39 protein-coding genes are annotated in these 53937 nt (G+C 61.1%); 15 read left to right on the top strand and 24 right to left on the bottom strand.

All coding sequences use genetic code 11. From position 1 onward, the window contains the following. Nucleotides 1-257: 257 nt before the first annotated feature. Nucleotides 258-1640 carry a neutral/alkaline non-lysosomal ceramidase N-terminal domain-containing protein gene (locus VGN12_19835; GenBank protein HEY4311707.1) on the top strand — a complete coding sequence of 461 codons (1383 nt, stop codon included), beginning with the start codon at nucleotides 258-260 and terminating at the stop codon, nucleotides 1638-1640. A 136-nt stretch (nucleotides 1641-1776) separates the two neighbouring features. On the opposite strand, the gene VGN12_19830 is transcribed toward VGN12_19835, so the two are convergent. Continuing rightward, on the bottom strand, nucleotides 1777-3627 hold the full coding sequence (locus VGN12_19830) for a GTPase domain-containing protein (GenBank protein ID HEY4311706.1): 1851 nt from the start codon (nucleotides 3625-3627) through the stop codon (nucleotides 1777-1779). Nucleotides 3628-4014: 387 nt separating this feature from the next. Between VGN12_19830 and VGN12_19825 the strand changes: the two genes are divergently transcribed. Then, nucleotides 4015-5727 (top strand): glycosyltransferase family 39 protein, encoded by a 1713-nt coding sequence (locus tag VGN12_19825; protein HEY4311705.1) that lies wholly within the window; start codon nucleotides 4015-4017, stop codon nucleotides 5725-5727. Nucleotides 5728-5758: 31 nt separating this feature from the next. On the opposite strand, the gene VGN12_19820 is transcribed toward VGN12_19825, so the two are convergent. The 3 genes from VGN12_19820 to VGN12_19810 form a co-directional block, all read right to left on the bottom strand. After that, nucleotides 5759-6715, bottom strand: coding sequence for a hypothetical protein (locus tag VGN12_19820; protein ID HEY4311704.1), 957 nt, complete (start codon nucleotides 6713-6715; stop codon nucleotides 5759-5761). A 200-nt stretch (nucleotides 6716-6915) separates the two neighbouring features. After that, nucleotides 6916-7509 carry a DJ-1/PfpI family protein gene (locus tag VGN12_19815; GenBank protein HEY4311703.1) on the bottom strand — a complete coding sequence of 198 codons (594 nt, stop codon included), beginning with the start codon at nucleotides 7507-7509 and terminating at the stop codon, nucleotides 6916-6918. A gap of 451 nt (nucleotides 7510-7960) precedes the next feature. After that, entirely contained in the window at nucleotides 7961-8866 is a 906-nt protein-coding gene (locus tag VGN12_19810; protein ID HEY4311702.1) for an endonuclease/exonuclease/phosphatase family protein, read from the bottom strand. A 148-nt stretch (nucleotides 8867-9014) separates the two neighbouring features. On the opposite strand from VGN12_19810, the gene VGN12_19805 reads away from it, so the two are divergent. The 3 genes from VGN12_19805 to VGN12_19795 all read left to right on the top strand — a co-directional run bounded on the left by VGN12_19805 (nucleotide 9015) and on the right by VGN12_19795 (nucleotide 14119). Next, the gene (locus VGN12_19805) at nucleotides 9015-10388 is read left to right on the top strand and encodes an amidase (GenBank protein HEY4311701.1); all 1374 of its coding nucleotides are present in this window, start codon (nucleotides 9015-9017) and stop codon (nucleotides 10386-10388) included. Between the two features lie 116 nt (nucleotides 10389-10504). Continuing rightward, complete coding sequence (locus VGN12_19800; protein HEY4311700.1) at nucleotides 10505-11920, top strand: neutral/alkaline non-lysosomal ceramidase N-terminal domain-containing protein; 1416 nt, start codon at nucleotides 10505-10507, stop codon at nucleotides 11918-11920. 249 nt (nucleotides 11921-12169) lie between these two features. Then, nucleotides 12170-14119 (top strand): prolyl oligopeptidase family serine peptidase, encoded by a 1950-nt coding sequence (locus VGN12_19795; GenBank protein ID HEY4311699.1) that lies wholly within the window; start codon nucleotides 12170-12172, stop codon nucleotides 14117-14119. 46 nt (nucleotides 14120-14165) lie between these two features. Here the strand turns inward: VGN12_19795 and VGN12_19790 are convergent, their stop codons facing one another. From VGN12_19790 to VGN12_19730, 13 genes are all read right to left on the bottom strand, one after another. Then, the gene (locus VGN12_19790) at nucleotides 14166-15458 is read right to left on the bottom strand and encodes a hypothetical protein (GenBank protein ID HEY4311698.1); all 1293 of its coding nucleotides are present in this window, start codon (nucleotides 15456-15458) and stop codon (nucleotides 14166-14168) included. Between the two features lie 116 nt (nucleotides 15459-15574). Then, nucleotides 15575-16519, bottom strand: coding sequence for a lactate/malate dehydrogenase family protein (locus tag VGN12_19785; protein ID HEY4311697.1), 945 nt, complete (start codon nucleotides 16517-16519; stop codon nucleotides 15575-15577). Between the two features lie 34 nt (nucleotides 16520-16553). Beyond that, the gene (locus VGN12_19780) at nucleotides 16554-17441 is read right to left on the bottom strand and encodes a class II aldolase/adducin family protein (GenBank protein HEY4311696.1); all 888 of its coding nucleotides are present in this window, start codon (nucleotides 17439-17441) and stop codon (nucleotides 16554-16556) included. 110 nt (nucleotides 17442-17551) lie between these two features. Beyond that, nucleotides 17552-17857 carry a EutN/CcmL family microcompartment protein gene (locus VGN12_19775; GenBank protein ID HEY4311695.1) on the bottom strand — a complete coding sequence of 102 codons (306 nt, stop codon included), beginning with the start codon at nucleotides 17855-17857 and terminating at the stop codon, nucleotides 17552-17554. A gap of 12 nt (nucleotides 17858-17869) precedes the next feature. After that, nucleotides 17870-18682: a hypothetical protein gene (locus tag VGN12_19770; GenBank protein ID HEY4311694.1), complete on the bottom strand. Its 813-nt coding sequence runs from the start codon at nucleotides 18680-18682 to the stop codon at nucleotides 17870-17872. 24 nt (nucleotides 18683-18706) lie between these two features. Then, nucleotides 18707-18967 carry a EutN/CcmL family microcompartment protein gene (locus VGN12_19765; GenBank protein ID HEY4311693.1) on the bottom strand — a complete coding sequence of 87 codons (261 nt, stop codon included), beginning with the start codon at nucleotides 18965-18967 and terminating at the stop codon, nucleotides 18707-18709. Between the two features lie 63 nt (nucleotides 18968-19030). Further along, nucleotides 19031-20458, bottom strand: coding sequence for an aldehyde dehydrogenase family protein (locus VGN12_19760; GenBank protein HEY4311692.1), 1428 nt, complete (start codon nucleotides 20456-20458; stop codon nucleotides 19031-19033). Between the two features lie 198 nt (nucleotides 20459-20656). Beyond that, nucleotides 20657-20974 (bottom strand): EutN/CcmL family microcompartment protein, encoded by a 318-nt coding sequence (locus tag VGN12_19755; GenBank protein ID HEY4311691.1) that lies wholly within the window; start codon nucleotides 20972-20974, stop codon nucleotides 20657-20659. A 4-nt stretch (nucleotides 20975-20978) separates the two neighbouring features. Further along, nucleotides 20979-22163: an acetate/propionate family kinase gene (locus tag VGN12_19750; GenBank protein HEY4311690.1), complete on the bottom strand. Its 1185-nt coding sequence runs from the start codon at nucleotides 22161-22163 to the stop codon at nucleotides 20979-20981. A gap of 48 nt (nucleotides 22164-22211) precedes the next feature. Then, a complete protein-coding gene (locus VGN12_19745; GenBank protein ID HEY4311689.1) occupies nucleotides 22212-22481 on the bottom strand; it encodes a BMC domain-containing protein in 270 nt (89 codons plus the stop codon). Between the two features lie 123 nt (nucleotides 22482-22604). Beyond that, entirely contained in the window at nucleotides 22605-22904 is a 300-nt protein-coding gene (locus VGN12_19740) for a BMC domain-containing protein (GenBank protein HEY4311688.1), read from the bottom strand. Between the two features lie 192 nt (nucleotides 22905-23096). Then, on the bottom strand, nucleotides 23097-23768 hold the full coding sequence (locus tag VGN12_19735; protein ID HEY4311687.1) for a phosphate propanoyltransferase: 672 nt from the start codon (nucleotides 23766-23768) through the stop codon (nucleotides 23097-23099). Then, nucleotides 23765-24553, bottom strand: coding sequence for a DeoR/GlpR family DNA-binding transcription regulator (locus VGN12_19730; protein ID HEY4311686.1), 789 nt, complete (start codon nucleotides 24551-24553; stop codon nucleotides 23765-23767). Before VGN12_19730 ends, VGN12_19735 begins: the two co-directional genes overlap by 4 nt. A 217-nt stretch (nucleotides 24554-24770) precedes the next feature. Between VGN12_19730 and VGN12_19725 the strand changes: the two genes are divergently transcribed. Both VGN12_19725 and VGN12_19720 read left to right on the top strand, forming a co-directional pair. Next, nucleotides 24771-25292 carry a GNAT family N-acetyltransferase gene (locus VGN12_19725; protein HEY4311685.1) on the top strand — a complete coding sequence of 174 codons (522 nt, stop codon included), beginning with the start codon at nucleotides 24771-24773 and terminating at the stop codon, nucleotides 25290-25292. Between the two features lie 69 nt (nucleotides 25293-25361). Beyond that, a complete protein-coding gene (locus VGN12_19720) occupies nucleotides 25362-26927 on the top strand; it encodes a TIGR04222 domain-containing membrane protein (GenBank protein ID HEY4311684.1) in 1566 nt (521 codons plus the stop codon). 17 nt (nucleotides 26928-26944) lie between these two features. Here VGN12_19720 and purN read toward each other — a convergent pair whose 3' ends face one another. From purN to VGN12_19695, 5 genes are all read right to left on the bottom strand, one after another. Next, nucleotides 26945-27574: a phosphoribosylglycinamide formyltransferase gene (purN, locus tag VGN12_19715; GenBank protein HEY4311683.1), complete on the bottom strand. Its 630-nt coding sequence runs from the start codon at nucleotides 27572-27574 to the stop codon at nucleotides 26945-26947. A gap of 96 nt (nucleotides 27575-27670) precedes the next feature. Continuing rightward, nucleotides 27671-31216, bottom strand: coding sequence for an isoleucine--tRNA ligase (gene ileS, locus VGN12_19710; GenBank protein HEY4311682.1), 3546 nt, complete (start codon nucleotides 31214-31216; stop codon nucleotides 27671-27673). 190 nt (nucleotides 31217-31406) lie between these two features. Continuing rightward, nucleotides 31407-32240, bottom strand: coding sequence for a purine-nucleoside phosphorylase (locus VGN12_19705; protein HEY4311681.1), 834 nt, complete (start codon nucleotides 32238-32240; stop codon nucleotides 31407-31409). Between the two features lie 311 nt (nucleotides 32241-32551). After that, nucleotides 32552-32983, bottom strand: a complete 432-nt coding sequence (locus VGN12_19700; protein HEY4311680.1) for a hypothetical protein — start codon at nucleotides 32981-32983, stop codon at nucleotides 32552-32554. A 302-nt stretch (nucleotides 32984-33285) separates the two neighbouring features. Then, entirely contained in the window at nucleotides 33286-35178 is a 1893-nt protein-coding gene (locus VGN12_19695) for a hypothetical protein (protein ID HEY4311679.1), read from the bottom strand. A gap of 360 nt (nucleotides 35179-35538) precedes the next feature. Between VGN12_19695 and rffA the strand changes: the two genes are divergently transcribed. From rffA to VGN12_19655, 8 genes are all read left to right on the top strand, one after another. Beyond that, a complete protein-coding gene (rffA, locus tag VGN12_19690; protein ID HEY4311678.1) occupies nucleotides 35539-36702 on the top strand; it encodes a dTDP-4-amino-4,6-dideoxygalactose transaminase in 1164 nt (387 codons plus the stop codon). A gap of 121 nt (nucleotides 36703-36823) precedes the next feature. After that, on the top strand, nucleotides 36824-37843 hold the full coding sequence (locus VGN12_19685) for an aldo/keto reductase (GenBank protein ID HEY4311677.1): 1020 nt from the start codon (nucleotides 36824-36826) through the stop codon (nucleotides 37841-37843). After that, a complete protein-coding gene (locus VGN12_19680) occupies nucleotides 37834-38655 on the top strand; it encodes a hypothetical protein (GenBank protein HEY4311676.1) in 822 nt (273 codons plus the stop codon). The genes VGN12_19685 and VGN12_19680 overlap by 10 nt, the downstream gene beginning before the upstream one ends. A gap of 75 nt (nucleotides 38656-38730) precedes the next feature. Continuing rightward, nucleotides 38731-39732 carry a glycosyltransferase gene (locus tag VGN12_19675; GenBank protein ID HEY4311675.1) on the top strand — a complete coding sequence of 334 codons (1002 nt, stop codon included), beginning with the start codon at nucleotides 38731-38733 and terminating at the stop codon, nucleotides 39730-39732. A 74-nt stretch (nucleotides 39733-39806) separates the two neighbouring features. Then, the gene (locus VGN12_19670) at nucleotides 39807-40592 is read left to right on the top strand and encodes a GNAT family N-acetyltransferase (protein HEY4311674.1); all 786 of its coding nucleotides are present in this window, start codon (nucleotides 39807-39809) and stop codon (nucleotides 40590-40592) included. A 5-nt stretch (nucleotides 40593-40597) separates the two neighbouring features. Further along, nucleotides 40598-42232: a hypothetical protein gene (locus VGN12_19665; GenBank protein ID HEY4311673.1), complete on the top strand. Its 1635-nt coding sequence runs from the start codon at nucleotides 40598-40600 to the stop codon at nucleotides 42230-42232. 537 nt (nucleotides 42233-42769) lie between these two features. Then, a complete protein-coding gene (locus VGN12_19660; protein HEY4311672.1) occupies nucleotides 42770-50548 on the top strand; it encodes a DUF4082 domain-containing protein in 7779 nt (2592 codons plus the stop codon). Nucleotides 50549-50919: 371 nt separating this feature from the next. Then, complete coding sequence (locus tag VGN12_19655; GenBank protein ID HEY4311671.1) at nucleotides 50920-52068, top strand: glycosyltransferase family 4 protein; 1149 nt, start codon at nucleotides 50920-50922, stop codon at nucleotides 52066-52068. Nucleotides 52069-52085: 17 nt separating this feature from the next. On the opposite strand, the gene VGN12_19650 is transcribed toward VGN12_19655, so the two are convergent. Beyond that, nucleotides 52086-53171, bottom strand: a complete 1086-nt coding sequence (locus VGN12_19650) for a hypothetical protein (protein ID HEY4311670.1) — start codon at nucleotides 53169-53171, stop codon at nucleotides 52086-52088. Between the two features lie 182 nt (nucleotides 53172-53353). Further along, nucleotides 53354-53937: VWA domain-containing protein (locus VGN12_19645; GenBank protein HEY4311669.1), on the bottom strand; the 584-nt coding region annotated here is incomplete at its 5' end.

Here is a 53937-nt window from a genome sequence, read left to right as displayed (position 1 = left end):
ATTATCTGGGCCTGCTCCATTTTCAATTCGCTATCGTCGCCTTGAGAGCCGCCAAGGTTCTCGGATAGGCTTTTAATGAAATCTTACGCCCGGCCGCAAGTGGCATCCGCCCCTTGGGGGAGTTATAGTCGGTGGAAATTGTCCGGTCATGGGGGCTTCCTGCTGAAACATACGTCCCCGCCGCCGGGTATGCCTGCAGTAGCCCGCCTCGAACACCGTCGCCTCGCTTCTTTGCCCTGCCCCGAGAGGAACTTCGCATGCCGCGTCGAATTCTTACGCTTGGATTTCCATTTTCCAGGGTCTGCCTGCTGGCAGCCGTGGCCTTGACCACTGTTGCGGCGACTGTTCGCGCCGCCGACGCCGATAAGGCGAAATTTAACGTCGGCACTGCCACGCGCGACCTCACGCCGCAGGCGCCGGTCCCGATGTGGGGCTACGGTGCCCGCCATGCCGCGTTGTCGCAAGGCGCACTCGACCCGCTCTACGCCAAGGCGATCGTCATTCAAGCCGGCGACCAGAAGCTGGCAATCGTGGGCACGGATATTGGGCGCGGGCCCACGCAGGCGATGATGGCCAAGATTCGCAAGGAGATCAAAGAGAAGGCCGGCATCGATCACGTCATGATCTCAGGTAGCCATTCGCATCACGGGCCCGTGATCGAGCTGGTCGACAAGGATGGACTCGGTAAGGGAAAGTTCGACGACTCTGTCGCCTACAGCCAGAAGCTGCCCGACATGTTGATCGAAGCGATTCTCGAAGCGGATCGCAATGCCAAGCCGGCGAAGATGGGAATCGGCACGCGCAATACAACGTACAACCGCAATCGTCACACGAAGCGTCAACCGCCAGCGACCGAGCCGATGCTGGCCGTGATGCGTTTCGACGACGAACAAGGAAAGCCGATCTCGGTGCTGGTGAACTTCGCGGCCCACCCGACGATGATCAACGCAATCGTCTTGAAGTTCTCGGCCGATTATCCCGGCGCGATGAAGAAGAAGGTCGAGGAAACGTTAGGCACGCATTGCGTCTTCATGCAAGGAGCCTCGGGCGACATGAGCGCCAACCCTCCGCCGGAGCCGCAGACCGACAGCGCCGAAAAGGTCGCCAACTATGTTCACATGGGCAATGCACTGGCCGACCAGGTGCTGGAAGTGGCCCGTGCCATCGAGACCAAGAAACCTGAGCATCCCGGCATCGTCGGTAAGGTAGACCACATCACGTTCCCCTCGCGCGTCGATTTCTCGAATCCGTTGATCATCGCCGGCTACGGTTCGGCCTTCTTTCCGGAACTGGTCGCAAACTTCGTCGAGGAATCGAAGAACGGCATCACGCCCGAGCTGAATACGATTCTGCTCAACGGCGATACGGCGCTCGTGGGTGGATCGGGCGAGTTCTTCTCGAACCACTCGAACCGCTTGAAGGAACGCAGCTATGTGCCGAACACGTTGTTCTTCGGTTACTGCAACGGTCACAACATGTATTTCCCCACGATCGAGGCCGTGAGCGAAGGGGGTTATGGGGCCGATCCCCCGGTCTCGCCCGCCGAAATCGGCGCCGGCGAGCGCTGCATGAATCAGGCACTACTGAACATCTACACGATGTTGGGCAAGTTCCCCGAGCCGAAGCCCAAGAAGCAGTAGCGACGGGAAACACCAAGTTCCCGAGGCGTTGGTCTTTCAGGACGAATCAAAGCACGAATGACGAAGCCGCACGCCGGATTTCGTTATTCGTGCTTTTTTGTTGCCGCTTTACACGAAAGCCCAAGCAAGGATGGAGTTATTCGCCCACCTCGCGTAGCGCCGTCAGTGCTGACTGCGCTACGCGAAATGCCGGGTTGCGCTGCGCGTCAGCGCCGCGGCGCAAGTCGGCCAACAGCCCTCCCAATAATTCGCGATCGAGCCAGCCGGCCAGCCAGGCGGCGCGCGATTCGGCATAGCTGTTCTGAAGACGGCGGAACAAGCGCGCTGCAGTTTGCCGCACCCCTTCGCCCGTGGCGGTCACCACGGCGTCACCACCGACCGTGATTCCGCCAGCGATCGCGGCTTCGGCCGCCAGGTTGCCGGCCGTATGCCCGGCCAGGTGCAGCGCGGTCTGCCCCATCATTTCGCTGCCGACGAAGGTGCCGGTCACCAGCAGCACGACCGTAATCGCGGGGCGGGCGATGGCCGTGGCGTGATCGAGCGATTGCAAAAACGATACGGCTCCGGGGTTTTCGCTCCCCCAACGATCAAGCTCCGCTCGCAACGTCGCGCGGTAATCGTCGTCGAGCGCCGGCAGTTGCGCGTGCGCGGCTTCGATGCGCGACAGCAGCTCAGCGCGGCTGTCGCCGGACAACAGTGTCTCCAAGCGCGGGCGCAGCGTTTCATTACCCAGGCGGCGCAAGCGGTCCAATTCGTCGAGTAGTTTTTCCACGGCCTCGACAATGGCCGCGCGCTCGCGGGCGCGGAATGCTATCAGCGGATCCGTCGGCGGACCATTCAGCGCGTGCCAGGCTGCCATCACGGGCCAGCCTACGCTGCGCCCCAGCGTGCGATAGACGCCATGCACGCGACGCGACCAGGGGCTGCGGTGCTCATCCCACCAATCGCGAATCTCATCGACCAGCAACTGCGTCGGCACGACGGGCCAGGGGACGCGGGCCATTTCGGCCGCAGCCATCGCTTGCGAGGCGGCGGCGAACTCGCCCGCCCGATAACGGATTCGCTCCAGGTAGGCCGGCGCTCCGGAATCCTGATCCAGCAGCCGCACAAGCGCCCCGCGAAAAGTGCGCAACTTGATCTTGTCGAAGTGTAATGCAGCCAGATCTTCGCGCAGCGAGCCTGGCTTTCCAGGCTTGTCCTGTCCGGTCGGACCAACAGGATAAATCGGAAGCGTCAGGTTCGCGGCCGCCTGCCGATCATACGGCACGACATAAACCAGCTCAGGCTTAGCACCGATTTCTTCGGCAAAGGTGCTGAGCCACAGTGGCCAGTACTCGCGATCGTTCACCAGGTCGACCTGGTTGAAGAGCACAATGATCGGCTTGTCGGCCTCGGCCGCCTTCCGAAAGAACTGTTTCACCGCGGCGTCGTTATATTTCTGCTGCGTCAGCACGGCGATCAATACATCTGACGACTGACGGATGATGTCCGCACGCTGCCAATTCACCGGCGCGTCAGAATCAATATCGGGCGTGTCCAACAGCAGCAATCGGGCAGGCATGGCCGCGCCGGCCCGCCAAAACAATCGATGCTCAGGCAGGTCTGCCAAAGGATCATCAGCCCCGTGCCAGCCATGCAATTCAAAGCCTGTGAATAATCGCGCGAGCGCCGCGGCATCGTCGAAATCGTGCGGCACCAAGCAAACCGGGTGACGCGTGCCAGCGGCCAAGGGGCTGACGGCGCTCGCCGTCTCACCGGCCAAATGATTGAAGATCGCCGACTTACCAATATTCGTGCCGCCGACGATCGCCACCACGAGCGCCGGTGGCGCCGAAGCCTGCGGTACGAGCTTATGCGTGAGAAGTTCGTACCACTCTTCACCCGCCGGAGGTGGCACGCCCAGGCTTTGAGCCGTGGCGCGCAGTTCGGCGAGCGCACGGTCGAGCGATTGGATTTGCGTGGCCCAGGCGTGGAAATCGACGGCCATTCTTCAATCGCGCTGCGAGTCTGCGAGGTCGTTGCACATTGATGCAGGCGGGTGCTAGCAGCGCCGTAATCTTCGTCGCGTGTGACGCTCGCGGTTGGTCGAGGTGCAGAGGGGGGGCATGAGAATGCTCTCGACGCATGCCCCTGACCCTATCCTCTCCCCCGCAAGGGCGAGGGATTTTTCAATTATAGCACCGCCGACAGGCGCTCTTGGGAGGGTCGCGATTTGAGGGAAACGGCCGGAATTGTCCCGTTTCGGCGCTTGCATGGCGCGACAAACGGCTCATCTGGCTGGCGCGATGCTCTTGCCCGGTTTGCGAGAACGGGATTATCCTCTGGCGGCTTTTTTCCCGCCCGCTCCGCCAATCGTCTCCCCGGGTTTCCTGCCATGAGCGATACGCTTGCCAGATCCGCTTCTGTAGTGGCTGTGCCGACATCCGGCCCGTATGCACGATTCGACGTGCCGAACTTGCTGCCGGACGAACAGTCGCAACGCCGCCTCGACCGACTGGCGTGGGCCTTTGTGGCGGTTGGTATCGGACTGCGATTGGGACGCTACTTGCTCAACTTTCCGTTCTGGGGAGACGAGCTGATGCTGATTCAGAATTATCTCGATCGCGGTTACGGCGACGTACTCAAGCCGTTGTCACTACAGCAGGTGGCGCCGGTCGGTTACATCGCGGCCGAGCTGACGGCGATTAAGCTGTTTGGTTTTTCAGAATGGTCCTTGCGATTGTTTGCCGTAGTGTCCAGCATCGTCGGCTTGTTCATCTTTCGTGATCTGGCCGCGCGCGTGTTGGGCAAGGTGCCGATGGTGCTGGCCGTGGGCATTCTGGCAGTGAGTTATTACCCCGTGCGGCATGCGGCCGAATGCAAGCCGTACGGCTCGGACCTGACGTTCGGATTGCTTCTCGCCTGGTTGGCCGTGTGCTGGTGGCAGAACCCCGCGCAGCGCCGCTGGCTATGGGCGTTGGCCGTGGCGGGGCCGCTGGCGATCGTATTTTCGAATCCCACGATCTTCGTCGCCGGCGGCGTCGCATTGGCGCTGTTATTGCCGGTGTGGCGCTCGCGCGATGCTCAAACCTGGGTCGCATTTGCTCTCTACAACGTACTGGTCGCGATCGTCTTCCTGGTGATGCTGAAATCGGTCACGGCGGCGCAATACGAGGCGACGCACAAGTTCATGCATGAGTATTGGGCCGAAGGCTTTCCGCCGATGCGCCCGTTGGCATTCATTGCGTGGCTGGGCACGATTCACGGCGGCGAGATGATGGCCTACCCCGTGGGAGACGATCACTTCGGCAGCATCCTATCGCTGACCTGCTTCATCGTCGGCGTCGTCGTACTGGCGCGACGACGCGATCGCACCCTGGCGCTTCTGGTAGTCGGTCCACTGGCGCTGGCATTCGTGGCCGCGGTGTTGCGGCGCTATCCGTACGGTGGCGCCCGGCTGTCACAGTATTACGGGGCGCTCGCTTGTTTGGCGATCGGGCTGGGGGCCGCGACGCTCTTGGCCGCAATCGCCAAGGCCGATCTGCGGCGTCGAGCGTTTCAAGCGACGGTCGCACTCTTGTTCGTCATTGCCTTAGGCATGTTCGCGAAAGATGTGATCAAGCCCTACAAGCGGCAGGTCGATTTCGATCATCGTGGCTTCGTTCGTTGGTTCTGGAAAGAGAATGCCAACGAAGGCGAAATCGTGTGCGTACACACCGATTTGGGGAAACACTTCACGTCAGCCGCTGTGCCCGAGGATTATGTCTGCTACCAGAGGACCTATTCGCCGGTGCATCGCCAGGGGCCACGGCGCGTCAGCCTGGCGGATTTACCAGCCGATCGGCCGCTCCGCTGCGTGGCTTGCTCGCTCGAGGGCGAGGCACGCGACACAAAGCAATTCGATGCTTGGATGCACGAAATGAGTGCGAACTACACTCTGACGGGCGAGCAGACCTATCGCGTGCAACTCAACTGGCCGCCGGAGCCCCCGCGGTTCGCCTGCTACGAGGTCTTCGAGTTCCACGCGAAGGCCGTCAGCGCTCAGCCGGCAGAAACGGTTAACTCACCGATGGCGAAGGCGCCGCAAGACGACACGCAGCGCAAGTAGCCGGCCGTGCCGGGTCAACCGATGCGCGACATTAATTTGCCGCCGGAACCGCTTTCTCAGTTTCGGCAGGTTGCTTGGCGTCGGCCGGTCGCTTGGCCTTACTACGCAGATCCCACGCCACGAGCCAGCGCTCTTCATCGCGCGAAGCGCCCAGATCTTTGATCAGCCGCTTCTCCATATCGGGCATGTGGCCGGCCCCGTAGAAAATGCCGATCCGCTTCTTGCCCGCCGCGATCTGCTCGGCCAGTACCTTAAGGGCGACCTTGTTGCGCTCGGTGATCAGGGTCGATCCGCCAGGTCCTTCCAGCGCCCCCATTGCTCCTTCCAGATCCTCGAACTGCTCGGCCATGACGCGCTTCAAGCTCAGGGCACGATTCTTATCAAACAGTGCCATGAACAGATCGGCTTCCGAAGTGCGGCTGGCGCGCTTGTTCTGCTGCGCAATTTGCTGTCCCATCATGCGGAACATCATGGTCCAGATACTCTCGCCACGATCTTCCATCGATTTCGAGAAAGCCTCGGGCGACATGTCCGCATGCACGAAGTTGTCTTTGTGATAGTCGATGTGGTGCAGCTGATGCTCGAGTTCGAGCATGTCCTTCATGCCGTTTTGCAACAGCGCCACGGGATGGCCGCTGCCTGTGCCGCCCCCTTTCGGAACGCGGGTCCCTTCGGGCGCGACCAGTTCGTATAGCAGTACGTCGTACTTCTCGAATTCCTTATTCAGATTGTCGTAGTACGACTTCTCGCCGATGTGAACGGCGCCGATCAGGTCGATCGTCACATCTTGCTTGTCGGCGTTCTGCGCCTTGTAGCGCACGATCGCGGTCTCCATCGAGACCGGCTGATCGTTGGCGTCCCGAGCGAGACGGAGGAACGCCGTCTTCGAGTCCGCGGATCCGTTATCCTTGCGCCCCGCAGCGACGATAGTGCCAGCGACCGTAACAAGAGACAACGCCAGCACACACTGATTCCATCGGCGGTACATCGCCAGAGTCTCCGTAATTCCACGTCCGCAGATCACGCACGCTAGCCGAATTATAGCCCGAGGGGGGTGCGAAACAATGAAAGCCCCGGCGAGGGCCGTGATTCGCCCGGCAAAACGCGTTGGACAGAAATCAACCGACAGGATGCGAGCGCCAGCACGCCTTATCAGGCCGAGCCTGCCGCCCGCGTCTGAAAAACTCGCTACCGGCTGCTATTCGTCACTGCCGGCTGCCTACTATTCCTCAGCATCTTCACAAACTGGGCCAAAAGCGGCGTATTGTCATGCCAGGTGCGGGCCGTGACCAGGTTGCCGTCCAGGACGCACGGTTCGTTGACGTAGGTCGCTCCTCCCTGAGCGGCATCGAGCGCACACTTCGCGACGGTGGTTACGCGCCGACCGCGAATGCAATCGGCCGCTGTGAGGATTTCGACGCCGTGACACAACGCGGCAACCGGCTTACCGGTTTCGAAAAAATGTCGCGTCACGCGCAGCAAATCTTGATCGTAGCGCAGGTATTCCGGGGCGCGCCCTCCGGAAACGAACAGCCCGGCATACTCCGTCGGATCGACGTCACGAAAAGCGATCGTCGCCGGCAGATGATACCCGGGCGATTCGCGCGTGATGTCCCAGCGCGGATCGGCGGCTGGCGGAATCTCGTGGAGCACCATGTGATACATGCGCGCTTCGGGGCCGGCGACGACCACCTCGAATCCATCCTCCGGTAAACGGAAGAAGGCGTACATTGTGTCCAGCACTTCGGTGGCGTCGCCGATCGGCATCAAGACTTTCGACACGAGCGATTCTCTCCGTGGATTAACGGCCTGTAACAGTTCCGAGGAACAGCACCGCACGTTCGAGGGGCGAGGAACTTTTTAGAACCAAACCGAACTCGTGCAACGACGACGCGCTTGCGTATTTCTCGCACAGTTCGATGCGAGGGTACTTACACCAATGGGGGATAAAATGCCACCGGCTTTACAATTCCGTAAGGCATCAACGAATGCCTTGCATCCAGCCGATTCAAGTGCATACTTGGACTTACTGCTGTGAGCTTGCTCACAACAGGTCGGCCTCCGCAGGTTCCTGCCCCACCTGCGGGGGCTTCTTTTTTGCGCTGTTGGTAAAGTCTGCGATTTGCCGGCATTCCCAATCATCTCTTGGCACCGCAGCAGCCTGCCATCTCCTCTCGGCAGGGCCGGTTTCTGGAGGCACACTCCGTTGGGGGTGAATACCCCTTGTCGGCTTTCATTGCGGATTCAGTTGTAGTGTCGCCACGACAGGGAAGTGATCGCTCGGATACTGCTCCTTGTCAGAGAACGTGACGACCTCGGTGTTCACGGCACGAACCGGTCCGCGCGTGAGGATCCAATCGATGCGAGGCCCGTTTTCCTTGGATCCCGCGTAATTGTGGAAAGTGCCGATCGCGGGCCCGTGCTTTTCCGCCGCCGTCCACGAGTCAGCGAACTTGCCGTCTTTGATCAGTGCGTCATAGGCCGGATTATTTCCGGCCGCGGCATTGAAATCGCCGACCAGGATGATCGGCAACTTCGTCATCAACTGGTCGACTCGCTTCACGACCAAGGCCGCGCTCTTCTCCCGCGCCTGCTGCACCTGGTGATCGAAATGGGTATTGAGAAAGTAGAATTCCTGGCCACCGTCGCGCTCTTTGAATCGCACCCAGGTGACCATGCGCCGGTTGGTGTTACCCCAGCTCGTCGATCCGATGCGCTCCGGCGTGTCCGAAAGCCAGAAGTGGTCGAACTCCATCGGCTCGAAACGGGCCTTGCGATAAAAGATCGCCATGAATTCGCCCCGGCTACCGCCGTCGCGGCCCAGGCCGATCCATCCATAGTCCGGCAGGTCGGTTTCCAGGTCTTTGACCTGCTGCCATAGACCTTCCTGCGTGCCGATCACGTCCGGTTTGACGTTCTCGATCAACGATTTGGCAACCGGCCGCCGCGCTTGCCAGGCATTCGGGGGCTTGCTGTTGGCATAGCGCAGATTGAATGTCATGACCTTCAGCTCGCCGGCCGGTTCATCGGCCGTGGCCCGGCCGGCGAACATCGCGACGAGTACGAGCAAGCCGCACATCACGCTTCGGCGGAATTGCCGCAGCCGCGCAGATTCGTAGTTGATCGTGGAATGCAACATCACCGGCTGATCTCCCCTTCCGTTGCGACAGTCCCCTCGGCCACATGATAGTGGGCGCCGCCGACCGTTGCCACGCACCGCGGCCGACGTATTACAATGGCGCCCTATCCACCGATACATCCTCTGCATGGCCCGCCCGAGTTTCCTGATGAGCATGACACAGATCCCCACGATCCACGAAGCCAGCGAACTGTTGCGCGCGGGTCGGACCACGTCGCGCGAGTTGGTCGACGCCTGCTTGGCGCGGATCGATCGCTTCGAAGATCGGGTGCAAGCCTGGGTGCTGGTCGATGCCGAGGGGGCGCGCCGTCAGGCCGCCGAGCGCGACGCCGAGTTGCAGGGGGGGCGTCACCGCGGGCTCTTGCACGGCGTGCCAATCGGAATCAAGGACATCATCGACGTCGCCGGCTGGCCAACCCTGGCGGGATCACGATTGCGTATCGGCAATGTCGCGGCGTACGACGCGCCAGTCGTTGCCAAACTGCGCAAAGCGGGCGCCGTGATACTTGGCAAGACCGTGACGACCGAGTTCGCCAGCTTCGATCCGCCCCCTACGCGCAATCCTTGGAATCTGGCGCGCACGCCGGCCGGATCGAGCAGCGGGTCCGCCGCGGCCGTCGCGCTCGGCATGTGCATCGCCGCCATGGGTTCGCAAACCGGCGGTTCGATCACGCGACCGGCCGCATATTGTGGCGTCGCCGGCTGCAAGCCGACGTACGGCCGAGCCAGTCTGTCAGGCATCGTTCCGCTGAGCTTTCATCTCGATCATCCAGGGCCGATCGCGCGCGATGTAACGGACCTGGCGATCATGCTCTCGGCCATCGCGGGCTACGATCCGCAGGATCCCATTTCGATCGACATCCCAGCGCCGACGTACACCGCCGAGTCAGCGCGGGAGACGCCGCCGCGACTGGCGCTGCTGACCGGCTTCTTTGCCGAGGCCGCAACGGCCGACGTCCAGGCGAGCGTCGACGAGGCGCTTGCGAAGCTCGTGGCTGCTGGCGCCACGGTCGATCGGATTGCTCCACCACCGAGCTTTGCCGACGTGATCGTAAACCATCGCCGCATCATGGCGATCGATGCCGCAACGCATCATCGCAACAATTTCCCCGAACGACGCGCGGAGTACGGCCCCTGCATCGCGGCGCTAATGGACGAGGGGCTCGCGGCCACGGTGGTCGAGTTTGCCGAGGCGCTCGAGCATCAGCGGCACTTCGCACGCGATTTGGAACTGAAGCTCGCCGGGTACGACGCGATCGTCACGCCCGCCACAACCACCACGGCCCCCGGTCCGGAAACGACCGGCGACCCTCGTTTCAACGCGCCATTCAGCTACGCCGGACTGCCCACGGTCTGCTTTCCGTGCGGCTTGTCGAGCGTCGACCAGATGCCCGTCGGGCTGCAATTGATCGGCGGACGTTGGACCGAAGGACCACTGTTGTCGGTTGCTCATTGGTGCGAGGCCGAGATTGGTTTTTCGGCCCCACCGCCGCTGCTCGCCGAGTGTGCGGCGGTGGGTTAGTATAGTCGCCGTGTGTTCTCCGTAGTCAGCATTCGTGACTCGATGCACTTGTAATCGTGTCGACCAAGGGTTTCCGAACTTGGTCATTGAATATTCTTCTTTGAGGTAGCAAGTCGATGAAGATTGTGTTCGCGTGCCTGTTGGCAATCGTTGCGTTTCTCATGGCGAACAGTGATGTGAAAGCCGCGGATGCCTTGAAGGTGGGTTTTGCCACGGCCGACGTCACGCCGGACGTCAACGGACCGAATCCCGTGTGGATCGCTGGTTACGGGCAGAACCGTCGCGCGACGGGCGTCCACGATCCCCTCTTCGTCCGCGCCGTCGTCTTGAACGATGGTAAGAAGAAGATCGCGCTGGCAGCCGTCGACGTCGTAGGCATTCAATATCCGACGACACAAGAAATCCGTAAACGACTCGAAGGTTTTGATTACGTCCTGGTTTCGAGCACGCACAATCACGAAGGGCCCGACGTGCTGGGGTTGTGGGGGCCGAGCCCGTTCAAGAGTGGCGTCGATCCCGCCTATCTGCAATTGATCGTCGATCGTGTGGTGGAAGCAGTGAAGAAGGCCGACTCGGCTGCCAAGCCGGCGACGGGCGAGTACGGCACGGCCGATGATCCCACGCTACTGCGCGACAGTCGCGAGCCGCATGTGCCGGACGGCGTCATTCGCACCGTGAAGGTTCTGGGAGCCGATAAGAAACCGGCCGGCCTGATCGTGCAATGGAGCTGCCACCCCGAGGCGCTGGGAAGCGAAAACAAGCTGCTGACGGCCGACTTCATCTGGCAGACCGTCAAACGGCTGGAAAAGAAATATCAATGCCCGGTGGTTTATTTCAGCGGCGCGGTCGGGGGCCTGATGACGACGCCATCGAACCGATATCGCGACTCGCGCAAGATTCCCGACGAGACGTTCGAATATGCCGAAGCGTATGGCAACGAAGTCGCGGACCTGGCGATCAAGGCGATCGACTCGGCCAAGCCGCTCGAGTTATCACCGCTGGCCTTCTCGGCCAAGCCGATCAGCGTGCCGCTGGAGAATCCCCTCTATCGCATGGCACAGATGGCCGGCGTGCTTAAGCGCGAGGGGCATGCCTGGAGCGGTGATTTCGAAGTCATCGGCGGGCCGATCAAGGGAGCCGAAGGCGAAGTCGCGGCCGGCGTCAGCGAGGTCGTATACTTGCGCTTCGGGCAGTTGCATATCGCCGGCGTGCCCGGGGAAATCTATCCTGAGCTGGTCTACGGCAAATTCCAGGACCCGGCCGATCCGAATGCCGACTTCCCCGAGGCGCCGCTGGAGAAGTCCGTCACGCAATTACTGCCGGGCGACAAGATCATGCTGATTGGACTGGCCAACGACGAGCTCGGCTACATCATTCCGAAGCGGCAGTGGGACCACACGCCGCCGTTCGCTTACGGCCGCAAGAAGAGCCAGTACGGCGAAGAGAACAGCTGCGGACCATTGATGGCCGGCGTGCTGATGGGAGCGCTCGAAAATCGCGTGAAGGAACTAGCGCCGGCGAATGGAAAGTAATTAATTACCCTTCTCTCATTGGGAGAGGCCGGGTGAGGGAGCAGCAAAAAGGAGTTCGGCATGCACGGCAGGCAAGAGGCAATGAGTGCGGCTTGCGTTGGCTATTGGAAATCAAACAGCAGAGCAAAATTTCCCCATCTCCCTCTGGGAGAGGGCAGGGGTGAGGGCAAACCAAATTACAGTGCCGACCCACTCACCCTACCCTGGCGAGCGCGAAGCGAGGGAGAGGGATTTGTTAGCCGTTGCCGCATGAGTGTGATGCCGGCGTTTACTGCTCTCGCGCTCTTGCTCGCAACCGCGATCGCTGCGGCAAACGCCGAAGAGCCGGCCGATCCTAATCGTCCAGCGGCGATCGCCACGACCGGCGTGCCGACGGTGCCGCAGGCGCTCGTCGATCGTTTGACGCAATACCAGAACATGCGCAGTGCCGAGTTTCTCGGCTGGTCAGATCAGCCAGGAGATAACGCCGGCATCTTGATTCGCACGCGCTTCGGCAACTCGGTGCAACTGCATCGCGTCTATACGCCCGGCGGGCGCCGTGAACAGATCACGTTTTTCGACGAGCCTTGCACGGGAAATTTCATCCCGCAGGCCAAGGATGGTGCAATCCTGATCTCGATGAGCAAGGGTGGTAACGAGAACGAGCAGGTCTACCTGCTCGACCGCGCGGCGTTCAAGACCACGCTCTTGACCGACGGCAAGACTCGCAACCTGCTCGGGCCGGTCGAGCACTCCGGCGCACGAATGATCGTTAACAGTAATCGTCGCAACAATCGTGATACCGACGTCTACATCGCCGACACCCGCAAACCGGACAGCATGCAGATACTGTACGAGACGTCGGGCGAGTATTGGCTGGCCACGGATTGGTCGCTGGATGGCACGCGTTTACTGATGAACCGTTACGTGTCGGCCAACGAGTCGTACCCAGCGATCTTCGACATCGCCAAGAAAGAGATGAAGCCACTGCCGATTCCGGCCGAGGGGAAAGTCTCGTTCGGAACACTGGTCTTTGCCAAGGATGGTGCCTCGGCGTTTGTCACGTGCGATGCGAAGGGAGAGTTTCTGCAACTAGCCCGGCTCGACCTGACGACGCTGAGCTACGAATGGCTGACCGAGGACATCTCCTGGGACGTGGCGGATGTCGTCGTCGATCCCACGACGGGCGCGGTCGTCTTCACCATCAACGAAGATGGGGCGAGCCGGCTGTTCGTTCTCGAGGGGAAAAACAAGCGCGAGCTGAAGCTGCCGCTGGGGATCGTGACGGGGCTCGAGTTTTCGCCCGACGGCGCGACCCTGGGATTTTCGATCGCGCGGCCTGACGCACCGGCCGACGCCTATACCTGTAAACTGGCCGACGGTGCGCTCACGCGATGGACGTTCAGCGAAGTGGGTGGGCTAGATCCGGCATCATTCGTCGTGCCCGAGCGGATTCAATTTCCCACGTTCGACGGACGGCAGATTCCGGCCTATGTCTTCAAGCCGCGCACCGCCTCGCCCGAGCATAAGACCGCCGTGCTCATCAATATCCACGGCGGACCCGAGGGGCAGTACCGGCCCCTCTTCTCGGGCGTCACGCAGTACCAGGTGAACGAGATGGGGCTGGCCGTTATCTACCCCAATGTGCGCGGATCGGCCGGCTACGGCAAAACCTACCTGCAACTGGACAACGCCGAGCGACGCGAAGATAGCGTGCGTGATATCGGCGCACTTTTAGATTGGGTCAAGACGCGCCCCGAGTTCGACGCGTCCCGCGTGGCAGTCACCGGTGGCTCGTACGGCGGCTATATGGTGCTGGCGTCGCTCGTGAACTTTCCCGACAGGATCAAGGCCGGCATCGACATCGTAGGCATCGCAAACTTTATCACGTTCTTGCAAAACACCAGCCCTTACCGGCAAGATCTGCGCCGTGCCGAATACGGCGACGAGCGTAAGCCCGAGATGCGGGCTGTGTTCGAGCAGATCAATCCGGCCGGGCGCGTGGACAAGGTCCAATCCGCGCTCTTGGTCGTCCACGGCGTCAACGATCCGCGGGTACCATTCTCCGAAGCGCAGCAAATCGCCGATCGTGTCCGCGCCGCCGGCCGCGCCGTGTGGACGGTGTACGCCGACAACGAAGGGCACGGCTTCGCCAAGAAAGACAACCGCGATTACCTGACCGCGGTCGAGGCGCTGTTCTTGGGCGAAAATTTGAAATAAGTGCTGAGCGCGAAGTGATGAGTTGTGGAGTGAGAAGCTCTTGCGCTCAGCGATTTGACGCACCGAAGATACGGTCGCGTTCGCGCTGGTTGTAGGCCAGCTTCTCGGCCGGGCTCATGTGGGCAAAGTTCGGCTTACCATCGGCCGATGATGTGGACTTATCCTTTGTTGCTGCGCCGGGTTTGCCGTCGCAACCGCAATTGCCCGCCGCCGTCTCGGCTTTCTTCTTGCCGCCGCATCCGCAGCCGCAATCTTTTTTCTTTTCACCCTGCGCCGCTGGTACACCGGCCGGCACGGTGACGGTGCTGCCACCGCCGTAGCTCATTACCGCGGTGCGCAGTTCGAGGTCTTCGGCCAACGAGCGGTGAGGCTTGATCTTCAGCTTTTCGAGCACGCTGTGGTAAGCATGAACCGCGTCCTCGGGACTGATGACACGATCGGTGATCAGCCGCAAGAACTCGACGAACGCCAACTGGTTCTCGGCCTGGTTGATCTTGCGGCCGAACAGCGCCACGCGAGCGCCATATTTCTGTGCTTCGGCGATCAACTTAAAGGCGTCGTACGTCGTGCCTGCCCCGCCACCGAGAATGCCCACGACTAAATGCGGGTCGTAAGCAACCAGCTCTTCCATCGCCTTGGGGCCGTGGTAAACGACCTTCAGGAACACGGGCCGTCCGGCCTGGGCCACGCCAGCCAGCGTGCGCGCAATCGCGTCGTTGATGAACTGCGGCAGGTTCGCCGGATCGAGCCCAACGGGTGCGTTGGGATCGAAGACTTCGAGGAAATGGCGAAAGCCCTTCGCCTCGGCCTCGAGCCGAAAGCGGCGATATTCGTCGACCGCCCGCAGGTCTTCGTCCAAGCGGTTGTTGAACGTGATGCTGTACAGGCCCAGGTCCGCGCCCCGGCCGCGCTCGTTGGGCGCGCAATCGACGTGGCCGCACTGGATGTGATCGATCGCGGCCGTGCGGAACGGACGCGACGGCTCCTCAATGTATTTGTTGCCACGCAGCACGAAGATGTCGGTCGTGTCGTTGGCCCGGGCGGCGGGCGTCACGTGGCTGTTCTCGAACAGCCCCTCTTGAATCGTCAACTGGTCGTTGCTACTGGCGGACATGAGCATGATATCGACATGCCCTTGCCGGACGATTTGCCGCATCTGTTCGCGATACTCAGCCAGCGTGCGCAGGCGAACCTCACCGGCGTGCATCTCGGGAGACTGCCCGGGAGCGCCGATGCCGAAAGCCATATCCGCATCCTTGGCGTCGGCGATAATGAACTCGCGCGAGCCGGATGGATCGGCATGGATGGCGGCGAGCTTGCGATCGAGCGATTTTTGCATGGCGAGTTGGCTTACTTGTCTTGTGCCGGGCGAGTGGTTTGCGTCCCCTCACCCTGCCTTCTCCCGGCGCGAGAGGGATTCGTTTTTTCCCTTCCCAAAGGGAGGGATTCTTCTACTTAACGGGTGGCTCCTACGCGTGACAAAACGGTGTCGACGGTTTCACGCAGGACCTGTCCGCTTTTACGAAGAGCTTGCAGTTCTTTAGGCCACAGCTCGATCTCGAGGAGATCGACGACCCCCGCACGCCCAACAACTGTCGGCACGGACAGCGCGACATCGCGGATGCCGTAACACCCCTCTTGCACGCTCGAGATCGGCAACACGCGACGACGGTCTAGGGCGATCGATTCGATCACTTCTTGAATTGCGATGCCGACGGCGAAACCAGCGCCCCCCTTCTTCTTGATCACTTCGGCGCCCGAGCCACGGGTGCGGGTGAACAGCTCGTTAGCCAGGTGCGGCGTCCAGCCGGGGTACTTGTCCAGCGGCAAGCCGGCCGCCGTGGCGCTCGACCATATCGGGACCATACTGTCGCCATGCTCACCCAGGATCACGGCCGAAACCTGCGTCGGCGCGGCGTGCATAGCCGCGGCGATCAGGCTGCGGAAGCGGATCGTGTCGAGCTGCGTTCCCAGACCGATAACTTGCGCCCGTGGCAGACTGAGTCGATCCGCTGCCAGGTAGGTCAACACGTCCACCGGGTTCGACACGACCAGGACGATCGCGTCTTTTCGATAGCCGACGCGGCGCACCTCGTCGAGGATGCTCAAGAACAAATCCGTGTTGCGATTGATCAAATCCAACCGGCTTTCGTCCGGCTTGCGTCGCAATCCGGCCGTGATGCAGATCAGATCGCTGTCGGGAATGTTTTCGTAACCGCCGGCGTGAATTACCTGGTCCGCGATCAGCGGACTGCCATGAACGAGGTCCAGCGCCTGGCCGGCTGCTCCCTCGGCATTGGCATCGAGCAGCGCGATATCGCGCACAATGCGGCCGGTCTGCAAAGCGAAGGCGGTGCAGGACCCAACGAGCCCCGCCGCGCCGATAATGCTGACTTTCATGTATGCGTCTCTAGTAGCAAAAGTGACTCGATGATTACTTCGAAAGCGCGGCCAGGACGCGGTCCGTAATAGCCTGGATCAGCGCGTCCTGATCGTTCGCTGGCGGGGCACTGTTGGTCGTCGGCGCACCGTTGGCCGATGGCTTGGCTGCTGCGGCAAAGCGCGGCGCGACGGGCGGAGCGTCGAAGGCACGCCGCTCGATGCCGCCGTCCTTCCAACTGTCGCGGAAGACGTCGTTGGCGCAGATGTCGCAGTTTTCCATGCCCGGCTCGAGGCGTGCGTCGCTGAAGCCCCACTTCTGCTTCAGGTCCAACAACTCGCGCGTCTGCTCGGGCGAGAAGAAGGTGACGCGGCCGAGCTGCTTCGACAGCATCAGGATGCGGCAGTAAGCGTCGAGAATCTCGGTCCACCAGTAGGCCCGCTCGAGCGATTCACCAAAGCTGACCGTGCCGTGATTGGCCAGGATGATGACGTTCGACTTCTTCACGAACGGCAGCACCGTGTCGGCGAACTTCTGTCCGCCCGGCGTCTCGTACTTCGTGATCGGCACGTCGCCCAGGAACACTTCGACCTCGGGCAGGACGCATTGCGGAATCGGCTCGCGCGCGACGGCAAAGGCCGTGGCGTGAGGCGGATGGCAGTGGACGCAGCTTTTCACGTCCGACCGCTCCTTCATGATCGCCAGGTGCAACAGCACTTCGCTCGTGCGCTTGCGCCGGCCCGAGAGCTGATTTCCTTCCATGTCGACGCTGCAAATATCGTCGGGCTTCATGAAGCCCTTGCAGATCATCGTGGGAGTGCAGAGCACTTCGTTGTCGCTGATGCGGATCGAGATATTGCCATCGTTGGCCGCGGCGAATCCCTTGTTGTAGAGACGCTGGCCAATTTCGCAGATGTCTTTTTTCAGTTGATGAATATTCATGGCTTTGTCCGTCGGTTCTCCGTGAGTGCGTTGCGTTGTTTCGCAGGGTGCTCTGTGAGCACCGTCTTCGTTCTGTATTCGTTACAGGATCATGGTGCCCACAGGGCACCCTACCTTCGTTTGTTCTTTCTGTTGGCCGCAATATCGACCGTGTCGAGGATCGCGGCGTTGTAGGCGTCGATCGGTTTGTCTTTAGGGCGGAACGGTTGGGCCGCTTCGCCTCCTTCACTGATTGCGATGTGGCAACCGTCGCCGGCGCCAAGGTCGTCGTAAACGACAATCGGTTCGCCTGCACCGCGCTCGCCGCGGGTAAGTTCGGCCAGCGTCAGCGGAATCGCCAGCCGGAACGAAGCGCCCGACAGGCTCGGGTGGCTGCGGCTCAATGTCACGGTGCCGATGACTTCGCCAATGCGCATCGCTTTGTCTCGTCAAACCCTGGGAAAATGTAGGTCAAGCACGGCGGGGACGCGGCGGGGCCAGCCGGTCCGAAATTCGTGAATCAGGCGGCGAAAAGCGGTCGGGGCCGCGGCCGGATCGAAGGCCAGCAGGTTCGCCGCCACCTCGTTCATGCCGCGCCGCACGGCATCAACATCCCGCCCACCGACCGCCCGCACCCCCGGCACGCGATTGGCCAGGCAAACGGCCGCCTCGGAATGGCTGGTGACCAATACCGTGGCACGACCACCGCGCGCCGCATGATCCGCCAGTTCGCTCGTCACACTGGCCAGGCCCGTCGCCGCCACGCGTTCGATGCTCGCCCCTTCGCGCGACAGCGCCTCGACGAAGGTGGTTGCAACAGATTTACTCCCGGCTTCGGCCAGTTCGGCCACGCCCAGCACGATTGTGACAGCGGCAGCCGTCGCGTTCTTCTCGCTGCTGTAAGAAACGTTAATGCCGCGTTCGCGCAGCACATCGCGGACCGATGGCGTCACCACCGCGCCGCGCCGCAGCACGACGTGGCGGATATCGGTCAAGCGATGTTCCAAGGTGGCGAGGGTCACGACACGTTCCGAGATTTCGAGTTGGCTAACTTGTGGTTTGGTGTTGGCAGGAGTCGGCGTCGACGGTTTGTTCGTGTCGCCGTTCACAGCGGGCGAGACTGTGCTGCTTTTGCGCAGCTCGGCCATCACCTGGCGAACGATTTCATCAATGTCGACTTCAAGGGGCATCAGGCGAAAATTTATGGTCGCGATCAGGTTGCTCTTCAGGTCTGGCAGTGCTGGACGAGCCAGCAGTGGCACCGGAGTTTTCGATTCCAGATCTCGTCAGTTGTTCGGTATCCCGATCACACACCAGCGGACCGGCGTGGAGTCGTCCTTCAACATTTCACGGGTGAACTTGCCGTCGCTCGTAATCATCACAGTTTCGCCCGTGCCGGCGCCGAGTTGATCAGCTACAAGCACCGGTTCACCGTCAGGCTGCTTGCCGTCGGCCAACAGCGCCTGCACCACCAGCAGCTTGACGCCCGAGAGCGAAGCATGCTTGCGAGTAGCGGTCGCGGTGCCGACAACAAGTCCAAGTTGCATGAGTAGTAGCTAGTGGCTGGTAGGTAGTAGCCGGTAATCAGTAGTTAGTAGCCGATAAACGCTCTAGATGATGCGCAGGTCGTCGATCAGCGAGCAGCGGCGTTCGCGCGTGAAGGTCAGCGGCGTCGTCACGCCTTCGCCAGTGGGCGTGGCAATCGAGAACGACAGATAGCCCTCGCCGCCAAGCCCCAGTGAAGCCATGCACGGCCCGTTCTTCACGAACAGCGTCGTGTCCATCACACGTCCCATGCGGGTCATGTTGCGCACGTTGTTCGAATGAATGATGCTGGTGTGGCGGAAGCCATGTTCGAAATGCTTGGCCTTCGCGATCGCTTCGTCGACGTCGCGCACGCGCACGAAGGGAACGAACGGCATCATCTGTTCGACGGGCACGAACGGGTTTGATTCGTCGGTCTCGCCGAACAACAGCTCGGTCGACTTCGGCACTTGCTTGCCGATGCCGGCGGCCAACACGCTGGCGTCCTGCCCCAGGAAATCCTTGCTCGGCACGTCGTGCTTGTGTTCTCCCTCGCCCACTGTCGTGATCGCCACGCGGGTAAAGGCGTCGACCTCGCGAGCCGACAGCCGCGCCGCGCCGGCACGATCCATCGCCGAGAGCATCTGGTCGAAAACACTGCTGACGACGAAGACTTCCTTCTCGGCGATGCACAGCAAGTTGTTGTCGTAAGAGGCGCCTTGAATGATCGAACGCGCGGCCCGATCCAGGTCAGCCGTCTCGTCGACGACCACGGGCGGATTGCCGGGGCCGGCCACGATGGCACGCTTGCCGGAGTTCATCGCAGCCCGGGCCACGGCCGGTCCGCCGGTGACGCAGATCAATTTGATGCCGCGATGGCGGAAGATCTGGTCGGCCGTTTCCAGCGTAGGCTCGGCGATGACGCAAATCAGGTTATCGATTCCCACGTCGCGATAAATTGCTTCGTTGAAGCGGCGCACGCCTTCGGCCGCCACGTGCTTGCCACTGGGGTGCGGGTTGACGACCAGCACGTTGCCACCGGCGATCATGCTGACGGCATTGCCCGTGATGGTCGGCAGCGAGTGCGTAACCGGTGTGATGGCGCCGATGACACCAAACGGAGCGTGCTCGATCACGGCCAGACCATGATCACCACTGAAGACTTCGCTGCGCATGAACTCGACGCCGGGAGTTTTTTCACCCAAGGTCTTGAGCTTTTCGATCTTGTGTACCAGGCGGCCGATCTTGGTCTCTTCCATTTCCATCGTGCCGAGTTCAACCGATTGCTCGATCGAGATGCGGCGGATGTGTCCGATGATCCGCTTGCGATCTTCGATCGTGCGGTCCGACAACTGATGAAAGGCTTCGGTGGCGGCGGCAACCGCTTCGTCGACGCAGGTGAAGATGCCGTAGCGGCCGTTGAATCCGCGACCATTGACGGCCGGCGGCACGGTGCCGATGCGGGCGAGTACTTCCTGGACGACGCTGCGAATAACGGCTTCAGTGGCTTGCATGATGATTCGCGATCAGGGTGGTTATGTTCGAATGGTTTCGTTCAGGTTTTAGTGATTTGCTTTTGAGCTTTTAGTCCCCCTCCCTGTCAGGGAGGGGCTAAGCGATGGCGATCGTTATCGGCAAGAGTTAAGCGGTGATGTCATGAACGTTTTGCCCCTCACCCTGACCTCTCCCAAAGGGAGAGGGATTAAAATGGGTCACTTCTCGCTTTCGCGGTTGTAGACGTTCGTGTGATCGACGTGGACGCTGTCGACGATGCCGATGATCACAGTGTCGACGGGCAGGTTCTTCGTCTCTGGCGTAAGCCGAGCGCTTGATCCCTGCACGATCAAGACAAACTCGCCTTGGCCGGCGCCGACCGTGTCGACTGACACAAACGTCCGGCCGGTCGAGACCAGCCGATCACGTTGCTGACCATCGACCCGATACGGCTCGACGATCAGCAGCTTGTGTCCGACCATCGAATCCACTTTGGTGGTGGCAACGACGCTCCCAGTAACTTTGGCGACAAACATGCGATTAACCTTGTAAAAGTTCCTTCGCCTGCCGGGCGACGACGATCTCTTCGTTCGTGGGCACGATCCATAGTTGCGTCCTGCTGCTCGAGGCATGGATCGCCGCTTCGCCGCTGGCCGTCTCGTTGGCCGCCGCGTCGAGCTCGATGCCAAGCTGCCCCAGATCCTGGCAGATCGCGGCACGAACCGTGCGGCCGTTCTCGCCGATCCCACCGGTGAAGACGATGACGTCCGCTCCGCCGAGTTCGACCAGGTACGCCCCCAGGCAATGCCGGATCGCCCCGATATAAACATCCAGCGCCAATTGAGCGTCCTTACTGCCGGCCGCGATCGCAGCTTCGAGATCTCGCACATCGCCGCTGGTACCGCTGAGGCCCGCCAATCCGCCACGCGAGGCCAAGGTTTCGAGCACTTCGGCCAACGGCCGGCCAGTGCGCTCGACGATTATGGCCAAGGCAAACGGATCGAAATCGCCGACGCGATTGTTCTGCGGCAGTCCGGTCTGCGGGCTCATCCCCATGCTGGTCGCAACGCTCTCGCCGTTGCGAATGGCGCACAAGGAGCTTGATCCACCCAAGTGACAGGAAATGATCCGCAGGTCCTTGCGTCCCAGCAGCTCGGCGGTGCGCTCGGCGATGTAGCGATGGCTGGCCCCGTGAAATCCCCAGCGGCGTACGTGATACATGTCGGCCCACTCGCGCGGGACGGCATAAAAACGATTGCGATCGGGAATCGTCTGATGAAAGCCCGTTTCAAAGGCCGCCACCAGCGGGATCTCGGGAAGCCCCTCGCGCAACAGCCGCATGGCCGTGATGTACGGCGGATTATGCGCCGGCGCCACGGGGCTCATCTCGTCCATCGCGGCCAACACTTCGGGAGTGACGCGCTGTACACCGCTGATGTGCCCGCCGTGTACAGCCTTGAAGCCGATGGCGGCCACCTCGCTCGCATCCTGCAAGCATCCGCTCTCCGGATCCGTCAATTGCTCCAGACAGCGCCGTACCGCCACGGCATGATCGGGCACCTTTGAGACGATCTCGCGGCGCGTGCCGCCGATATCGACATACGAACGACTTTCGGCGGAACCGATGCGCTCGGTCCCGCCGCGCGCGAGCTGGCGCTCGTCGGTCATGTCGTACAGCCGATACTTAAAGCTCGTCGAGCCCAGGTTAGCCACCAGAATCTTCATGCTCGTGCATCGCTCCGTCTTGCGGTCGAAAAATTGTCGAAAGTCCGTTTACGACAGGTACGCCTTGACAAGCCCTTCGCTGGGGCGCGGAATGATGTGGCTGGCCGTAAGCTCGCCGACCTTGGTCGCAGCCGCGGCACCTGCTTCAACGGCCGCACGCACGCTGCCGACGTCGCCTTGCACGACGGCCGTGACGAGCCCGCCGCCGATGGCGACCTTCTTGATGACTTTCACGTTGGCGGCCTTAGCCATGGCGTCGGTCGCTTCGATCAGCGCTACGAGCCCCTTGGTTTCTACTAATCCAATCGCGTCTTGCATAACTCTATTGCCTTGTTGAAAAGCTTGGTTGTTGATCGTTGATTCATAGACTCGGAAGGCGAACGATGAAGGAGTTGCGGGTTATCGCTACGTGTCCCGAACTCATCGTTCAGCATTCATCACTCAGTCGCCGCCCGAGGCACCGGTGCCCGGCATGACGGCCCTCAGATCTTCGTGCGGACGGGGGATGACCTGCACGCTGACGACTTCGCCGATACGACCCGCGGCCGCGGCACCCGCGTCAGTGGCAGCTTTCACGGCAGCCACGTCACCGGTGACGAAAGCCGTCACCAGGCCGCTGCCCACTTTGTCCCAGCCGAGAAACTCGACGTTCGCGGCCTTCATCATTGCGTCGGTGGCTTCGATCAGGGTCACGAAACCCTTGGTCTCGATCATGCCCAACGCTTCCATCGCTTTCGCCATGTCACGGTTACTCCAGAAAAACAAGAGACAAACAGAAACTCGAAACTCTTTTAATCCCCACCCAACTCGGGCGAAGATTTATTGCTTTCCTAAATCCCTCTCCCTCACCGAGAGGCTGGAATCCTTAATACCTCTCCCTGCTGATCATCTTTAATCCCTCTCCCTCAGGGAGAGGGTAGGGTGAGGGCTCTTCTACTGCTTCAACAATTCCACCTTCGTGGCGTGATCCAGATCGGCGGCGTTGCCCTCGTCCGTGTCGATGTGGACTTCCAGCTTGCTCGTCGCATCAGCGCGGACCAACAAGTCTGCGAAGACGGTCGTGCAGCTCGACTCGATTTGCAAGCTCATGCGGTCGCCGTTCTTCACGCCGTAGAAGGCGGCGTGTTCGTTGTTCATGTGTACGTGCCGTTCGGCGCGGATCACGCCCTCTTTCAATTCGACGACACCGTGCGGACCAACCAGCACGCAGCCGGGCGTGCCCTGGATCTTGCCGCTGGCGCGTACCGGCAATTCGATGCCCAGTGAAATGCCATCGGTGAACGCCAGCTCGACCTGGCTGGCCGGACGTGTAGGACCTAGCACGCGCACGCTCGGCAGCATGCGGCGTCGCGGGCCCACGACCATCACGGTTTCCTCGGCGGCGTAGAAGCCATCTTGAAAGAGTGGCTTCTGCGGCGTCAGCTTGCGGCCGGCACCGAACAGCGTCTCCACGTGCTCGTCCGTCAGATGCACGTGTCGAGCCGAAATACTGACGACCAGCTTCGGCGTGCCAGGGGGCGCGCTCGATTTGCTGAGTACGATTTCGCGAACGATCCGCTCGATCGTCGCACGGTCGATGGCTAGGGCTGCGGTGGCAACGCTCATTGGTTCTTCAACAGTTGTGCATCAGGGGGATCCGCGATGACGAGTTCGACGCCCGCCGCTTTGACTTTCTTCTTCCAAGCGGGATCGATCTCGTGATCGACTACCAAATAATCAACGCGCTCAAGCGCACAAATATGGGCCAGGCTCTGATGGCCAAACTTCGCGCTGTCGGCCACGACAATCACTTCTTCCGACGCTTGCAGCATCGCCTGCTCGGTTTCGACCAGAAGCAGGTTGCTGTTGTAGAAACCGCGATCGTTAATGGCGGCCACGCTGAGGATCGTGCGGCGCACGTTCAGGTTGGCCAGCATCTGATTCGCGTAGGGGCCCAACGAAACACCGGTTCGCGGATAGACGTAGCCACCCACTAGCACCAGATCGGTCGAAGCGCCCGAGGCAAACAGGTTGGCCACGGGCAGAGAATTGGTAACGATCTGCAGATGCCGGCCGACGAGCAATTGCGCGACTTCGTAAGTCGTCGTGCCGCCGTCCAAAAGCAGCGTGTCACCATCTTGAATCAGTTCCGCGGCGCGGGCCGCGATCGCACGCTTCTTGTCCCACTGAGCCGGTTGACGTTCTTCGAAGTGAGGGAGCTTGGGACTCGTGCCGGTGTAGAAGACGCCGCCATGCGTGCGTTTAGCGCTGCCGGCTTCCTCAAGGAAGTCCAGGTCGCGGCGGACCGTCGACTCAGAGACGGCCAGGGCATCCGCCAAATCCGGCAATGCCGCAAAGCCGCGTGTGCGGACGAGTTCCAACAATCGAGACCGCCTTTCTTCGGCAAGCACGGGACAATTCCGCAAGGAATCTGGCAAGAATGATGCGAGTGAATCTCCATTATGTGCGCGGTGTTGATAGATAACAATCGCCAAATACCATCATTCGTTGCCAAATATCTGGCACATTGGCTGGTAAATGCTCGATTTCCGTCATGATCTGGTTACGCAATCCACCCGCTGGGGTGGGTTTCGGCAGTCGCATACGCCGAGGAAAATACTGGTGGATATGGCCGTAGTCCTCCACTTCTCGAAGCGGCTTCTCGAACGTCCCGCACCGGGGTCTCTGCCCGGTATTGCCCTCCGGCAATTCCACGACGATCGCGATATCCCGCTGTGGTTAGAACTGCGAAACCGCGCCTTCGCGCGGGCCAAGCCGGGCGTGCTCGGCTGGGGCGCCACCGATTTCGCTCGTGAAATGCTCGATCGCCCCTGGTGGTCCCCAGATCGGCTCTGGTTTGCCCTGGCCGATTCACCGGGTGCGGATCAACCCCTGCCTGTGGGCACGGTGGCGCTGGCATCGCGCGAGATTGCAACCTCGTCCGTGGCCGTGGTGCATTGGCTGGCAGTGCTCGCAACGCACCGGCGGCAGGGTGTCGCCCGACTGCTGATGCAAGCGCTCGAACAGCGTGCGTGGGATCTGGGGCAGCGCGACATCTTTCTGGAAACCCACGACGGCTGGATAGCCGCACAACGACTCTACGAATCGCTTGGTTATCAACAGGTACCTGGAGCAACGAAAATGAGTTGACGAAATGTGCATGCGGATGCGAGTGCCCAAGAATCGAGTATCGATTTCCGATCCTGTCACAGGTGGAAAATGGACACGAAGCAAGCGCAGTTGTACGCGAAAATCGTGGCGTTCGAGTTCGACGAGCCGGGAACGTGCCGCACTTTCTCAGCACGGCTAGCCGAAGAAAACGGCTGGTCGGAGGATTTTGCTGCCCGCGCCGTGTTCGAATATCGGCGCTTTCTGTTCCTGGCCATGGCAGCCAGCCACGCGGTTTGCCCTTCGGAGGAAGTCGACGAAGTTTGGCACCTGCACCTTATCTACAGCCGCTCATACTGGCAGCGTCTGTGTGGCGAGGTGCTCGAGCGTCCGCTGCATCACGACCCGTCGCGCGGAGGCGGAGCCGAATACGCCAAGCATCGCTCGATGTACGAGCGGACGCTCGACGATTATCGTCGCCTGTTTGGCGAAGAACCGCCCGGCGATCTGTGGCCCGACGGTGCCGAACGGTTTTCACCTCGCCGTCGTTCGAATCATACGGCGGCCGATCATTACTGGATGATCCGCAAGCCGTGGCTGTGGCTATCGGCCCGTGCCTGGTGGCAACGAGCCAGCCGGCGAGCGGCCGTGGCGGCGATGGCAATCTTGCCGCTACCGCTTATTGGGGTGGCCGTCGATCATCCTTTCGATCTGCGCGGGCCAGAGTTTCTGCAGTTCTACGCGGCCGTACTGCTGATTGCGTTCTTGCTTGCCGTGGCGACGCGAGTGTTCGCGAAGCACAGTCCGCAAAAAACGGTCCATACACTACCGCTCGATGCCCACCAGGTCGCGTACCTCAGCGGCGGCCTGCAATGGGCAGCGAAGACGGCACTAGCGCAACTGGTAGCGGAGCGCGAGGTGATCGTCATTCGCACCAGGCCGCTGCGTCTGGGGCGCTTCGGTGAAGTGAAAGCCGAGGGGAACGCTCTGGAGTGCGCCCTGCATCGTCAGATGCCCAAGGCACCGGAAGGGGCAAGCTGGGGTGCCGTCTGCCGAAATGCGAATACGGCCGTGGCGGAAGTCGGAGAGTCGTTGCGAGAGCGTGGATTGGTGATGTCAGCGACACATGCCCTGGTCGCCCATTGGGGACCGCTGATGATCATGGGCGCGGCACTCTTGATCGGCGCCATCAAAGTTCTGGTCGGACTCCAGCGGCATCGCCCGGTCGGATACTTAATGATTATGGTCGTCATCGCGACCATCGTTTCGCTCATGCTGTTTGCGCGTAGAGTCCATCGCACCGACGCCGGAGATCAAAAGCTGCTGTCGTTGAAACTCACGAATCGACACCTGCGAGAAGAGGCTCGGCAAGCCAGTTTTTCCGCCAGCGAATCTCTACCGTTGGCCGTGGCTCTGTACGGGTTCAGCGTGCTTTTGGACGGTCCGCATAAACCACTGGCTCTGTCACTCGATCCTTGTACAGTCAGCGATCCTCGGAACGAGAAGTACAAGTTTTGGGGGCACGGATGTGGCGGTGGTGGTGTCGGCTGCACCGGGGTGATTGCGATTTGTGGTGGCGGCGGCCACGGATGCAGTGGCGGATGCAGTGGCGGAGGCGGTGGTGGGTGCGGAGGAGGGGGTTGCGGCGGTGGAGGCTGTGGAGGATGTGGCATCTGACGAACGTGGTGCGTCGCTTATGCCGGGAGTACCCGAATCCGCCGCCCCTCAGCTCGTAATCGCCCGACGGCGAAGAGGAGGATCGCCTCGGGCAGAGCTTCGCATTCGGCGGCGAAGACGCGCTTCGCCAGCAGCTCGGGCGTGTCGTTTTCTTCGACCGGCACAACGCGCTGCAAAATGATCGGCCCATGGTCGTATTCATTGTCGACGAAATGGACCGTGCAGCCGGAAATCTTCGCGCCGTAGTCAAGCACGGCGCGATGCACGCGCAAGCCATAAGCGCCATGCCCACAAAATGCGGGTATCAAGGCCGGATGGATGTTCATCACTCGATTGGCAAAATCATCCGGCACCGGCGCGAATTTTAAGAAGCCCGCCATCACGACCAGATCGGACTGCGCTTCGCGGCAGGCCGAAAAGACGGCCGTGCCGAACGCTTGGTCACTGTCGAACGTCTTTCGCTCGCAGATGTGCGTCGGAATCCCAGCATCGACAGCGAACCGCAATCCGCCCGCGGTCGGACTGCTGGAAATCACCTTCACCACCTGGGCGGGCAACTGACCGGTCGCGATCCGTTCGAGCAGGTTGCGCAGCGTCGTCCCGCCGCCCGAGATGAGCACAACAAGTTTCAGCGGGTTAGTGCTCATGAAAATTGCTTAAAGAACAAATACGCGTTGCTCGCCGGTGCGATTCTCCCTCACCCCGCCCTCTCCCCTGAGGGGCGAGGGGTTACGGAAGGCACCCTACGTGATGCGTTTTAAGTAGATTTGCACGGTTTGGCCCGCGGCTTTTGCTTCGACGGGATCGACACCGGGCAGCGGCTCGAACGAAATCTTGGCGCACAGCGTTTCACCTTGCAGATAATCCCCAAAGTCGGTGATCGCCTGACGCAGCTCGGGACTATCGGTGACGATGCCCAGTTCGATGCGGTCGGTATATTCACAGCCGCTATCGCGTCGCAGGTTCTGGATCGAATGCACCAGATCGCGCACGTGCCCTTCGGCAATCAACGATTCGCTGAGCTCGGTCGAGAGAACGACCACGGCGGCTGGCCCCTGCGCCGCGGCCCAGCCGGGCTTGGCTTGCAGGCGAACTTGCAGGTCCTGCGCGTCGAGTGACACCGGGCCGTCAGGCAGATCGAAAGTAACCGCGCCGTCGGCTTCCATCTTCGCCAAGAGCTGCGCCGCGTCAGCCTCAGCCAGTGCCTTTTTCATAGCGGGCAATTGCTTGCCCAGTCGTGGGCCGAGGCGTTTCAGATCGGGTAGCACGGTATAGCTGATGTATTGATCGGCCTTTTGGGTGTATTCGACGTCTTTGACGTTCAGTTCGTCGCGGATCAGGCCGCCATGCTCTTCGAGCCAGGCGCGATGCGTCTGGTCGGCCAGGATCACTTCAACCTTGGCGAGCGGCTGGCGGACCTTCAGCTTGGCATTCATGCGAGCGCTGCGGCCCAGCGACACGATTTCGCGCACGAGCAACATCCGCGCCGACAGCTTTTCATCAATGCGCGCGGCGAGTGCCTCTGGATAATCACACAGGTGTACGCTTTCGCTGGCGCCCTTGCCGAACGGTTCGGCCACGAGCCCTTGCCATAGCGTCTCGGCCAGAAACGGCACGAACGGGGCAACAAGCTTGGCCGTCGTCAGCAGACATTCGTACAGCGTCCAATACGCATCGAGCTTGTCGGAACCCTTGGTGGCAGCTTCACCGCTCCAGAAGCGGGCCCGGCTGCGGCGGACGTACCAATTCGACAAGGCGTCCACAAACGCCGTGATCTTGGCACACGCATTGAAATTGTCGTAGGCATCCATCCGCTCGATCACGGCGGCGCTCGTGCGGGCTAGCTCGCTCATGATCCAGCGGTCAAGTTCGCTGCGCTTCTCGACGGGGCGATAGTCGGAAGCCTTCGCAAGATCTTCTGGGGCGAGTTGCCCGGCCTCGCCCGCCAGGGACTTGGCCGGATCGAACCCGTCGATGTTGGCGTAGATCACCAGGAAGCTGTAGACGTTCCACAACCGCAGCAGGAATTCCGGGATGCTGTCCTTGATCGCCTGCTCGTTGTAGCGGATCGAGGTCCAAGGGGGCTGATTGGCGAAGAAGTACCAGCGCAACGCGTCCGCGCCATAGCGATCGAAGATCTCGCCCGGCTCGCGATAGTTCCGCTTGCTCTTGGACATCTTCTGCCCGTCCTCGCCCAGCATCAGCCCGAGGACGATGCAATTACGGAACGGGTGGGGATATGAATGCGAATCAGCTGCGTTATCGGCTGTTTGGAGAATCTTGCTGCCAAATCGAGATTCGTGTTGAATGTTTTCCCAAGGCTCATCGTTCCTCGGGCGCTCGCCGAACAGCAGCGTGCTAATCGCCAACTGGCTGTAAAACCAGCCGCGCGTTTGATCGATCGCCTCGCTGATGAAATCAGCTGGAAAATTCTCCTGGAATACTTCGGCTCCATAAGCTGCAGGATAACCCCACTGTGCGAAGGGCATGGCACCCGAGTCATACCAGCAGTCGATAACATCCGGCACCCGTCTCATTCGCCGACCAGGACAGCATGGCGAATCGTAGGTGATTTCGTCGATGTACGGCTTATGGATCCTAAGATCCTCGACGAGATTCGGAAACTTTTCCTTTGCCAAATCCCAAGCTTCCGTGCCGCGCACGCCTGGTTTTGCTAGAAGCTCGGCGTAGCTGCCGACGGCTTCTTTGGTGTGCTCGAAATCCCTCGCCGTTGAACCCTCGTCGTTGCAGCACTCGCAAATCCAAATCGGCAGCGGCGTCCCCCAATAGCGCTCGCGCGACAAGGCCCAGTCGACGTTCGTCGCCAGGAAGTTGCCGAAGCGGCCGTCCTTGATGTGCTCGGGCAGCCAATTGATCTGCTCGTTGTTGGCAAGCATCTGCTCTTTGAACTGCGACGTCTTGATGAACCAACTTTTGCGCGGGTATTGAATCAACGGGTCTTCATCAGCCCGCCAGCAGAACGGGTAATCGTGCAAATACTGTTCTTGATGCCACAGCAGTCCGCGATGCCGCAGCTCGCGCGAGATATCACGATCGCACTCCTTCACCCAGCGGCCTTGATATTCGCGCGTCGCTTCAACAGTGAACTGACCGTTTGGCCCGACAGGACATATCAAGGTCGGCCCTTGCATATGTTCGAAGCGATCTTCCTCAACGCAAAGGACTTCAAAATCGTCTTCGCCAAATGCCGGCGCGATGTGGACAACACCGGTTCCACTGTCAGTCGAAACGAAGTTTCCCGGAACAATTCTCCAACATGGTCTTAATCGTCCTCCTCCCGTGAGTTCACGGTCAAGGATTTGAGTACCCGCTACCGACTCCTTCATCATCGTCCCACCGTCAGGATAAAACCAATTGAACGGTGGCACGTAACTTCGGTCGAGAAGCCTATCCCCCATCAGCTTCGTCTCAACGTGTAGCTCACGCTTAACCTTCTCGGCCAACGTTTCGACCAGGGCCGAGGCGACTATGAGCTTATGCTTCACGCCTTCGTGCTCGTCAACGACGACCGAGTATTCCAGCCCGGGATGCACGGCGGCGAATTGATTGCTGGGCAATGTCCAGGGCGTGGTGGTCCAAACCAGTAGGCTGGTGTCGTCGTCGAGCCCGAGCTGTTTTGTTTTCTCATCGGGCACCAGCGGAAAGCGCACGTAGACGCTCGGATCCGCGACCTCGCGATAGCCCTGGCCGACTTCGCCCGAGCTGAGTGCGGTCCCCCCTTGGGCCCACCACCAGACGATCTTATGCCCCTGATAGAGCAGCCCGCGGTCGAAAAGATTCTTCAGCGACCACCAGACGCTTTCGACATAGCTCTGATGGTACGTTACGTAGGCATGATCGAGATTAATCCAGAAGCCGATCCGTTCGGTGAGCCGTTCCCACTCTTGCATGTAGCGCCACACGCTTTGCTGGCAGCGGTGGATGAAGTCCTCAATGCCATGTTTCTCGATCTCTTCCTTCGAGTGGATGCCCAGTTCCTTGCAAACCTCGACTTCGACGGGCAGCCCGTGCGTGTCCCAGCCGGCCTTGCGCTCGCAATAACGGCCGCGCATGGTCTGATAGCGCGGGAAAACGTCCTTGATCGAACGGGTCAGGCAGTGCCCCGGATGCGGCATACCGTTGGCTGTCGGGGGGCCTTCGTAGAAGACGAATTTTGGTGCCCCCTCGCGCCGTTGCAGCGACTTTGCGTAAATAGCATGCTCGCGCCAGAATTTGATGATCTTGATTTCGAGCTTGGGAAAATCGGCAGTAGGCGTAGGGCTAAACATAGGCGATTCTTCGAGCGAAAACGAACAACCGGCCCACGGCCGGCCGGACAGAATAGCCCACTAGAGCAGCCAGGGGGCGATTTATCAATCGGGGGAAGCGTGCCGGTACCGTACGAACGCGGCGGCAGAATCGCGCCACCACCGGCTGGATTTATGGACAAACCGCTTGAACAAGACACGATTGCACCGTCTAGCGTTCGCCCGCGATCCGCCCCAGCACTCCCAGCACGATTGCACGCAGCTTCGGCTCGCTTTCGGCCGCCGTGGCCAGAATCATGTCGATGTTGGCCGGCTCGAGCGCGTCTGGAAAGCACATGTCGGTGATCACCGACAGCCCTAGCACACGCATGCTCGCATGCACGGCCACGATCACCTCGGGCACGGTTGACATGCCGACCACGTCAGCTCCGATTGTGCGCAAGAATCGATACTCGGCCCGGGTTTCCAGGTTCGGCCCTGTCACTGCTACATAGACACCGCGGTGGGCGATAAAGTTCTCGCGGCGGGCGATCTCGAGCGCGCATTCGATCAAAGCCGGATCATAGGGGCAGGACATGTCCGGGAAGCGCGGGCCAAGGGCATCGTCGTTGATGCCGATCAACGGGTTGTCCCCCAGCAGATTGATATGGTCGTCAATGACCATGATGTCACCACGATGATGGAACGGATTCATGCCACCGCAAGCGTTCGAAACGATCAGCGTATCGGCGCCCAACGCCTTCATCACGCGCACGGGAAACGTGAGCTGCTGCTGCGAATAACCTTCGTAGGTGTGAAAGCGCCCTTCCATGGCCACGACGCTGACGCCCGCGAGATTGCCACAGACCAGTTGCCCGGCGTGGCTGATGGCAGTCGAGCGCGGAAAGTGTGGGATCGATTCGTAAGGGATCGTCGTCTGATCAGTAATCTCGCGCGCCAAGCCCCCGAGCCCTGTGCCCAGAATGATGCCGACGCGAGCCGGGCGATCCCACTGTGAACGAATGAAGCTGGCAGCTTCGGCGATGTGCGCGGCGAGGTGGAGCATCGGACTGGTATCTGCCTGACAAGGTTGCGACGAGAACACTCGCAGCAATTTACGAAACCGGTGGAAAAGCCGCCAGTAGCCCGGCGCTTGTTCGCCACCGAGTTCGCCGCAGGCACTGCGACAAATGCAGAAGGTTCTAAGAAATTGTTAGCGGTTGATGAGGAGTGTCGGCATGCCACCTGCCATGCTTTTCCGCCACAGGCGGATAAGCATGCCGACCGAGATTGGCTTTCGGGCATGCCTATTCTGCATGCGCAGAAAAGGCATGGCACCGACGGTGTCGAAAGTCAGACCAGCGCCGGGGCGGCCAGCTAGCTCAGAATGCCGTATTCGCGTAACAGCGCGCGATAGGCCGGATCTTCACGCAGCGAATCGAGATCGCCGTCATTCTCCAAATACTCGAAATCGTCGTAGCCCTGCTCGAGGGCCTCGCGGAGTGCCACGATCGCCTCGCGGCTATGGCCCCCCACAGCCAGGCTGCAGGCCAGGTTGTAGCGCACGACGAAATCGTCCGGCAGCAGTTCCGCCAGGCGGCGGTCGATCACCAGGGCCCGCTCGTGCAGCCCCTTGCGCGACAGCAACTCCCCCTGGCAGCGCAGTACATCAATGTAAGTGGGATCACGCTCCAGGATGCGCTCGTAGAACGCGATATCGAAATCGAGCTGCCCCTTGGCGAAGGGCTCGTTCTTGCTCGCGGGCTTACCCTGCGGAGTCGCAGAGGGTGAGTCGTCTGCCGATGGCATGGATGATTCTCCCGGAGGTTACAACCTTCGATCGTTCGCTCGGCAGTCTTAGGGGCACGTCGCGGACCGACCGGCTATGGCCATTTTCACGACCTCAAGGTCCGTCCGCTAAGAATAGCTTACGCAACCCTGGCCTCTCGACAAGGGCAGTCGCCAGCACGCTCGCGAAATACGAGCCGATTCCCTGCGATTTCTAACGATTGAGATTGTTCAAAGGGCTGGACACAAGGTGGCTGGAAACGTGACTTGACGTTGCGCGGAGAGCTTCTTCTTGTAAGGCCGTCGTGCGATTACGCACTATGTCAGCGGTACCGCTTAGGCGCTTGTTCCTTTGAAGTGGGAGCTTTGCCGCGTGCCAACAGCGCCACGTCTCGACCAGCCAATTCAAAGCGATCTCCGCAACGGTCTTCGAATTCAGCGAATTGAATCGACTGGCGATAGTGCTCGCGCAGATACTGCTCACACAACGGACGCGTCGACGGATCAACCAATAGCCGCACATTCTGGCAATCAAGCGCGGCGCGCAATACGTCGCTCGCTCCGAAGCGCTGTTTGATCGCTTCGCAAATCGGTGTCCGCTGCGGCCAGGCCACGATGAACAGATGAAAGTTCTTCAGCTTTTCAAAACTGTCGAACGGCGACAGCGCGTCATACCGGCAGTATTTGCCGAACGCCACATACAGTTGGTCATCCTGGGGCGCGATGCGAGCCACGGTCTCGTAAAACGCATGGCGTGCGGCCTGCATCGTGCGGCTGCGGCGCAGTTGACGATTGGCCGCCATCACGGTGCCCACCACGGCCACGATCAAGACGGCATGGATCAGCGTGGGGTGCAACAAGACCCGGGCGCCCGGCCGAAACCACGTCACCGGTGTAATGAAACAACGCACGGCCAACGCGGGAAATCTGCGCCGTGGCCAGTCCACACTCGCGCGGCTGTTCATCAGCGCCAAGACCAGCGGAAATGTCAGGGCCGGAAAGTAGACGCGCCCCGGAGGGGGCTTAAGAAAAATGGCCACGCCGCAGAGGATCGCGACAATAAGCACGCTCGTCACCGCGAGCATGAGCACGTTTCGTTGCGTTCGCGCCAGGCACCAAATCAGTAGTGGCGCCGCTAGCATCGAGGGCCACAGCGATTTATCCAGCAGCATGTCACGCACGGATCGCCAGTGATGCGCCGGCGTCTGACGGCGCTGAGGCCAGGGATAGCTCTCCAGCACCCGCTCGAGGTGCGCTTCGCTGTACACCTGCGCATTGTCGAAGAACCAGTCCGCGATCAGGGCATGGTCGTTTTCGCTCCAGCCCACGGCGTCGAAGACGTGCGCCGTTTCCGGTGTGTATCGCGTCCAGCCATAGTCGTTGAATTTGACGCGGGTCTTATTGAACCGCAGAAACTCGCGCCAGCCCGGATCGCGGTTGTAGTACGCGTCGTGATACACGGCAAAGCCCAAGACCACGACTGCCCCCAGCGCGGCACTCGCCATCAAGCGCATCAGCGTGCCCTTGCGCAGCGGCCATATTGTGACGGCAACGGCCGGAGCGGCGATCAGCACGGTGCCGATCATCGATTCCAGGCGGATGAGCGACGCCAGCACAAGCAGCGCCACGCCACAAGCAAGCTGAGCGATCATCGAAGATCGAGGATTCGATTGCCGTCCTTCTACGGAAACCAGCCATAGCAACAGACCCGCCTGGGCTGCCAGGGCGGCGGTCGAGGTGTATTGCACGTTATTGAAATAGACAATGCCCACGATGGCGAAGAACAGCGCGAAGAGGGCCAGTCGCAGCCGTGAATAGCCTGACGCGATCACCGCATACAGAATCGCGGAGAGGGCCAAATACTGCGTCGCGGCGAGATACAACCCGTACCAGGCAACGGCAGGTAGCGCCGTATAGAGGAACTTCAGCGCCAGGCCGATCACGACGTTCGTGAAGACCAGATGTTCATCAGGCGCGAGAGACGCCCCCTTGCCGGCGGCGAACATCGCCATCCAGGGATCATCCTTGGTGTCGTAACTGGGCGAGAGTGTCACTAGCGCTAGCGCAAACAGGCCCGCCACGGTCAGCAGAGAAAAACGAGCCGGCGCACGCCGCGCGAACCGCTCGAAGCCGGCGACCAACAAGGCCACGGATGCGCGCAGGCGCTTCATGCGGCGCGGAGCATGCTCGGTCTGCGTTTTGAAACTGGCTTGCATCGGCCGTAATGCCTCGGGCATGCGCGCTCAAGAGCTGGGCGCAGCGATAGCGCCGTCGTCGACTCGTATCGGGTCAAAGATTCCCGAACTTGCGGATTAATCGGCCACACTCTGCCAGCAACACGGCGTCACAGTTTGCCGTGCTACCACAGTCGCGCTGATTGCGGTGCCAGCGGCGTCTCATGTTCAAAAATCGCGCAAGTCGAACTAATCCGCAAGTTTTGCCAGAGCCCGGGCGATAAATGGACGTGAACGTTGGACGACAACGGTTCAGGGGGAATCCCATCGGCTGCTAGCAGCGCTCGCGGGCGCAGCGGGCAGAAACAGTTTCAAATCGACCGCGGCACGGAAGCCAGCGATATGCTCCCACGGATTCCCTTTAATAAGCCGTTCATTGCCGGCAAGGAGATGTACTACATCGCCCAAGCCGTCGCAGCCGGCAAGATTGCCGGCGACGGACACTTCACACAGCAATGCGCCCGGCTGCTGGAACGCGAGTTCGACATTCCCAAAGTGCTGATGACCCCCAGTTGCACCGCGGCCTTGGAAATGGCTGCCATTCTGTGCGACCTGCGGGCCGGCGACGAAGTAATTCTGCCGTCGTACACCTTTGTTTCGACCGCCAACGCATTCGTACGCTTGGGAGCGAAACCGGTTTTCGTCGACGTCCGCCGCGACACGTTGAACATTGACGAAGACCTGATCGAGGACGCGATCACACCGCGCACCAAGGCGATCTGCCCCGTGCACTACGCCGGCGTCGGTTGTGACATGAATCGGATCATGGAAATCGCCGAACGGCACGGACTGCTGGTCGTCGAGGATGCCGCCCAAGGAGTCAACGCCACGTACGAAGACCGCGCCCTGGGCGCGATTGGCCATCTCGGCGCCTACAGCTTTCACGAAACCAAGAACTACGTCTGCGGCGAAGGGGGTGCCTTGTGCATCAACACGCCGGAGCTGATCGAACGGGCCGAGATCATTCGTGAAAAAGGGACCAACCGCAGCCGGTTTTTTCGCGGCATGGTCGACAAGTACACCTGGGTCGACGTGGGCAGCTCGTACGTTCCCAGCGAGCTGTGTTCGGCGTTCCTGTTGGCGCAATTAGAAATGCTGGCCGAGGTCTCTGACCGGCGCCGCATGCTCTTCGAAAACTACGAGCGGCTGCTCAAGCCCTTGGCGGCAATGGGGCTGCTCTCGCTGGCAAAACTGCCCGCCACCTGCCAAACGAATTACCACATGTTCTATGTGCTGCTGCCCGACTGTCCGACGCGCGATGCACTAATGGCCAGTTTGAAGCAGGACGGCATCGGCGCCGTGTTTCATTATGTGCCGTTGCACTTGTCGCCGATGGGCGAAAGCTTCGGCTATCGGGCGGGTGATCTGCCAGTGACCGAAAATCTGGCCGGCCGATTGCTGCGGTTGCCGTTTTATTTCGATCTGTCACTCGAAGATCAACACGAGGTCGTGGCGCACGTCACGCGATTTGCCACGGCCAGCACGGTAGGTCGTGCAGCAGCTTAGAACGACACTCGTCGCGGTAAGTCCGGATTCCTTTCGGCAGCAAGCGCGGACGAAGCTAAAAAACTATGTGCGCTGGATAGACGCATTCGGGGCAGGGCCAAATCGAGACGAGGAAATTGGCATGCGATACAACCGCATCGGCCGCGCCGGCCTGCAGGTAAGCGCCGTCGGGCTCGGGAACTGGAATACCCACGGCGTGACGCTCGAGAAAGCCGCGGCACTCGAGATCCTGCGTGCCGCACGCGACGCCGGCATTAACTTTCTCGACACGGCCGACACCTACGGTCGGGGTGAGGGCGAAACAATCCTCGGCGAATTTCTGGCCGAGTCGAATCGCGATCACTTCGTCGTCGCCACCAAGCTGTTCTTTCCGATGTCTGCTGATCCCAACGATCGCGGCCTGTCGCGCAAGCACATTGTCTGTTCGGTCGAGCGTTCGCTGCGACACTTTCGCACCGACTATATCGACCTCTTGCAATGCCACCGCTTCGACGAGCAGACGCCGATCGACGAAACCGTCGCCGCGATGAGCGATCTCGTACGGCAGGGAAAGATCCTCTATTGGGGCGTCAGCCGCTACAGCGACCAGCAGGTCATCGCCTGCCACGAAACCGCCGCAAGACTCGGCGGACAGGCACCGATCAGCAATCAATTCACCTACAACCTGCTGGAACGGCGGGTTGAACAGAACGTACTGCCGGTATGTCATTCGTTGGGGGTCGGCGTCATCGGCTATTCGCCGCTGGCGCAAGGAGTCCTCACCGGCAAGTATCTTGGCGGCGAATGCCCAGCCGGTTCGCGCGCCGCGAGTGCGCTAACGCGCAAAGATATGTGGCAGCATCAGGCGGATACTGAACCTGTCGTGCGCGAGTTACGCGCAGTCGCCCTGCGGCACGACATGGATCTGGTAACGCTGGCGATCGCCTGGTGCTTGCGTTCGCCGGCGGTGTGCGCCGTGCTGACCGGCGCGTCACGACCAGCACAAATCCTGCACAACGCGCGGGCCGCTGGCGTCGAACTCAGCGCGGAATGCGTCGCCGAGATCGAGGTGGTATTCGCCGGCAACCGCAATGAAACGAAAATCGTACCGAACCTGCATCCAGCCCTGGTGAGTCAAGGGAGTTCGTTGCCATGCAACTAGTCGAATATTGGATCGACGATCGCAAAGTTTCCTTCCAGCTCGACGGCACGACCGAAGCCGGACCAAAATCCGTCTTGCTCGAAGCTGACGACAATGTGATTCGCGACTCAGGCTGGGACGACGTCGGTTATTGCGTCGCTCCGTTTCTGGTCGAACGAGACCTCGCTCAAATGTGCGCCGGCTTCACGCGGCTTATTCGGGACGAACTCGCACTGATCGGCGTTAAGACCGACGATACGTTTCATCTGGCCGGTTATCACCGCCTGGTCAACGACGAACAGCACGCCGCGATCGTCAAGCGGACACGCATCGGCTTTGAGCGCGAGCAATTTCCGATCTACCTGGGGTTGATCGAAGATCGCGTCTCGGAAATCTGCCGAGCGCCATTGACAATCGACGGCGCGCATTACTCGGGCCGGCCGTTTTTCCTGCGAATCGTCCGCCCGCAAAAGCAACAAGACAATAATCCGCCTCATCGCGATGTGTGGCTCGATCATTTGCGCGACGGCGTGAATATCTACGCGCCCGTGGCCGGCAGCAATCAGCTATCGTCGTTGCCGGTGCTGGGGGGAAGCCACAAATGGTCCGAGAGCGAGATCGAACGCTCGGTCAGCGGCGCGCGGATCCAGGGGCTGAACTACACAGTGCCGACCGTGACAAGGGCGCGACAGCCGATCATGCTGACCCGCCCCAATCCACAGCCGCACGAGGTGTTGGTCTTCTCGCCCTATCTGATTCATGGCGGTGCCGTGAACCTGAATGCGGACATGACGCGCGTATCGCTGGAAATGCGGTTATGGCGCAAGTCGTAAACAGGGCCGCCAAAGGTAATTTCATCAACGACGAAGTATCGGGGACGCGCCGTGGGTGATTGCAATCAAAGTTGTGTGCGTGGAATCGCGGGTTCGGTTAGCGCCGCGCGCGCTGTCGAGCTGTCGATCGTCGTGCCGGTCTACAATTCGTCGGCGATCCTGCCGAGCCTGATCGAGCGGCTGCGCCCTGTACTTGATGCATTAGGCAAGAGCTACGAAGTGCTACTGGTTGAGGACGGCAGCCCTGACGATTCGTGGCGCGTGCTGAAGGAGCTGCAAAGCCAGGATCCGCAGCACATCGTGGCAGTGCAGTTGATGCGCAATTACGGCCAGCACAACGCGCTGATGTGCGGCTTTCGCCACGCTCGCGGGGCGCTTATCATCACGATGGATGACGATCTACAGCATCCGCCGGAAGAAATTCCCAAGCTGCTCGAAACTATCACGGCCGGCGATTTGGACCTGGTCTACGGCTGCTACGACAAGAAGAAGCATCCGCCGCTGAAGAACATCGGCTCGAAGATCGTGAACATGTTCTTCCGCCATGTGTTTCGCCTGAGTGTGACCGTGACCGCCTTCCGCATCTTTCGCCGCGAGTTGCTCGAAGCGATTCTGCCCTACAAGCTGCCCTTCACTTTCATCGACGGGCTGTTGGCGTGGAATACCCGGCGCGTCGGGAAGGTTACCGTTGAGCATCATCCTCGCGCCGCCGGGCGCTCTGGCGATTCGCTCAGCAAAATGGTGACTCTGGCGCTAAACCTGTTCACCAACTTCTCGCTGCTGCCTTTGCAGATGGTGTCACTGTTGGGGGGCGCGGCCGCGGTCTGCGGCTTACTGGCTGGCGTCTATTACCTGTTTCGCTATTTCACCTCCAGCATCACGACGCCGGGATACGCTTCGATCATCGTCTCGATTCTCACGCTCGGCGGCCTCCAGCTTTTGGGGCTGGGGGTGATCGGCGAATACCTCGGCCGCCTGCACCTGAACGTCAATGGCAAGCCGCAATATCGCGAGCGCAACGTGCTGGACCATGTGAAGCAGGACGACATGCCCAGCCGTACACGCCGTTCGGCCTGACGCTTGCTGCGCTGCACGCACATCCGCCCGTTTCAAACTTCCCACGATCTTCTCACCGCGACGGAGACCGCTCGATGGACGCCACGCAGATGACCGACGGCGCGCAACTGGCGCGGCTCGCTTGGGAGTGCGAGCATTTCGGTTTTCCCGTGGCGCGGCTCGAAGGCCGAGGGCGGGCCGATTCTGCCTTGTGGTGCGGCCTCGCGGCGGCGCGCCGCGAGGGACTGCACCTCGTGGTGTTGACGACCGAAACTGGGCGAGAACTTCCGGCCGAGCTGCTCACGGAGTTCTGCGGTGGCCTGATGGATCGCAAGGCAACCTTCGCGCGATCGCTGTTGACGGTTCCGGCGGACGAACCGGCGTGCGAGAACCTGGCCGAAGAGATCACCGAGTATCACGAGTCGACCGTTTCGCCATACCTGTTGGACCTGGCGATCTCGTCCGGCGTTTATTCGCGGTTTCGCGTCGACCCCTGCTTTCCGCACGTTGTATTCGCGGACATGTATCGCACCTGGATCGAGCGCAGCGTGCGGCATGAAATTGCAGACGTGGTGCTGGTCGCCAGCGACTCCGGATGCCCGGGGGGGCTGAGCGGCTTTGTTACGATCGGCCGCGATCACGGCGTGGCCAAGATCGGCCTGATTGCCGTGGCCGACCAGGCGCGCGGACGGGGCGTCGGGCGGCGATTGATGACGGCCGCGCACCGTTGGATGCGAGACCACGGCGCGGAATCGGCCCAGGTCGTGACGCAATTGGCAAACGCGCCGGCGTGCGGGTTGTATCGACGGTGCAGATATCGGCTGTCGGCGCTCGAGCACTACTACCATATGTGGCCGCTAACCAGGGCAGGTGAACGGTGAAGGGGTTGACTCGTTTAACTTGCCGCGCGCTAGCGCTCTCCTTCTCACGCCTCAGCATGCCGCTGCCGACGCGGCTGCCCGAGCGTCCGTTCATACGTCGTCGTTATGTCGTGCGCGACGAACCGGCACCAGTGGCACGACCGACCGAACGCGGTCGCAGGCTCGCACTGACGCTGTTCGTTGTCGGGCCGGCGGCGCTGGTCGCATTGTTATTGGCCACGGTTTGCGGCGGGACGATCCTCGATTGCGTACCGCTCTGGTACGACGAGGTCTGGTACTTCAACGAGTTGTCGGTCTTTCACACCGCCGGTTGGGACGGTGGCTACACCATCAGTCACGAGTGGACGGCGAAGTTGCCGGCCGTGCATTTTGGTCCGCACGGTCCATTCTTCGCCGCGTTCTATGGAACGATCGCCCGACTGACGGGCCTGCACCTGTGGACCGTGCCGGCACTGAATTCGGCATTCGTACTGCTCGCAAGCATGCTCTGGCTGGCGTGCTGCCGGCCAACCGCGCGACAGATATGGTTGGCGGCCGCAATTTTGACGACGTTCTGGCCATTGGTGCTGTATCTCCCCTCGTCGATGCAGGAAGGTCTGCATATGGCGGTGGCGATAGGGCTAGCCGGACTCTCGACATGCCTCATTCGGCGCCCCGCGAGCCGAGCCTTGCTCGCTGCGGCATTGGTAGTCGTTGTGGCTGCTTCACAGCTGCGCGTGACATGGGCCTGGGTGGCCGTGCCACTGTTGTGGGTAGCGCTCCGTCCGCGAACCGCGCGGCAATGGACCGGGCTGGCGGTGGTCGCGGCACTCATCGTACTTCCGTTGTATGTCGAGGCGATGCTCGTCAACGCCCCCTTCAATAACTTCGTTCATAAGGTCGCCCTGCGGGCCGAAACGTCCAAGCTAGCGGCCGTAGGAATGCTCTTCGGCCACGGCTTTAAAAGCCTGCTTCTTTATGTCGCCCCGACCCGCGATACCTGGCTGCAAGTCGGGCTGCGCTACCAGGTGCTGCTGGTCGCCGCGGCCGCGGCACTGCACTTGAATCGAGCACGTCGCGAGTCGTTCGACGATGACGAATCGCCGCGTCAGGCCCCCACCGAGATGGGCTTCGTGTTGTTGAACCTGCTCTGCGTCGTGGGTTTCGTCATCGCTCTGTATGACGTATCCGACTGGCGCGATTATCGGGTCGTGGCACCCCATTTGTTATTGAGCCTGATGGTGCTCGTGGCCTCGGGCGCGCGGCAATGGATGACCGGGTATGCCGTCCTAGCCGCGATGATGGGCGTGTTGGTCGTACCGCAATTTGCTGCGTTTCATCAGGCCAGATGCGCCGTGGACCCGGCCGAGATTGCAGCGTTCGGCGAGGAAGGCGGCGATGCCCTGGAATTCCGACGAGGCACAAGCGCCTGGGACAATACGCTCCTAATCGACGTCGAGCATATCGAATCCCCGCTTCTGGCGGGCTTGCCCGGCGGGATTGGCGTTTCGGTCGTCAGCAATTGGGAGCGTCAGACCTGGCCACCACAGGCAAAGTACCTGCTGCTCAAAGACACACTTGCCGCGCGCCTCGGCGCGGCACAATCGATGCGCAAAGTTGCACACACAAGGCTCGGCGGCGTTTACGTGCAAACGCGATAGTGGCGCTGAGCACGAATTGGCCGGGCTCTTGCTGTTCGAGCTTCCCGGTGTGGCGTTCTTGCCCACACGTTCACTCGTCGAGAATCTGCGGCACTCTCTGCCAAAGCGCCCGCGCGATCTTTGCGATTTCTCGTTCGTGCCTTGCCGGCGCACGACCGCGCTAACGACTGCTTTGCACTATTCGTGATTGCCGCGCGATCGCATGTTGCGCGTGATTTGCGCAGTCGAAGAGCCAACCCAAGTCGCAGCTAGCACTTGTAACGATTGCGCGGGCCGTTCACAGCGACATTGCCGATTCGTCAGGTAATTCGGGCACATGAAAAAGTCAATGCATGCCATCTAGTTTTTGCATAATCTCCAGATTAACATAAAGTCCTGCCTTCAAGGTTTGGACAACCGCCGAGGTCAGCGTTGGGGATCGCCTGCCGGTCCCTTCTTCTCACCCCCAACGCTGGCGACTAACCACAGTCGTCCCTCGTCAGGCAGTCGGTTAGGGATAAATCCCCGCCCTCTTTACTCACTCCGAAAAGACTGCCCATGTTCCGCAGACTCAAGGTCCGCAAGGCCCCGCGTCCCGCTCCATCTACGCGCACGAGCTGGCTGCCGCGCAAAAAGCTAGTCTTCGAGATGCTCGAGGACCGGATCGTGTTCTCCTCGGCCTCGATCATCGCCGAGAACGCGCTCCCGGGCACGCCGCAAAGCGTGTGGGACCTCGACGGAACAGCTTCGGACAACATCGAGGGCTTCGCCGCACAGTTCAGCATCGATCACGGCCAGACCGAACAGTTCAAGGTCAACACCGACGCATCGTCCTGGCACATCGATATCTACCGGATGGGCTATTACGGCGGCGACGGCGCGCGCCTCATCACGACCATCACTTCTCACCAGGCGCAAGATCAGCCCGATCCGATCACGGATTTGAACACAGGCCTGGTGGATGCGGGCAACTGGAGCGTGTCGGCGTCGTGGAATATTCCAGCCACGGCGGTTTCGGGCGTGTACGTCGGCAAGCTGGTGCGCGACGACGGCACGTTCGGCGAAAGCCAGATCATTTTCGTCGTTCGCGCCGACGACGATCCCTCGGCTATCGTTTTCAAGACCTCCGACTCGACGTGGGAAGCTTACAACGACTGGGGCGGTAGCAGCCTGTATGGCACCGACCTGGGCCCGGACGGCCGCTCTTACGAAGTCAGCTACAACCGCCCGTTCACCACGCGCGACCGTATCGCAGCGAACTTCTACTTCGGAGAAGAGCTGGCGCAGACGGAATTCATGGAGCAGAACGGCTACGACGTCACTTATATCGCGTCCGTCGATCTGGATCGCGATCCGGGCATTTTGCTCGACCATCAAGTCTTCATGTCCGTGGGGCACGACGAGTATTACTCCGCGGCCGAGCGGAATGCCGTCGTTGCCGCCGGCGCGGCTGGCGTGAACTTGGCGTTCTTCAGCGGCAACGAGATGTTCTGGAAGACGTATCTCGAACCGAGCACCGACGCCACCGCAGACCCGTACACGACGATCGTCTGCTACAAGGAAACATTCGACAACGCGCTGACCGACCCCCAGAATCCCGATGTCTGGACCGGCACGTGGCGCGATCCGCGTTTCAGCCCGCCGACCGATGGCGGCCAACCGGAAAACGCGGTCACGGGCCAGCTATTCATGAGCAATGGCGACGGCACTATCGGCTACGCCATGACGGTCTCGGCGGCGGACGCGAACCTGCGCTTCTGGGCCAACACCAGCATCGCGAAGCTGACCGGTAACCAGACCGCCACACTGGGCCAGTACCTGATCGGCTACGAGTTCGACGTGGATGCCGACAATGGCTTCCGGCCGGCCGGACAGTTCGACATTTCGTCGACGACGCTCAACGTCGGCGCCGTCTTACAGGATTACGGCACCACGTACGCGCCGGGCACGCTCACGCACAGCATGAGTATGTACCGCTTGCCCAGCGGCGCGCTCGTCTTCGGCGCCGGCACGATTCAATATTCGTGGGGATTGAGCGATGCGCACGACGGGCCGAGCAGCCCGGTTGTGAAGGACTTGCAGCAAGCGACGGTCAACCTCTTCGCCGACATGGGTGTGCAGCCCGGCAGCCTGATGAAGGGGCTGATCGCGGCCACGATGTCGACCGATCACACAGCGCCAACCTCGACGATCACGTCGTTGGCCAACAACGCGGTGCTCAAGCCCAACGTGGCCGTCACGATCAAGGGTACGGCCCAGGATTCTGGCGGCGGCGTCGTGGCAGGGGTCGAAATCTCGCTCGATGGCGGCGCCACCTGGCATCCCGTCACCGGCACCACCAGTTGGAGTTACACCTACACGCCGCACTCGACCGGCCAATTCCAGATCATGAGTCGGGCGACTGACGATAGCGGAAACACGGAAGTTCCCACGACGAAGCTCACGATCAACCCGAATACCAATCCCGGCATCTACTCGCTGTTCACAACCAGCATGGTTCCGGCGACGGTCGATGGCGGCGACGGCCAGGCGGTAACTGTCGGCTTGCAGTTCCGCACCGACGTCGACGGTTTCATCACCGGCATCAGTTTCTACAAGAGCGCGGCCAATACGGGCACGCATATCGCCAGCCTGTGGGATTCCAACGGCGTGGTGCTGGCCACGGCCACCGTCACCAATGAAACCGCCAGCGGTTGGCAGCAAGTCACTTTCGCTTCGCCAGTGCAAGTCCAGGCCGGAATGATTTACACTGCCGGTTACTACGCGCCGAACGGCCATTACTCGGCCGATCGTAACTACTTCGCGCCAGTCGGCGTCGATAGTGGTCCGTTGCACGCCGTACCACAAGGCGCCACCGGAACCAACGGTGTGTACTCGTACGGCAACAATCAATTTCCCACGCAGAGCTACCAAGCGACCAATTACTGGGTCGATGTAAAATTCAACACCGTACTGACGCTGGACACCACGCCGCCGACTGTGCAGAACGTCACCGCCGCCGGCGGATCGACGTCGATCACGACCGATTCGTCATTCGTGATCACGTTTAGCGAAGCGCTGAATCCCAGCTCGATCACCTCGAGCACGGTCGAACTGATCAACACGGCCAGCACCAACTTGCCGGCCGGCTGCTGCGGCGTGCCGAGCGGCTGGTGCAGCGGCTGCCCGTTGTCGATGGGCGCGCAGACGACCGTGATCAAGGCATACCTGTCGTACGACCCGAGCACCGACAGCGTCACGATCGTACCGAGCGCGCCGCTTTCTACATCGTCGATCTATAGCGTCTATGTGAAGGGCGGGGCGGGTGGCGTCACCGACATGGCCGGCAATGCCGTCACGAACGACACGATGCGCTCGTTCATCACACCGGCCCTGCCGAATTCCGTCGTTTCGACGGCCTTCCCCTCGACCACCGTGCCCAAGACCCTCGATAGCGGCGATAGCCAGGGGGTCGAACTGGGAATGCAGTTCGTCGCCAGCACCAATGGCACGATTTCCGGCGTTCGCTTCTACAAGTCCGCCGCCAACACCGGCGTGCATACCGGCAGCCTGTGGTCCTCCACCGGGCAGTTGCTGGCCACGGGTACGTTCAGCAACGAAACGGCCAGCGGTTGGCAGCAGTTGAACTTCGCCACGCCAGTCGCGATCACGGCCGGCCAGACCTATGTTGCCAGTTATCACACCACGAGCGGCCATTATTCGGTGACGACCTCGGCCTTTACCTCGGCCACGACCAGCGGATTCTTGACGATCCCGGCCAACGGCGGCGTGTATCTGTATGGCTCGGGCGGTTTCCCGAAGAGTACTGCGAATTCAAGTAATTACTCCGTCGATGTTGTGCTGCACACCGCGCCGCCGACCGACAACATCGCGCCGACCGTGACCGGTTACACGCCGGCCGCGAGTACGACCGACGTCTCCACGAGTACGTTGGCGACGGTAACTTTTAGCGAGGCGATCGATCCCAGCACCATCACGTCGACGACCGTCAAGCTGCTGGACGGCTCGAACATGGCGGTGCCGGCGACATTAACGTACGACACCGCTTCGCACACGGTGACAATCACACCGACGGCGCCGCTGTCGAACTCGATGTCGTACACCATCTTCGTCATGGGAGGCATCGCCGGCGTAAAGGACGCGGCCGGTAATCCCGTGGCCTCGAGCGTGGGATCGAAGTTCACGACCATCGCTGCGCCAGGCCCCGATGTGACGCCGCCGACTGTGTTGGCCTACAATCCGACATCCGGCGCAACGAACGTGCCGACCACGGGTCCGTTCACGATCACGTTCAGCGAAGCGTTGAACTCGGCTAGCGTCACCACGACGAATGTCATTCTGCTAAAGAACGGCGTAAACCGCGTGCCGGAAACCGTGACTTACAACGCGGCCACGCATTCGGCCACGATCACGCCCAACTCGCCGCTGTTAGGCTCGACCAATTACACGATCTACCTGCTCGGCGGATCGAACGGGCTCGAGGACCTGGCTGGCAACTCGCTCGCGACTGTCACATCGACCTTCGTGACCGCCGCGCCAGATACAACCCCGCCGACGATAACCAGCGTTTCGCCGACCAACAATGGAACGAACGTCGCTACCACGTCGCCGATTACCGTGACTTTCAGCGAAGCGGTGAATCCGTCGACGGTCAGTACGGCCACGATCTCGCTGGTGACCGGATCGAACGTTTCGATTCCGGGCACCGTGACCTACAACTCGGCAACCAACACCGCGACCTTTACGCCCACCAATCCGCTAGCCAACGGCGCGACGTACACCGTCGTGGTCAACGGCGGCGCTAGTGGCGTGACCGATCTGGCCGGCAACGCGCTCGCCGCGAACGTCAACTCCACCTTCACCACCGTTGTCTCGCTGCCAAGCGGTGGCGGCAATCAAACGCTGCCTCCGACGTCGTTGTGGGCCACGACCACGACGCCTACCACGCTCGACAGCGGGGATACACAGTCCGTCGAACTGGGCGTGAAATTCACCGCCTCGGCCAACGGCACGATCTCGGGCATCCGCTTCTACAAAGCCTCGACGAATACCGGGACTCATACCGGCAGCTTGTGGTCATCCAGCGGGCAATTGCTGGCAACTGGCACCTTTACGAGCGAGACCGCCAGTGGCTGGCAAACGCTCGTGTTCGCGCAACCTATCGCGATTACGGCCGGCACGACCTATGTCGCCAGCTACCACACGACGGCCGGACACTATTCGGCAAACCGTTCGTACTTCACCTCTGCGTTCAGTGCCAACGGGATCACTGTGGCGGCCAGTGGCGGCGTCTACGCCTACGGCAATAGCAGCTTCCCGTCGCAATCATACCAGTCGACGAACTACTGGGTCGACGTGCTGTACAACGCCACACCGGCCGATACGACACCACCGTCGATCACTGGTATCACACCCGCCAATGGTGTTGGCAACGCTGCTGCGAATTCCACGGTGACGGTCAGCTTCAGCGAATCCTTGAACGCGGCAACGGTAACCGCTACTAGCGTCTCGCTGCGTGATTCGAACAACAATGCCGTCGCGGCCACGGTCACGTACAACAGCTCGACGAATACCGTCACGTTGACGCCGTCGAGTGCGCTGGCCGGCGGTGCGGAATACACGGTCGTCGTTCTCGGCGGTTCGACCGGCGTGAAGGACGTCGCCGGAAACGCCCTGTCTTCGACCACCACGTCTTCGTTCGTGACGGCCACGCCCGACACGACTCCGCCGACGGTCACCGGCATTGCGCCGGCCAGTGGCGCGACAAACGTGGCGACCAATGCCACGCTCAGCGTGACTTTCAGCGAGGCCTTGAACGCGGCGACGGTCACGTCGTCGACGATCACGCTGATGAGCAACAACACCGTCGTCCCGGCAACGGTCAGCTACAACTCGACCACAAATACCGCCACGATCACGCCGACCAGCGCACTCTCGAACTCGACCGGCTACACGATCACGGTCGTCGGGGGTTCGTCAGGCGTGAAGGATCTGGCCGGCAACGCCCTGGCCGCGAACGCGACATCGAACTTCACGGTCGTGGCGGATACGACTCCGCCGACCGTCACTGCAATCAGCCCCAGCAGCGGTGCGACCAACGTCGCAATCGGCTCGCCTGTGACCGTCACGTTCAGCGAGGCAATGAACGCGGCGACGATCACTTCGTCGACGATCCTGCTGAAGAACGCGAGCAATGTGACCGTGGCCGCCACGGTCAGCTACAACGCGTCGACCAAGACCGCGACGCTCACCCCGACCTCGGCACTGGCGACCTCGACCGGCTACACGATCACGGTCATCTCTGGCTCGTCGGGCGTGAAGGACTCGGCCGGCAACGCCCTGGCCTCGACTGCGACCTCGTCCTTTACGACAGTCGCCGGCGATACCACTCCGCCGACGGTCACCGGCATCACGCCGGCTGGTGGCGCGTCGAACGTGGCAATCAACTCGGGCATCACGATCTCGTTCAGCGAGGCATTGAGTGCCGCCACGGTCAGCTCTTCGACGATCACGTTGAAGAACTCGAGCAACGTCACGATTGCCGCCACGGTCAGCTACAACTCGTCCAATAACACCGTGACCGTGACGCCGAGCGCCGCCTTGGCGAACGGCACTAGCTACACCGTCACCGTAACGACCGGAGTGAAAGACCTGGCCGGCAACGCGCTGGCCAGCGCCGTCACCTCGACATTCACCACGGTCGCCGCGGACATTACTCCGCCGACGGTAACCGGCATCACGCCGGCCTCGGGCGCGACGAACGTGGCGATCAATGCCGCGATGACGATTTCGTTCAGCGAAGCGCTGAATTCCGCGACCGTGAATTCATCGACGATCACGTTAAAGAATTCCAGCAACGTCGTGATCGCCGCCACGGTTAGCTACAACTCGGACAACAATACCGTCACCGTGACGCCCAGCAGTGCTTTGGCAAACGGTACGGGCTACACCCTCACCGTGACGACTGGCGTCCAGGACCTGGCCGGCAACGCGGTGGCCGCGAACGTCTCCTCGACGTTCACCACGGTCGCCGCGGCACCAGTGGTCAGCAGCTTGTGGCCCAGCACAACCACGCCCGCCACGGTCGACAGCGGTGATAAGCAAGCCGTCGAGGTGGGCGTCAAGTTCAGTGCCAATACCAGCGGCTACGTCACGGGTATCGAGTTCTACAAAGCCGCCGCGAACACCGGGACGCACACCGGCAGCCTGTGGTCCTCGACCGGTCAATTGCTGGCCACCGGCACCTTCACCAATGAAACGGCCAGCGGCTGGCAAACGCTTGTCTTCTCGACGCCCGTCGCCATCACCGCCGGCACCACTTACGTCGCCAGCTACCATACGACCGCCGGACATTACTCGGCCAGCCGGTCGTACTTCACCTCGTCCTTCACCAGCGGTGCTCTGACCGTCCCGGCCAACGGCGGTGTGTACACCTACGGCACGGGCGGTTTCCCGACGACGAGCTACCAATCGACCAACTACTGGGTCGACGTCCTGTTCAGCACGACTCCGCCTGTCGATAACACGCCGCCGACGGTGACCGCCGTGACCCCGGCCGGAGCTTCGACGAACGTCGCCACCAATTCCGCCGTGACGGTCACCTTTAGCGAAGCACTGAACGCTGCTACGATCACTTCGAGCACGGTCACTCTGCATGATTCGAATAATGTCCTCGTACCCGCCACGGTGACGTACAACGCGTCGACCAAGACGGCGACATTGACGCCGACTAGCGCACTCTCGAACTCGATGACCTACATGGTCACGATCAGCGGCGGAGCTGGCGGAGTGACCGATACGGCTGGCAACGCCTTGGCGACGAACATCTTCTCCTCGTTCACCACGATCGGGAAGGTCGGTGCGTCCAGCACGTTGTTCGCTGCGACAACCACCCCCAGCACTGTCGATGGTGGTGACAAGCAGGCCGTCGAGCTGGGCGTGAAGTTCACGGCCAACGCCAACGGCTTCATCACCGGGGTGCAGTTCTACAAGAGTGCTGCCAACACTGGCACGCACACCGGCAGCCTGTGGTCATCCACCGGACAACTGTTGGCCACCGGCACGTTCGTGAACGAGACCGCCAGCGGTTGGCAAACGCTGGTCTTCTCGACGCCCGTCGCAATCACGGCCGGCACGACCTACATCGCCAGCTACCACACTGCGTCGGGTCACTACTCAGTCAACCAGTCGTACTTCACGACGTCCTACACCAGTGGCGCACTCACCGTGCCGACCAATGGTGGCGTCTATCTCTATGGCAACAGCGGCTTCCCGTCGCAGACTTACCTATCGAGCAATTACTGGGTCGAACCAGTTTTCGCCGCGATCGGTAGCTAATCGTACAGGCCAGGTGGCGAAACGCAGGTAGCGAGATGCGCAGGGATGCGTCTCGCTGCCGGCGGAGGTCTGGCCAAGTCGTTCCATCGCTGCTCCGCCGCTGTCGGCAAACCTCGATCGATGTCGCCGTGCTAGCGCTGAATGCTAGCAAGTCTCGGCTCGCGACGTTCCACGGCCCACGCGCTACTGAGAGCGGTCTCTGTCACGAAATGCGCCGGCAGAGTTCAAGTAACCGGCAAAGTCGATTCGATACAGACCAATGTCGACCGTCGGGACGTCCTCTGCGCGTGGGGCCGCGGTCATGCCGCGCGCTACGCCCCGTACCACGGATGACCGTGAGGTTTCGCTGCTTCGCTTGGGAGCTATTCGCTATGCGCATTTGCTTGTACACCGACACGGCCCTTCCGTTGCTGGGCGGTCAGGAAGTGGTCGTCGATGCGCTGGCCCGGCACTTTCAGGCCATGGGGCACGAGCCGATTGTGCTGGCCCCGCCGCCGCGGCACTTGTCGCTTGCCGATCACGAGTTTCCGTATCCGGTTATTCGTCATCCGCGTTTTATTTCAACGCGGCACTTCATGGAGTGGTACAAGCACTGGCTGCAGCGTGCGCATCGGCAGCACCGCTTCGACCTGTTGCACTGCCATTCGATTTATCCCTGCGGCTATCTGGCCGCGCTCTGCCAGGGAAGCCTCGGAATACCGACCGTGATCACGAGCCACGGTGGTGACGTACACATGACGGGGCGTCGACTATCGAAGCCCGGCCTGCCGCCACGCTACGCACGCAGCATTGCCGCGGCGGACGCGCTGATTTCGATCAGCCGTTTCACGCACGATGGTTTTTTGACGCTCTGCCCCACGGCTCGCAACATCGTCTCGATTCCCAACGGTGTGCATCTGGAACCATTTACCGAGCAGGCCGCTCGACCAGCAGGCCTGGACCCCAGCGTGCGCGCGGGCGAGTATTTCTTGTTCATCGGCCGTTTGCATCATCGCAAGGGGATCGACGTGCTGCTCGATGCCGTGGCGCAAGTGCCGCCGAAGCAGCGGGCGATGCTCGTCATCGCGGGGGACGGGGACGAGCGGCAACCACTGGAGGCGCAATGCGCGAAGTTGAACCTTGGAAGTCACGTCCGATTCGTCGGCTCGGCAAAAGGTGCGACCAAGACCTGGCTGCTGCAAAACACCCGCTTCGTCGTCACGCCATCGCGCGTGTGGGAAGCCTTCGGGTTAGTGGTTCTAGAAAGCTATGCCGCGGGGCGCGGCGTGATCACCACCACGCTGCCTGGCATGATGGACCTGGTCGAGCCGGAGCGGACGGGCTTGCTCGTACCGCCAGAATCACCGGCGGCGCTCGCCCAGGCAATTAGCAGGCTCGTGGCAGACACGGCCCTGACTCAACGCTTCGGTCAGAATGCGCGTCGTATCGCGCAGCAGTATGGTTGGCGAACGATTGCCGAGCGGCACGTCGAGCTCTACGAGCGGCTGACACACGCTCCGGCCCTGCGTCTGGCGGCATAAGGCCAGGCGATTCTCGCTCAAGCGGCGATCGGCATGTCGAGCGCTACGCCCGGCATATCGAGGAAATCGCCGAGCGACTCCTGCACGCGCTGCCAGTATTTCGGCGCCCATCGCCGGTAGGCCGCCACGATGTCGTCGCGCTCGGCCAGCGCCTGGCGAATGTAGTGCGCGATAATCTCGTTGCGCTCGGGGTATTCGACGACCAGCCGGCTGTGCAGAAAGGCCGAATCGTCAAACAGATGCGAGTTAGGCCCCAGCAGGCAAGGCGTACCCTCGGCCAGGCTTTCCAAGGGCAGCATAGGGCAGCATTCGGACAGCGTGACGTACAAGTTCAAATGCATCGAAGCCAGGTGGGCCGCGATCTCGGCCTGCGGAACCGGCTGGCGGCGGATGCGCGCGTCGATCTGCAATTCGCGCGCAAAGTCTTCGACCTGTTCCGAACCGCCGGCCACATGCACAACCGCACCTGGAATCTCCGTCGTGGCGGCCAGCATCGCAAAGGGAAGCTTGCGCCAGATTGCCAGGTTCACGGCAGCCACGCCCAGGTGAGGACCGCCAGCCAGCGGCACCGATGGTCCCACGGGCACCTTCGGCACCCCGTGCAGCACGAGCGACGCGGGAATGTTCTGCCGACGAAAGACTTCGGCCATACCCGACTTCGCGAAGCCGATTTTGCGAACTCGCTTTTCGGCCACCAGTTGCTTCAGTTCTTTCAGTCGCGTCCAACTGCGGGCACTGGACATCATGAAGCTGTTATACCACGTGACATAGACGTCGATCTTGCGCGGCGCTTGGGCTAGCGCATCGAGCAGGTGCAAATACGTCGGCGGTATTTCCGCAAACACGACGCGCGATGTGCCGGTCGCCACGATCAACTCCGCGATGCGCGCCGCCGAGCGTTTGGTCAGCCCGTCGAGTACTGGCAAGCAGGTGGGAAACAGGTTCACCGTCGAACTGTAGACGCCGCGCCACTCGGGCTCGACCACGGCGACCGCCCAGGGCGTCTGTTTGGCATGCCGCGCGAGCCATTGTTGCTCGTCCAAGCCGCGCAAGGGGTCGGCCATGCGGCGGCGTTTTTCCAGAAATCTGCGAAGCGCGGACATGCACCAATGCTCCCGAACGAAAGGGGGATCGTAGATTCGGCCGAAAGCAAATAGCCGCCGCGTGGCCTAAGTGTCAAGACCGATCGCGTGCTAGCAGATGAAAACTGGGCGAAAACCCGAGAGGCCAGCGTGCCGCAATCATTCGAGAGAAAATCCGCAAAGCGCAATAGGAGCGAAGCGCGTCACTCGTCGACACGGCGATAGACACCCCAGTTTTGCTTAGCCAGGACCGACAAGAATTCGTCGAAGAGGCCCCCCGCGGCACCAACACCGATGCCGATCGTGTTGATCGATACCCTGCGGCTGTAGTTGGCGCGCGTGATCATCTGCACGATATCCGCCGGCGCCGAAACTTTGCCACCGTGCGGCGCGCCGTCCGTCAGGAAATAGATTGCTTCGGCATCGAATCGCAGGGCCGCCTCGAGCGCATCATAAGAGGCGGTCATGGCGTCAGCCTCGAGCATGTTGATCCACCGCGCCGCGGCCTGCTTCATGTTGGCGTTCGCCGGGACCAGTTGCCGTTGCCAAGGGTGTACCATGCTATTGAAGGCCACGATGCTGAACTCGACATCCTCGGTCAAGTCGTTGACGGCCTGCTGCAACTCGCGCTTTGCCGCCATCAAGCGCGGGCCGAGCATGCTGCTCGACGTATCGATGATGAACACGATTTTCTGGGCGTAGATCGACAGCCCGTAATACATCGACGCGCCACGGCCACCACTGCGTCCGGCGGCGAAGTCCTTCACATCCTTGCGGGCCCCGACGG

The sequence above is a fragment of the Pirellulales bacterium genome, assembly GCA_036499395.1.
GTDB lineage: Bacteria > Planctomycetota > Planctomycetia > Pirellulales > JACPPG01 > JACPPG01.
Note: the sequence above shows the minus strand (reverse complement) of the source record. Positions and strands in the feature narration are given on the sequence as shown.

Coding starts and splice junctions, on each gene's coding strand:
- VGN12_19835 (HEY4311707.1), top strand. CDS start 258: ATGCCGCGTCGAATTCTTACGCTTGGATTTCCATTTTCCAGGGTCTGC.
- VGN12_19830 (HEY4311706.1), bottom strand. CDS start 3,627: ATGGCCGTCGATTTCCACGCCTGGGCCACGCAAATCCAATCGCTCGAC.
- VGN12_19825 (HEY4311705.1), top strand. CDS start 4,015: ATGAGCGATACGCTTGCCAGATCCGCTTCTGTAGTGGCTGTGCCGACA.
- VGN12_19820 (HEY4311704.1), bottom strand. CDS start 6,715: ATGTACCGCCGATGGAATCAGTGTGTGCTGGCGTTGTCTCTTGTTACG.
- VGN12_19810 (HEY4311702.1), bottom strand. CDS start 8,866: ATGTTGCATTCCACGATCAACTACGAATCTGCGCGGCTGCGGCAATTC.
- VGN12_19805 (HEY4311701.1), top strand. CDS start 9,015: ATGAGCATGACACAGATCCCCACGATCCACGAAGCCAGCGAACTGTTG.
- VGN12_19800 (HEY4311700.1), top strand. CDS start 10,505: ATGAAGATTGTGTTCGCGTGCCTGTTGGCAATCGTTGCGTTTCTCATG.
- VGN12_19795 (HEY4311699.1), top strand. CDS start 12,170: ATGAGTGTGATGCCGGCGTTTACTGCTCTCGCGCTCTTGCTCGCAACC.
- VGN12_19790 (HEY4311698.1), bottom strand. CDS start 15,458: ATGCAAAAATCGCTCGATCGCAAGCTCGCCGCCATCCATGCCGATCCA.
- VGN12_19785 (HEY4311697.1), bottom strand. CDS start 16,519: ATGAAAGTCAGCATTATCGGCGCGGCGGGGCTCGTTGGGTCCTGCACC.
- VGN12_19780 (HEY4311696.1), bottom strand. CDS start 17,441: ATGAATATTCATCAACTGAAAAAAGACATCTGCGAAATTGGCCAGCGT.
- VGN12_19775 (HEY4311695.1), bottom strand. CDS start 17,857: ATGCGCATTGGCGAAGTCATCGGCACCGTGACATTGAGCCGCAGCCAC.
- VGN12_19765 (HEY4311693.1), bottom strand. CDS start 18,967: ATGCAACTTGGACTTGTTGTCGGCACCGCGACCGCTACTCGCAAGCAT.
- VGN12_19760 (HEY4311692.1), bottom strand. CDS start 20,458: ATGCAAGCCACTGAAGCCGTTATTCGCAGCGTCGTCCAGGAAGTACTC.
- VGN12_19755 (HEY4311691.1), bottom strand. CDS start 20,974: ATGTTTGTCGCCAAAGTTACTGGGAGCGTCGTTGCCACCACCAAAGTG.
- VGN12_19750 (HEY4311690.1), bottom strand. CDS start 22,163: ATGAAGATTCTGGTGGCTAACCTGGGCTCGACGAGCTTTAAGTATCGG.
- VGN12_19745 (HEY4311689.1), bottom strand. CDS start 22,481: ATGCAAGACGCGATTGGATTAGTAGAAACCAAGGGGCTCGTAGCGCTG.
- VGN12_19740 (HEY4311688.1), bottom strand. CDS start 22,904: ATGGCGAAAGCGATGGAAGCGTTGGGCATGATCGAGACCAAGGGTTTC.
- VGN12_19735 (HEY4311687.1), bottom strand. CDS start 23,768: ATGAGCGTTGCCACCGCAGCCCTAGCCATCGACCGTGCGACGATCGAG.
- VGN12_19725 (HEY4311685.1), top strand. CDS start 24,771: ATGGCCGTAGTCCTCCACTTCTCGAAGCGGCTTCTCGAACGTCCCGCA.
- VGN12_19720 (HEY4311684.1), top strand. CDS start 25,362: ATGGACACGAAGCAAGCGCAGTTGTACGCGAAAATCGTGGCGTTCGAG.
- purN (HEY4311683.1), bottom strand. CDS start 27,574: ATGAGCACTAACCCGCTGAAACTTGTTGTGCTCATCTCGGGCGGCGGG.
- ileS (HEY4311682.1), bottom strand. CDS start 31,216: ATGTTTAGCCCTACGCCTACTGCCGATTTTCCCAAGCTCGAAATCAAG.
- VGN12_19705 (HEY4311681.1), bottom strand. CDS start 32,240: ATGCTCCACCTCGCCGCGCACATCGCCGAAGCTGCCAGCTTCATTCGT.
- VGN12_19700 (HEY4311680.1), bottom strand. CDS start 32,983: ATGCCATCGGCAGACGACTCACCCTCTGCGACTCCGCAGGGTAAGCCC.
- VGN12_19695 (HEY4311679.1), bottom strand. CDS start 35,178: ATGCAAGCCAGTTTCAAAACGCAGACCGAGCATGCTCCGCGCCGCATG.
- rffA (HEY4311678.1), top strand. CDS start 35,539: ATGCTCCCACGGATTCCCTTTAATAAGCCGTTCATTGCCGGCAAGGAG.
- VGN12_19685 (HEY4311677.1), top strand. CDS start 36,824: ATGCGATACAACCGCATCGGCCGCGCCGGCCTGCAGGTAAGCGCCGTC.
- VGN12_19680 (HEY4311676.1), top strand. CDS start 37,834: ATGCAACTAGTCGAATATTGGATCGACGATCGCAAAGTTTCCTTCCAG.
- VGN12_19670 (HEY4311674.1), top strand. CDS start 39,807: ATGGACGCCACGCAGATGACCGACGGCGCGCAACTGGCGCGGCTCGCT.
- VGN12_19660 (HEY4311672.1), top strand. CDS start 42,770: ATGTTCCGCAGACTCAAGGTCCGCAAGGCCCCGCGTCCCGCTCCATCT.
- VGN12_19655 (HEY4311671.1), top strand. CDS start 50,920: ATGCGCATTTGCTTGTACACCGACACGGCCCTTCCGTTGCTGGGCGGT.
- VGN12_19650 (HEY4311670.1), bottom strand. CDS start 53,171: ATGTCCGCGCTTCGCAGATTTCTGGAAAAACGCCGCCGCATGGCCGAC.